This window comes from Pseudoduganella albidiflava (assembly GCF_004322755.1).
Classification (GTDB): domain Bacteria; phylum Pseudomonadota; class Gammaproteobacteria; order Burkholderiales; family Burkholderiaceae_D; genus Rugamonas; species Rugamonas albidiflava.
This window is the reverse complement of sequence record NZ_CP036401.1, coordinates 4817042-4873425: the sequence shown is the minus strand read 5'-3', so window position 1 is coordinate 4873425 and position 56384 is coordinate 4817042. Positions and strand designations below refer to the sequence as shown.

48 protein-coding genes, 3 tRNA genes, 1 other RNA gene and 1 riboswitch (2 of these 53 running past the window's edge) are annotated in these 56384 nt (G+C 66.3%); of the genes, 26 read left to right on the top strand and 26 right to left on the bottom strand.

Annotated elements, in window-relative coordinates; genetic code table 11:
* Positions 1 to 696 carry the 5' portion of an ATPase domain-containing protein gene (locus EYF70_RS20210; RefSeq protein WP_131147019.1) on the bottom strand. The gene continues 774 nt to the left of window position 1, outside the view, so only the first 696 of its 1470 coding nucleotides appear in the window; its start codon is at positions 694 to 696; its stop codon lies off the left edge, out of view.
* Positions 697 to 1116, bottom strand: a complete 420-nt coding sequence (locus EYF70_RS20205) for a hypothetical protein (protein ID WP_131147018.1) — start codon at positions 1114 to 1116, stop codon at positions 697 to 699.
* Between the two features lie 244 nt (positions 1117 to 1360).
* Here EYF70_RS20205 and EYF70_RS20200 point away from each other — a divergent pair, with 244 nt between their 5' ends.
* The 3 genes from EYF70_RS20200 to EYF70_RS20190 all read left to right on the top strand — a co-directional run bounded on the left by EYF70_RS20200 (position 1361) and on the right by EYF70_RS20190 (position 6277).
* Entirely contained in the window at positions 1361 to 2644 is a 1284-nt protein-coding gene (locus tag EYF70_RS20200; RefSeq protein ID WP_131147017.1) for an MFS transporter, read from the top strand.
* Positions 2645 to 2934: 290 nt separating this feature from the next.
* A complete protein-coding gene (locus EYF70_RS20195; protein ID WP_131147016.1) occupies positions 2935 to 4872 on the top strand; it encodes a helicase-related protein in 1938 nt (645 codons plus the stop codon).
* Positions 4873 to 5083: 211 nt separating this feature from the next.
* Positions 5084 to 6277, top strand: a complete 1194-nt coding sequence (locus tag EYF70_RS20190) for a DUF418 domain-containing protein (protein WP_131147015.1) — start codon at positions 5084 to 5086, stop codon at positions 6275 to 6277.
* Here EYF70_RS20190 and EYF70_RS20185 read toward each other — a convergent pair.
* The 4 genes from EYF70_RS20185 to EYF70_RS20170 all read right to left on the bottom strand — a co-directional run bounded on the left by EYF70_RS20185 (position 6249) and on the right by EYF70_RS20170 (position 12034).
* Positions 6249 to 6845 (bottom strand): IMPACT family protein, encoded by a 597-nt coding sequence (locus EYF70_RS20185; protein WP_131147014.1) that lies wholly within the window; start codon positions 6843 to 6845, stop codon positions 6249 to 6251. The genes EYF70_RS20190 and EYF70_RS20185 overlap by 29 nt on opposite strands.
* Positions 6846 to 6933: 88 nt before the next feature.
* Complete coding sequence (locus tag EYF70_RS20180) at positions 6934 to 8130, bottom strand: DesA family fatty acid desaturase (protein ID WP_131147013.1); 1197 nt, start codon at positions 8128 to 8130, stop codon at positions 6934 to 6936.
* Positions 8131 to 8264: 134 nt separating this feature from the next.
* On the bottom strand, positions 8265 to 8822 hold the full coding sequence (locus EYF70_RS20175; RefSeq protein ID WP_131147012.1) for a cohesin domain-containing protein: 558 nt from the start codon (positions 8820 to 8822) through the stop codon (positions 8265 to 8267).
* Positions 8823 to 9034: 212 nt separating this feature from the next.
* Positions 9035 to 12034, bottom strand: coding sequence for a reprolysin-like metallopeptidase (locus tag EYF70_RS20170; protein WP_229420471.1), 3000 nt, complete (start codon positions 12032 to 12034; stop codon positions 9035 to 9037).
* Positions 12035 to 12508: 474 nt separating this feature from the next.
* Between EYF70_RS20170 and EYF70_RS20165 the strand changes: the two genes are divergently transcribed.
* Positions 12509 to 13429 carry a sulfurtransferase gene (locus tag EYF70_RS20165; RefSeq protein ID WP_229420470.1) on the top strand — a complete coding sequence of 307 codons (921 nt, stop codon included), beginning with the start codon at positions 12509 to 12511 and terminating at the stop codon, positions 13427 to 13429.
* Between the two features lie 88 nt (positions 13430 to 13517).
* Here EYF70_RS20165 and EYF70_RS20160 read toward each other — a convergent pair whose 3' ends face one another.
* The 12 genes from EYF70_RS20160 to EYF70_RS20105 form a co-directional block, all read right to left on the bottom strand.
* The gene (locus EYF70_RS20160; RefSeq protein WP_131147010.1) at positions 13518 to 13976 is read right to left on the bottom strand and encodes a hypothetical protein; all 459 of its coding nucleotides are present in this window, start codon (positions 13974 to 13976) and stop codon (positions 13518 to 13520) included.
* Positions 13977 to 14273: 297 nt separating this feature from the next.
* Positions 14274 to 14349 (bottom strand) — tRNA-Lys (locus tag EYF70_RS20155).
* A 41-nt stretch (positions 14350 to 14390) separates the two neighbouring features.
* Positions 14391 to 14466 (bottom strand) — tRNA-Lys (locus EYF70_RS20150).
* A gap of 33 nt (positions 14467 to 14499) precedes the next feature.
* Positions 14500 to 14575, bottom strand: a tRNA-Lys gene (locus tag EYF70_RS20145).
* A 132-nt stretch (positions 14576 to 14707) separates the two neighbouring features.
* A complete protein-coding gene (gene ybgF, locus EYF70_RS20140; RefSeq protein ID WP_131147009.1) occupies positions 14708 to 15454 on the bottom strand; it encodes a tol-pal system protein YbgF in 747 nt (248 codons plus the stop codon).
* Positions 15455 to 15560: 106 nt separating this feature from the next.
* The gene (gene pal / locus EYF70_RS20135) at positions 15561 to 16091 is read right to left on the bottom strand and encodes a peptidoglycan-associated lipoprotein Pal (protein ID WP_131147008.1); all 531 of its coding nucleotides are present in this window, start codon (positions 16089 to 16091) and stop codon (positions 15561 to 15563) included.
* Between the two features lie 42 nt (positions 16092 to 16133).
* The gene (tolB, locus tag EYF70_RS20130; protein ID WP_131147007.1) at positions 16134 to 17396 is read right to left on the bottom strand and encodes a Tol-Pal system beta propeller repeat protein TolB; all 1263 of its coding nucleotides are present in this window, start codon (positions 17394 to 17396) and stop codon (positions 16134 to 16136) included.
* Between the two features lies 1 nt (position 17397).
* Entirely contained in the window at positions 17398 to 18363 is a 966-nt protein-coding gene (tolA, locus tag EYF70_RS20125; protein WP_131147006.1) for a cell envelope integrity protein TolA, read from the bottom strand.
* A 3-nt stretch (positions 18364 to 18366) separates the two neighbouring features.
* Entirely contained in the window at positions 18367 to 18807 is a 441-nt protein-coding gene (locus tag EYF70_RS20120) for an ExbD/TolR family protein (protein WP_229420469.1), read from the bottom strand.
* Between the two features lie 9 nt (positions 18808 to 18816).
* Positions 18817 to 19509: a protein TolQ gene (gene tolQ / locus EYF70_RS20115; RefSeq protein ID WP_131147005.1), complete on the bottom strand. Its 693-nt coding sequence runs from the start codon at positions 19507 to 19509 to the stop codon at positions 18817 to 18819.
* A gap of 87 nt (positions 19510 to 19596) precedes the next feature.
* Positions 19597 to 20004, bottom strand: a complete 408-nt coding sequence (gene ybgC, locus EYF70_RS20110) for a tol-pal system-associated acyl-CoA thioesterase (protein ID WP_131147004.1) — start codon at positions 20002 to 20004, stop codon at positions 19597 to 19599.
* A 176-nt stretch (positions 20005 to 20180) separates the two neighbouring features.
* The gene (locus EYF70_RS20105; RefSeq protein ID WP_131147003.1) at positions 20181 to 20930 is read right to left on the bottom strand and encodes an SDR family NAD(P)-dependent oxidoreductase; all 750 of its coding nucleotides are present in this window, start codon (positions 20928 to 20930) and stop codon (positions 20181 to 20183) included.
* Positions 20931 to 21112: 182 nt separating this feature from the next.
* Positions 21113 to 21225, top strand: a riboswitch (ZMP/ZTP riboswitch).
* Between the two features lie 95 nt (positions 21226 to 21320).
* Between EYF70_RS20105 and glyA the strand changes: the two genes are divergently transcribed.
* From glyA to EYF70_RS20050, 11 genes are all read left to right on the top strand, one after another.
* Positions 21321 to 22565 (top strand): serine hydroxymethyltransferase, encoded by a 1245-nt coding sequence (glyA, locus tag EYF70_RS20100; protein WP_131147002.1) that lies wholly within the window; start codon positions 21321 to 21323, stop codon positions 22563 to 22565.
* A gap of 73 nt (positions 22566 to 22638) precedes the next feature.
* On the top strand, positions 22639 to 23106 hold the full coding sequence (gene nrdR, locus EYF70_RS20095) for a transcriptional regulator NrdR (RefSeq protein WP_131147001.1): 468 nt from the start codon (positions 22639 to 22641) through the stop codon (positions 23104 to 23106).
* Between the two features lie 351 nt (positions 23107 to 23457).
* A complete protein-coding gene (pilV, locus tag EYF70_RS20090) occupies positions 23458 to 23997 on the top strand; it encodes a type IV pilus modification protein PilV (protein ID WP_131147000.1) in 540 nt (179 codons plus the stop codon).
* Positions 23994 to 24911 carry a PilW family protein gene (locus EYF70_RS20085; protein WP_131146999.1) on the top strand — a complete coding sequence of 306 codons (918 nt, stop codon included), beginning with the start codon at positions 23994 to 23996 and terminating at the stop codon, positions 24909 to 24911. The genes pilV and EYF70_RS20085 overlap by 4 nt, the downstream gene beginning before the upstream one ends.
* A 2-nt stretch (positions 24912 to 24913) precedes the next feature.
* A complete protein-coding gene (locus EYF70_RS20080) occupies positions 24914 to 25504 on the top strand; it encodes a pilus assembly PilX family protein (protein ID WP_131149218.1) in 591 nt (196 codons plus the stop codon).
* A 37-nt stretch (positions 25505 to 25541) separates the two neighbouring features.
* A complete protein-coding gene (locus EYF70_RS20075; RefSeq protein WP_165497749.1) occupies positions 25542 to 27755 on the top strand; it encodes a pilus assembly protein in 2214 nt (737 codons plus the stop codon).
* Complete coding sequence (locus EYF70_RS20070) at positions 27752 to 28213, top strand: type IV pilin protein (RefSeq protein WP_131146997.1); 462 nt, start codon at positions 27752 to 27754, stop codon at positions 28211 to 28213. Before EYF70_RS20075 ends, EYF70_RS20070 begins: the two co-directional genes overlap by 4 nt.
* Entirely contained in the window at positions 28141 to 28776 is a 636-nt protein-coding gene (locus EYF70_RS20065) for a GspH/FimT family protein (protein ID WP_131146996.1), read from the top strand. The genes EYF70_RS20070 and EYF70_RS20065 overlap by 73 nt, the downstream gene beginning before the upstream one ends.
* Before the next feature lie 105 nt (positions 28777 to 28881).
* Complete coding sequence (gene ribD, locus EYF70_RS20060; protein WP_131149217.1) at positions 28882 to 29976, top strand: bifunctional diaminohydroxyphosphoribosylaminopyrimidine deaminase/5-amino-6-(5-phosphoribosylamino)uracil reductase RibD; 1095 nt, start codon at positions 28882 to 28884, stop codon at positions 29974 to 29976.
* A 28-nt stretch (positions 29977 to 30004) separates the two neighbouring features.
* Positions 30005 to 30631 carry a riboflavin synthase gene (locus tag EYF70_RS20055; RefSeq protein WP_131146995.1) on the top strand — a complete coding sequence of 209 codons (627 nt, stop codon included), beginning with the start codon at positions 30005 to 30007 and terminating at the stop codon, positions 30629 to 30631.
* A 7-nt stretch (positions 30632 to 30638) separates the two neighbouring features.
* Entirely contained in the window at positions 30639 to 31613 is a 975-nt protein-coding gene (locus tag EYF70_RS20050; protein ID WP_131146994.1) for a hypothetical protein, read from the top strand.
* Here the strand turns inward: EYF70_RS20050 and EYF70_RS20045 are convergent.
* Positions 31588 to 33336 carry a DUF885 domain-containing protein gene (locus tag EYF70_RS20045; RefSeq protein ID WP_131146993.1) on the bottom strand — a complete coding sequence of 583 codons (1749 nt, stop codon included), beginning with the start codon at positions 33334 to 33336 and terminating at the stop codon, positions 31588 to 31590. The genes EYF70_RS20050 and EYF70_RS20045 overlap by 26 nt on opposite strands.
* Before the next feature lie 84 nt (positions 33337 to 33420).
* On the opposite strand from EYF70_RS20045, the gene EYF70_RS20040 reads away from it, so the two are divergent.
* Entirely contained in the window at positions 33421 to 35163 is a 1743-nt protein-coding gene (locus tag EYF70_RS20040) for a cation:proton antiporter domain-containing protein (RefSeq protein WP_131146992.1), read from the top strand.
* Positions 35164 to 35356: 193 nt separating this feature from the next.
* Here the strand turns inward: EYF70_RS20040 and EYF70_RS20035 are convergent, their stop codons facing one another.
* From EYF70_RS20035 to EYF70_RS20025, 3 genes are all read right to left on the bottom strand, one after another.
* The gene (locus EYF70_RS20035; RefSeq protein ID WP_131146991.1) at positions 35357 to 35779 is read right to left on the bottom strand and encodes an OsmC family protein; all 423 of its coding nucleotides are present in this window, start codon (positions 35777 to 35779) and stop codon (positions 35357 to 35359) included.
* Positions 35780 to 35888: 109 nt separating this feature from the next.
* Complete coding sequence (locus EYF70_RS20030) at positions 35889 to 36767, bottom strand: SMP-30/gluconolactonase/LRE family protein (RefSeq protein WP_131146990.1); 879 nt, start codon at positions 36765 to 36767, stop codon at positions 35889 to 35891.
* Positions 36768 to 36895: 128 nt separating this feature from the next.
* Entirely contained in the window at positions 36896 to 40480 is a 3585-nt protein-coding gene (locus EYF70_RS20025; RefSeq protein WP_131146989.1) for an EAL domain-containing protein, read from the bottom strand.
* Between the two features lie 298 nt (positions 40481 to 40778).
* Between EYF70_RS20025 and ribBA the strand changes: the two genes are divergently transcribed.
* The 3 genes from ribBA to nusB are packed head-to-tail and all read left to right on the top strand — an operon-like array spanning position 40779 to position 42907.
* Positions 40779 to 41888 (top strand): bifunctional 3,4-dihydroxy-2-butanone-4-phosphate synthase/GTP cyclohydrolase II, encoded by a 1110-nt coding sequence (gene ribBA / locus EYF70_RS20020; protein WP_131146988.1) that lies wholly within the window; start codon positions 40779 to 40781, stop codon positions 41886 to 41888.
* A gap of 30 nt (positions 41889 to 41918) precedes the next feature.
* The gene (gene ribH, locus EYF70_RS20015) at positions 41919 to 42407 is read left to right on the top strand and encodes a 6,7-dimethyl-8-ribityllumazine synthase (protein WP_131146987.1); all 489 of its coding nucleotides are present in this window, start codon (positions 41919 to 41921) and stop codon (positions 42405 to 42407) included.
* Between the two features lie 29 nt (positions 42408 to 42436).
* Positions 42437 to 42907, top strand: a complete 471-nt coding sequence (nusB, locus tag EYF70_RS20010; RefSeq protein WP_131146986.1) for a transcription antitermination factor NusB — start codon at positions 42437 to 42439, stop codon at positions 42905 to 42907.
* A gap of 431 nt (positions 42908 to 43338) precedes the next feature.
* On the opposite strand, the gene EYF70_RS20005 is transcribed toward nusB, so the two are convergent.
* Positions 43339 to 44277: a lytic transglycosylase domain-containing protein gene (locus EYF70_RS20005; RefSeq protein WP_131146985.1), complete on the bottom strand. Its 939-nt coding sequence runs from the start codon at positions 44275 to 44277 to the stop codon at positions 43339 to 43341.
* Between the two features lie 539 nt (positions 44278 to 44816).
* Here EYF70_RS20005 and ubiD point away from each other — a divergent pair.
* The 6 genes from ubiD to recR all read left to right on the top strand — a co-directional run bounded on the left by ubiD (position 44817) and on the right by recR (position 50264).
* A complete protein-coding gene (gene ubiD, locus EYF70_RS20000; protein WP_131146984.1) occupies positions 44817 to 46301 on the top strand; it encodes a 4-hydroxy-3-polyprenylbenzoate decarboxylase in 1485 nt (494 codons plus the stop codon).
* 46 nt (positions 46302 to 46347) lie between these two features.
* Positions 46348 to 46446, top strand: an RNA gene (gene ffs / locus EYF70_RS19995) — signal recognition particle sRNA small type.
* Between the two features lie 198 nt (positions 46447 to 46644).
* On the top strand, positions 46645 to 48945 hold the full coding sequence (locus EYF70_RS19990) for a DNA polymerase III subunit gamma/tau (protein ID WP_131146983.1): 2301 nt from the start codon (positions 46645 to 46647) through the stop codon (positions 48943 to 48945).
* Between the two features lie 41 nt (positions 48946 to 48986).
* Complete coding sequence (locus EYF70_RS19985; protein WP_131146982.1) at positions 48987 to 49313, top strand: YbaB/EbfC family nucleoid-associated protein; 327 nt, start codon at positions 48987 to 48989, stop codon at positions 49311 to 49313.
* 19 nt (positions 49314 to 49332) lie between these two features.
* Positions 49333 to 49632, top strand: a complete 300-nt coding sequence (locus EYF70_RS19980) for a YciI family protein (protein ID WP_131146981.1) — start codon at positions 49333 to 49335, stop codon at positions 49630 to 49632.
* A 41-nt stretch (positions 49633 to 49673) separates the two neighbouring features.
* Positions 49674 to 50264, top strand: a complete 591-nt coding sequence (gene recR / locus EYF70_RS19975) for a recombination mediator RecR (protein WP_131146980.1) — start codon at positions 49674 to 49676, stop codon at positions 50262 to 50264.
* 179 nt (positions 50265 to 50443) lie between these two features.
* On the opposite strand, the gene EYF70_RS19970 is transcribed toward recR, so the two are convergent.
* Positions 50444 to 52588: a putative bifunctional diguanylate cyclase/phosphodiesterase gene (locus EYF70_RS19970; RefSeq protein ID WP_131146979.1), complete on the bottom strand. Its 2145-nt coding sequence runs from the start codon at positions 52586 to 52588 to the stop codon at positions 50444 to 50446.
* 1 nt (position 52589) lies between these two features.
* Positions 52590 to 55634: a response regulator gene (locus EYF70_RS19965; protein ID WP_131146978.1), complete on the bottom strand. Its 3045-nt coding sequence runs from the start codon at positions 55632 to 55634 to the stop codon at positions 52590 to 52592.
* Positions 55635 to 55787: 153 nt separating this feature from the next.
* Between EYF70_RS19965 and EYF70_RS19960 the strand changes: the two genes are divergently transcribed.
* Positions 55788 to 56087, top strand: a complete 300-nt coding sequence (locus tag EYF70_RS19960; protein WP_131146977.1) for a DUF3144 domain-containing protein — start codon at positions 55788 to 55790, stop codon at positions 56085 to 56087.
* A 238-nt stretch (positions 56088 to 56325) separates the two neighbouring features.
* Here EYF70_RS19960 and EYF70_RS19955 read toward each other — a convergent pair whose 3' ends face one another.
* Positions 56326 to 56384, bottom strand: partial view of a CocE/NonD family hydrolase gene (locus EYF70_RS19955; RefSeq protein ID WP_131146976.1) — the final stretch only. 1492 nt of this gene lie beyond the right edge of the window; 59 of the gene's 1551 nt are visible here — the last part of the coding sequence; its start codon lies beyond the right edge, outside the window — the gene reads right to left on this strand; its stop codon occupies positions 56326 to 56328.

The following is a 56384-nucleotide window of genomic DNA, read 5'->3' as shown; positions in this document are numbered from 1 at the left end:
GCGCGGGAAGATGCGCACGCCGTCGTCGCCCATGCGGAAGGTGTGCATGCCGCCCATGTGGGCCTGCCCGCGCATCTTGACGACGCGGATCTTGCGCACGATCGAGTTGTCCTGCTGGGACTGCGACAGCGCCAGCACGCCGTCCGCCACGGTCATGATCGGATTGGCTTCGGCTTCCACGTGCACGTATTCGCCGATCAGGAACGTGGTGGCTTGCCAGCTGGTCATCCGCGTTCCCAGTTCCTGGATGAAGTGCTGCAGGTCGGCGATGCCTTCGCTGCCGTTCTTCGCCGTCTGCGCCACGGAGCGGAACGAGTCGACGAACACCAGGCTGGGCGAGAATGCCTCGACTTCGCGCATGATGCGCTCCAGCACGCCGGAGAAATCGCCGCTGCGCAAGTCATCGGCCAGGTTGACGTAGCGGATCGCGCTGCCGACCTTGTCGAGTTCGAAGAAATCGTATTGCTGCTGGTAGCGCAGCATCTTCATCGGCGGTTCGCCCAGCACGGTAAAGAACAGTGCGCGCCGCTCGGGCGTGGCCAGCGCGAACATCATCTGGTGCGCCAGCGTCGTCTTGCCGCTGCCGGGTGCCCCGGCGATCAGGTTGAACGAATACTCGCCCAGTCCACCGCCGAGCAGGGTGTCCAGCCCCGGTACACCGGTCTCCAGCAATCCCAGACTTACTTTTCCGCTCATTTACTTCTGCTCCCCTGCATTGTTTGGTACCTGTACGCCGTTCCACGCGGTATCGATCAACCTGGTCGTCAAGCCTTCGCCGATCAACTCGGTCAGCAACCGTGCAAACGTGGCCAGCAGGGCTTCGTTCGCCTGCGCCGCCTGCGCCGGCTCCGCCCTGGCAAGGTCTTCCATCAGTGTGCGGAACAAGGCATCGAGTGGCTGCGACGATGGACCCGTGGTGAGCCAGCCATGCTGTGCCGCCAGCAGCCGCCCGGTGCGCCCGTACAGTGCGCTGAAGCCGTTTTCCCCGATCAGGGGGCTCAAGTGCAACGCCAGCGAGCGCCAGGGCAGCAGGTGCCGCTCCGCCGCATCCGCGCCGCCGGGCTGTGCCAGCATCGCGCGAATCAGTTGCGTGCGCTTGTCGTCTTTGTTATCCATGCATGCTGATCAGTGTGTAGGTGCTTGGCGAAGGGCAGATGGGCGCCCCGCCGGTGGCCGCCATTATAGCGGCGCAGATGAGGAAGGCCCGGCACGTCGTGCTGATCGCGCAAATGCTCTTGTGTGCCGCACAATCGTCGCATTGCTGAATGAATAACGCAATCGAAATTGGCTTTGAGCCGGCGCCAAGCAGGAAAAGGCTTGCCGTGCTATCCTGCCCGGCTTCGTTTTTTCGGCTGGTCCCATGCAAGAAGCAACTCTCCCCGTTTCACCGGTTTCTGCCACGCAGTCACCCTCCGCCCAACTACCCTCCACGCAGCTGCCTTCCACGCAGCTGCCGTCCATCCATGCGCCGCGCGGCGCCGGCATGGCCGAGCTGGCGCTGGCCATCGGCGGCCTCGCCATCGGTACCGGCGAGTTCGCGTCGATGAGCATCCTGCCGCTGGTCGCCCAGGATCTCGGCACCACGCTGCCCGACATGGGCCACATGATCAGCGCCTATGCGCTGGGCGTGGTGGTGGGGGCGCCGCTGATCACGATCTTCATGGCACGCATGCCGCGCCGGATGATGCTGATGTGCCTGATGCTGATGTATGCCGTCGGCAATATCCTCGGCGCGCTGGCGCCCACGCCCGGCTTGCTCATCCTGGCCCGCTTCGTGGCGGGCATTCCGCACGGCGCCTATTTCGGCGTGGCCGCGCTGGTGGCGGCGGCGCTCGTCACGCCCGACAAGCGGGCCCAGGCCGTCGGCCGCGTGATGCTGGGGCTGACGGTCGCCAACATCTTCGGCGTGCCGCTGGCCACGTGGCTGGGGCAGGCGATGGGCTGGCGTTCGGCGTTCGCCATCGTCGGCGCGCTGGCGCTGCTGACCGTGGCGATGGTGTCTGTTTTCCTGCCGTTCATCGCCGCCGGCAATGCCAGCATCCGCGGCGAACTGGGCGTGTTTCGCCGCCTGCAGGTGTGGCTGACCCTGCTGATGGTGGCGATCGGCTTCGGCGGCATGTTCGCCATGTACACCTATGTGACGCCGACCCTGCAGCAGATCACGCACGCGTCGCCGCTGGAGATTTCCGTGCTGCTGGGCCTGATCGGCGTGGGCATGACGGTGGGCAGCCTGGCCGGCGGCTGGCTGGCCGACCGCAACCAGACAGCGACGATCTTCGGCGTGCTGGTCTGGGAAGCGCTCGTGCTGGCCGCGTTTGCCTACACGAGTGCCAACCTGTGGCTTACCGGCCTGAACCTGTTCCTGATCGGCACCGGCATCGCCGTGGTGCCGGCGGTGCAGACGCGCCTGATGGACGTGGCCGGCGATGCGCAGACGGTGGCCGCGGCCTTGAACCATTCCGCCTTCAACATCGCCAACGCCCTCGGCGCCTGGGCCGGCGGCATGACCATCGCGGCGGGCTACGGCCTGCAGTCGACCGCGCTGGTCGGCGCGATCCTGCCCTTGGGCGGCATCGCCGTGCTCGCCATATCGCTGGCCGTGGAGCGCAACAGCGGCCGCCGCGCAGGAGCACCCGCGGCGTAAGCGCGCCCAGCGCAAAAAAACGGTGACAGGCACCATTTTTGAAGAAACATTGCAAATCAATTGGTGACTGTCACCGTTTTTCGCCTTTCTCGGATACCTCGGAGCGTCGTTACATCCCTGCGCAAAAAAACGGTGACAGACGCCATTTTTGAAGAAACATTTCCAATCAATTGGTGACTGTCACCGTTTTTCTGGACGGTGCCGGACGCCCTGGAGCCTGGTTACGCACCTGTGCAACGGCGCGCCGGGCCGCGAGCTATACTCGTGGCCCGATATGAAACAGTGCGGCAATGACGGAAGAATTCGACGACGATCGGCTGAGCAGTGATCTCGGCCTGGCGCAGCGCGGCATCGCGCTGATGAAACTGGAGGGCAGGGTCTTCCTGCGCTTCGACGGCACCGCCGAGGCGGCCGGCCTGCGCGTGCCCTACGCCCTGGTGCCGGCACAGGGCGTGCTGGCCAAGCCATCGAAATGGCGCAAGCTCGATGCCGAGGCGCGCGCCGCGCTGGTCCGCGAACGTTCGACCGAGCGGGCATTGCGCGAACTGCACGACAGTGTCAACGCATTCGTCGGGGAACTGGCCGGCGAGTGCGACGAGTTCGGTTTGGCGCCGATGGATTTCCTGCATTCGCTGGCCGATGTGCAGACATCCGAACCGGCCTCGGTGGTGTTCGACCGCATCCGCCAGCGGCTGGGCCACGCGGTCGAGCGGCAGCGCGAGGAACAGCATGCCGAGCGCACCCGCCAGAGCATCAACCTGGCCGAGTATCCCGCTTCGTTCGAGGTGGCACGGCGCCTGCCGCGCAAGTTCATCGCGCTGCTGGGCCCCACCAATTCGGGCAAGACCCACAAGGCCATGGAAGCGCTGGCCAAGGCCGCCAGCGGCGTGTACCTGGCGCCGTTGCGGCTGCTGGCGCTGGAGAACTACGAGCGCCTGCTGGAAGTCACGCGGCACGGCAAGCCGCTGGCCGTCAGCCTTGTCACGGGCGAAGAGCGCCGGATCGCGGAAGATGCCACCCATGTCGCCAGCACGGTCGAGATGCTGGATACCCGCACGCCGGTCGACGTGGCCGTGATCGATGAAATCCAGATGCTGGCGGACCGCGACCGTGGCGCCGCCTGGACCGCGGCCGTGTGCGGCGCGCCGGCCCGCACCGTGTACCTGGTGGGGGCGCCGGAGGCACGCCGCGCGGTGGAAGCGCTGGCCGAGCGGCTCGAATGCCCGATCGAAGTGCACGTGATGAAGCGCAAGGGGCCGCTGTCGATGGAGCCGGGCCCGGTGCGCAAGGTGAAGAACCTGCGGCCGGGCGACGCGTTGATCGCCTTCTCGCGGCGCGACGTGCTGATGTGGCGCGACATGGTGGCCGAGATGGGCCATTCGGTGGCCACCGTGTACGGCAACCTGTCGCCCGAGGTGCGGCGCGCACAGGCCCAGCGCTTCCGCGACGGCGAGGCCGACATCGTGGTCGGCACCGATGCCATCGCGATGGGCTTGAACATGCCGATCCAGCGCATCGTGATGACCTCCACCGTGAAGTTCAACGGTGTCGAGGAAGAGGAAATCCCGGCACCGCTGGCGCGCCAGATCGCTGGCCGGGCGGGGCGCTACGGCATCCACGAGGAAGGCCTGGTGGCCGGCTACGACCCGGACAGCCACGAGGTGATGCGTTCGCTGCTGAAGGAAAAGCCAGTGCCCCTCAATACCAGCGGCTTCGCGGTGGCGCCCACCCTGGAACACCTGCACCGCATCGCCGCCGTGACGCAGGAAACCTCGCTGGCCAAGCTGCTGAAGCGCTTCATCCACAACATCGACGTGCCGGACGGCTTCTTTTATCCGCGCATCACCGAAGACCAGATGGAGCGCGCCCAGTGGCTCGACACGTTGCCGCTGCCGGTGGCCGACAAGTTCGCGCTGTCGCTGGTACCCGTGTCGACCAAGGTGCTCGCGCTGCAGCGCGCCTGGGAACACTGGTGCGTGGCGCTGTCGAAAAAGCGCATCACTCGGCTCCAGCCGGACGACCACCAGCTGCACTACATGACCCTGCAGGAAGTGGAAGATACCTGCCGGCTGTATTCCGCCTATGCGTGGCTGGGCTACCGCCTGCCGGAACATTTCCCGGACATCGAGCTGGCGCTGGAGCTCTCGCGCTCGGCATCCGAGCGGGTCGATGCGATGCTGCAGGACCAGAACACGTCGTCACGGCGCCGGCACCACCGCCGCCGCTGAGCGCCCGGCAACGCCGGCGCAGAAAAACGGTGACAGGCACCAATTACTTGGAAATGTTTCTCCGAAAATGGTGCCTGTCACCGTTTTTTTAATCGGAGCCTGTCACCGGTTTGCGGCGTGCGAAGCGCGCAGGTGGATGAGCAGCGGATGCTGGTAATTGGTAACGTTTTCATCCACAATGGCCGGCACGTTCATTTCCGACAGGATTGCGATGCCGCCAACTTCCTCCCGCCTCGATCTCGTCGATGCCCTGCGCGGCTTCGCCATCGTGTCGATCATGCTGCTGCATAACCTCGAGCATTTCGACCTCTACCACAAGCCGGCCGGGCAGCCGGACTGGCTGGTGGCGCTGGACCAGAATGTCTGGGACGGCATGTTCTTCCTGTTCGCCGGCAAGGCCTACCTGATCTTCGCGCTGCTGTTCGGCGTGACCTTCCACCTGCAGTTCTCGCGCCGCGCCGCGGCCGGGGAAGACTTCCGGCCCCGTTTCGCCTGGCGCATGGTCCTGCTGCTGGGTTTCGGCATGCTGAACTCGCTGTTCTACCAGGGCGACATCCTGTCGTTCTACGCCGTGATGTCGTTCACGCTGCTGCCGGTCGCCAGGCTGGGCAGTCGCACGGTGCTGGCAATCGCCGCAGTCCTGCTGCTGCAACCGTATTTGTGGGCCCAGGTCCTGCAGGCGCTGCCCCAGCCAAATGCGAAGTTGCCGGACCCGGCGTCCTGGGCATGGTTCGCCCGCACGAACGAGTACATGACGGGCGGCTCGATGCTGCAGGCGTACCTGGGCAACGTTACCATCGGCAAGACGGCGGCGGTGCTGTGGAGCTGGGAAAACGGCCGCTTCTTCCAGATGCCGGCGCTGTTCATGCTCGGCATGCTGGCCGGCCGTGCCGGCGTCTTCGCGCTGTCCGATGCCAACCGCGCCTTGTGGCGCCGGCTGCTGGTGGTCGCCGTGGTGTGCTTCGCAGTGCTGTATGCCGCCACCAAGGGGCTCGACGCCGCCGTGACCGGGCAGGCACTGCAGCGGCCGCTGATGGCGATCGTCAAGTCATGGTCGAACTTCGCGCTGATGGGCGTCATCGTTGCCGCGTTCTCGCTGCTGTACCAGCGTGGCACGCTGGTGCGGGCGCTGAATGCGTTCGCGCCGCTCGGCCGGATGAGCCTGACCAGTTACGTGAGCCAGTCGATGGTGGGCACGGCGCTGTATTACGGTTTCGGTTTCGGCCTGTACAAGATCACGGGCGCCACCGCCTGCCTGCTGATCGGTGCCGTGCTGGCGGTACTGCAGGGCCTGTTCTCGGCATGGTGGCTGAAACGCCACAAGCAGGGCCCGCTGGAGGCGCTGTGGCATCGCCTCACCTGGCTCGGCGCACCCGCTACGGCGCTGGGTCGTCCAGCCAGCTGAGCCGCCCGTGGCCCGCCTCGTTCAGGCGCGCCACGAGTGCCTCGGCGGCATTTTCCGGCAGGCTGAAATGGAAGACCACGGCGTCGCCATGCGCCGCGTCCAGCAACGTGGCACCGGCGGCGTCCAGCTCGCGCCGCAGCATGCCTTCCAGCGCATACGGCACGGCGCAGCGCAGCTCGCGCGACTTGACGATGGCGACACGCTCGGCCTGCAGCAGTGCCTGCGCCACGCCATCCGTGTAGGCACGCACGAGGCCGCCCGCACCCAGTTTGACTCCGCCGAAATAGCGCACCACGGTGGCCAGCACGCCTTCCAGGTCCTGGTGGCGCAGCACGTCGAGCATCGGCCGGCCCGCCGTGCCGCTGGGTTCGCCGTCGTCGACCGCGGCTGACTGTCCGCCGGCCAGCAATGCCCAGCAGACGTGGGCAGCGCCGGGATGCTCGGCTTTCAGGCGCGCCACGACGGCCTGCGCGGCGGCGCGGTCGGCCATCGGCTGCACGCAGGCGATGAAGCGGCTTTTCTTGATCAGCAGTTCGGCGGAGCAGGGGGCGGCGAGGGTGTGCGGCATCGGTGCGGAAAGAAGGGAGGGCCGCCGATTGTAACCGGCGGCCCGGCCGCGCCGGAAGATACGCCGCCGCCCGGCGTCGGCGGCCGCGTCAGGCGTAGCTGCGCAGGCGTGCCGCGAACTCCCGCAGCGCGCCGATGCCGGACAGCTCGGCGCGTTCGCACCACTGGCGCAGGTGCGCCAGCAATTCCTCCGGCGCGGCATGCTGGCGCTGCCAGAGTTCGGCCAGTTCGGCACGCAGTTGCTGCATCGTCAGCAGGGCGCCGCGGTGGCGCAGGAACAATGCCAGCGAGGCCGCCTGTTCGCCTGTCACGAAGCCGGGATCGCGGCGCAGCAGCCGGTCGACCTGGGCCAGGAAGCGCTTGTCGAACTTCACCTCGTGCGCTTGTCTTGCATCTTGCCGGAACGCGCGCCGCAGCATGCGCGCATAGCGGGCCATCACTTCGTGCCGGTTGGCGATGATCGCGTGCAGCGTGTGCAGGTCCGCTTCCGGCTTGGGCGCCGCGCGGCGCGGCCGCGGTGCCACGCGCGCCACGCGGGCGAGCCGGCAGGCCTGCAGCAGGCGGATATACAGCCAGCCGACGTCGAACTCGAACCAGCGCGACGACAGGCGGGCCGATGTCGGGTAGGTGTGGTGGTTGTTGTGCAGTTCCTCGCCGCCGATCAGCAGCCCCAGCGGCCCGATATTGGTGGCGGCATGGGGACCGTCATAGTTGCGGTAGCCCCACCAGTGGCCCAGGCCGTTGATGATGCCGGCCGCCGTGACGGGAATCCACAACATCTGCACCGCCCACACGGTGAGGCCGATGGCGCCGAACAGCACCACGTCGAGTACCAGCATGAGTCCGACCCCTTGCCACACGAAGCGGGAATACACGTGGCGTTCGACCCAGTCGTCCGGGGTGCCGGCGCCGTATTGTTCCACCGTGACGAGGTTGGCCGCCTCGGTCCGGTACAGTTCCGAGCCTTGCGTGAGCACGCGGCGAATGCCGAATACGGCGGGACTGTGCGGGTCGCCGTCGACCTCGCAGCGGGCATGGTGCTTGCGGTGCACGGCCACCCATTCGCGCGTGACCATGCCCGTGGTGAGCCATAGCCAGAAGCGGAAGACATGGCTGGCCGCCGGATGCAGCGTCAGCGCCCGGTGCGCCTGGCAGCGGTGCAGGTAGATGGTGACGGCGGCGATGGTGACGTGTGTCAGCGCCAGTGTCGCGGCCACGATCGCCCATGCACTCCAGTCGAGTACGCCATGGTCGAGGAATGCAAGCAAGGCGGAAATGGCATCCATGCTGTTCTTTCCGTGATGGCAGGTGACCAGCATAGTCCCTTTTGGCGGGACCGTCGATGCATGCGCACCACACGGCTTCGCGCCGGTGCGATGGAAATGCCGGGCTGCGCGCGCAGCCCGGCATCAGGCGCCGGTCAGCCGCGCGCCAGCTGACGGCGGCGCAGCGCGGCCACGCCGATCAGGCCAACGCCCAGCATCAGGTAGGTGGACGGTTCCGGCACGGCCAGCACCTGTACCGTGGCGGTGCCCAGCGTGGTGTCGATGTCGAGCTGGCCGCTGTCGAGCAGCAGCGTGTCGAAGAAGCTCACCGTCGAATTGCCGGCGCCGACAGCCTGGAACGAAATCGTGCCGAGGCTGCCCGTGCCGGACACGCCGGGAATGGCGCCGAGCAGCGAGCTGAACACGTAGGAAACCGTGCCGGCCACGTTGTCGACGCTGCCCGTGGAATTGAACGTGCCGCCGAGGAAGTCGCCCAGTTCCACGCTGCTCACTTGCAGTATGGTCGGATCGAACTGCAGGGAAAACTCGTAGCTGTACAGGTCGGTGACATCGACCAGTTGCACATCCAGTTCGACCGTCTGCCCAACGGTCGACGGGTTGGGCGCCGCCACGGGCGTCAGCGTAGCCGCATAGGCCTGCATGCTCGCCGCGCTCAGCAGCGCAGCGCCCAGGTATTTCTTCCATCCACTCATCTTGTTTCTCCTTATGCCGGGTGGGCAAAATTCAGTACTTGATCGGGTACCTGATCGGGTACCTGAGCCGGTACTCGAGTCGGTACGTGATTCATCGGAATTCGCTTGGTCAATATTCGCTTCATCGAAAGGCGATGGTCATCCGTGCCGGGGCGAGCCCCGGCCGGTAGCGCCTCGTGACGCAGCAAGCTGCGTCACGAGCTCGACAACGGTCAGTTGCAGGACGTTCCCTCCGGCACGAGACGTGCCACGTAAGTCAGGTCCCGCACGTTGATGACGCCATCCTGGACGACGTCGGCCCGTGGATCGAAACCGGGCTGGCCGGTGCGCGTGCCGAAGGCGGCGCGGATGACACCCAGATCCGCACAGTCTACGACGCCGTCGGCGTTGACGTCGCCCGGCAGGTTGATCGTGAAGTTGGCGTTCGACACGTCGAAGAACACGTTGCCGACTGCCTCCACCTTGATGCGGGCGGTCTTCGAGGCCACGGCGGGCAGGGTGACCGTGGCGCTGCCGTCGTTCGGCGTGCTGGCGGCCAGCGTGTGCGGCCACGTCTTGCCGCCATCCGTCGACAGCGAGATCTTCACGTTGCCGACGCCGACCGGCGCCGCGTTGGTGTTGGCCACGCTCCACGTCACGGTCTGGGTGGCACCCGCTTGCAGCGTGCCGGCCGCGTTATGCGACGTGACCAGGAACGGCCCGGCACCGTGTGCCAGCACGAGCTTCGTATCGGCGCTGTTGACGCCGCCGCGGCCGTCGCGTGCTGTCACCCGGAAGTTCAGCGCCGCCGGGTTGGCGTTGCTTTCGTAACCCACGTAGTCCACGGTCGGCAGGAACTCGGCATAGCACTCGATATGGGCGGCGGTCGGCGCGCCGGAAGGCGTGGGGCAGGCGCCGCTTTCCGCGTTGGTATTGTTCGCCAGGATCTGGTCGATGTCCGGGAAGACGCGGGTCGGATCGGTCGTCACCTGGTTTTCGCCAGGCGAGTTGTACTTGATCGTGTCCTGGCTGCTGACGAGGGCGCGCTTGCCGAACTGGCTGAACAGCGGGCCGTTCGTTTTCACGTTGTCGGTCAGCGCCGTGCCGTCGAAGCCGCCCTGGTCGTTCTGCTCCCACAGGTAGGTGACGGTGTCGCCGTCCGGGTCGGTGGCGCTGCCGGTCAGCGCGAATGGCGTGCGCACCGGGATCGTGTAGGCCGCCGGCGCGCTGACCTGCGGTGCGCTGTTGCCGCTCGACGTTACGCTGCCGCCGCGCATGGTCAGGCCGCCGGCGACGATCTCGCCGGTGAAGCCGGTCACGCCGGCGGACAGGTTCGCCAGCCCCAGTTGTGGCACATTGGTGTCGGCCAGGGTGCCGCCGAACGTGACCGTGAAGCCGGTATTGCTCACGGCGCTGACAACGGCGGTGGCGCCGGCCGGCCAGCCGGCGATGGCCTGGATTGCCGCACGGATGCCGCCGGCCGTGTAGTTCGTGCCGCGCACGATCGGCGCGGACAGGTTGCCGTTCCAGCTGATCTGGAATTGCTGGCCGTTCGCGGTGAAATTGCGCAGCACCCCTGCCTGCACTTCATTGTTGGTGGATTCGGCGCCCGACGTGTAGGCGACGATTTCATCGAAGCTGCGTTGCGACCAGTACGGGTCGCTGTGCGGCTGGATGTCGTCCAGGTCGCAAATGCCGGCGTAGGCCATGATCGACGTGCCGCTGCCGACTTCGACCGAGGTCTCCGGATTGCGGTTGCCGCCGGCGCAACTGCCGTTGACGCCGTTGAAGGTGTGATTGCCCGAGAACTGGTGGCCGATTTCATGGGCCACGTAGTCGACGGCGAACACGTCGCCCACGGGGGTCGGCACGCCCGTGCAACCCTGCGCCTTGAAAGCGCCGCCGACCACGCCGAGGCTGGCGATGCCGCCGCCGTTCAGGCCGAAGCCGATGTGGCCGATGTCGAAGTTGCTGGCGCCGACCAGCAGGCCGGTCACGATGCGGTTGCGCCCCAGCGTGCTGCCGCCGCAGCCTTCCGCTTGCGAGGGCGTGTAGCAGGCCGCACCGCCGCACGGGCCATTGGCGCCGGTCATCTGCGCGTCGGTATCCAGGTTCAGCGCATCGGTGGCGTCGACCAGTACCAGGCGGATCGACGTTTCATCTTCGTAGATCTGCGTGACGCGGTTGATCAGCGTGACCTTGGCAGCCGTGACGTTGGCCGAGCCACCGAAGTAGTTGGCGTAGGTGGGATCGGTCACCAGTGCCAGGCGATAGGTGCGCAGCTGGTTGCCGACGGTGGCACTGGCGGCCGCGCCGGCATTGACCACGTGGTAGCCGGCGGTGGTGGTGGCGCGGCCATCGCTGGCCACGACTTCGAACGCACCGGTGGAGCCGGCCGGCAGCGTCAACGCCACGACGCCGTTGCTGTCCGCGGTGGCGGTGGCGGTCTGCAGTGCCACGGTTTCACCTTCGGCGCGCACCGTGATGCTGACGCTGGCGCCCGGCGTGAAGTTCAGCCCGCGCACTTCCAGGTTGTCGCCTTCCTTGTAGAAGCCGCGCGACAGCGTCAGCTGCGCTTCGCCCAGCGCGGCTTCCACCAGCGGACCATGCTGGTTGGCCAGGTCGCGGCCGTAATAGCTGGCATACAGGCTGTCGTCGAGATGGTAGTACGGGTCGACGTACCAGCCGCCCTTCGGCGAGCGCACCGAGGCGTGCAGGCCCAGCTTGGTGATGTCCATCCGCAGCGTGGCGGACGGGTCGTCGATGCCCTTGCCGCGGTAGGTCTTGATGTCGGGGTGCTTGGCCGCCAGGCCCGGTTCCATGATCGGCGATTCGACCAGGGCGAAGCGCTGGAAGCCGCCATCCGGGTGGGGCAGGGAAATCGTCAGGGAATCGGGAACTTCGCCGAGGCCGCGTTCCAGCGGCGCTCCAGCCGTCACGCCCTTCATGCCGTTCTTGTCGAGCGTGGCCGCGTGGTATTTCTTCAGTTTCAGCGCGGGCTTTCGGGCGCCGCCGGTGCTCAGCCCATCGGCCGGCTTGGCCACGCTTTGCCAATGCGCCGCGGCGCGCTGGGTGGACACTGCAGAAGTAGCCGTCTGTGCAGCGTGCGCGATCGGCGCGGCGGCAGTGAAGGCGAGGGCGATACAGAGGGCCAGGGAGGATCGCACGCCCGGTGCGGCGCGCATCATCTGGTTCCCGCCGTGGTGCGGCGGGGTCGACGGCTTGATTCTCATGCAATGTCCTTTCGCGACTGGTTTGCTCTACTCGGTGGTCTTGTTGTGTTGCCTCTTTGGTGCCTGTTTTAGTGCCTCTTCGATGCCTCTTCGGTGCTTTACGCTGCCTCTTCTTGCCGGGATCCCTGTGCATCCGCCGTCTGTGCGGCGGAGGTCCTGGTGCCTGATGCAAATAAGGCAATAGAACTCAACCATACTATTGCCGGCTTGTTACATAACTCAAGCACAATCTTTGGCGGCGTTGTAAAGACGTTGAAAAGCTTGCATTTCGCACTGGCCAAGGGGCCTTGAAAGGTCTTTGTTGCCGGGAATGGCCGGGTTTTCCGGCCGGCGTTTTCGGCCTGCTTTTTTGGCTTGCGTTTTCGGCCGGCATTCACGGCCGCGACATCGCCACATCGCGAACAATGGTTGCGCCGCGATACAATGGCCGGTTTCTTTTTCGGGCGCGCGCTTGCGGCCGCTCCGGCAACCGTCTTGAACAGTAACCACTATCTACTTGAAAGCCGTCCCGGTACCGGGCTGGTCCGCGACCGGCAGCTGGTCGGCGCCAAGGCGCTCGCCGCCCTGATCGCGGACGGCGCAGTGGCATCGCGGTGGCGCGTTGTCGAAGCCGGTTGCGGTATCGCGCACCGCTTCGCCGCGGCGCACATCCCCGGTGCGGCTTACCTGGATACCGGCGCGATCGAAGGCGGCCCCTTGTGGAACAGGGTGGGGGACGACGCGTTGCTGCGGGTGCTCCTCGCACACGGCATCCGGCACGATACGACGGTGATCCTGTATGGCCGCAATAACCTGGCGGCGGCGCGCGTGGCGCACCTGCTGCTGTACGCGGGCGTGGCCGACGTGCGGCTGCTCGATGGCGGATTCGCCGCCTGGCTGGCCGGCGGGCACCCCTGCGAAAGGGGGCCGGCGCGACCATCCGGCGCCGCGACCGACTTCGGCGCGCCGTTCCCCGTCCATCCGGAATATGTCGTCGACATGGCAGCGGCGCGCGCCTTGCTGGCGCGGCCGGACGCGGCGCTGGCCAGCATCCGCAGCGAAGCCGAATTCCTCGGCAAGGTCTCGGGCTACAGCTACATCGCTGCGCGGGGCGACATCCCCGGCGCGCGGTGGGGCAGGGCAGGCGACGACGGCGACGTCAACAGCATGAGTGCCTACCACCTTGCCGATGGCACCATGCGGCCGGCCGGCGAGATCGCCGCGATGTGGGCGCAAAACGGCATCACGCCCGACAAGCGGATCGCCTTCTATTGCGGCACCGGCTGGCGCGCATCAATGGCGTTCTTCTATGCGTGGCTGATGGGGTGGGACGATATCGCCGTGTATGACGGCGGGTGGCTGGAGTGGAGTAATGAAGCGGCTGGCGGAAAACCGTGTATTGCGGGGATGGGCTGACCTGCACAGCGAATTTCGCCCCACCCGGGCCAATTGGATGAGACGCCAGCTCAGCGTTGGCGCCTGCGCCGGCACTCCCTGCACCTATTCAGACCGGTCTGGCTTCGATCCGGAAATGCCGTGAAAATTTGAGTTTCCGGGATACCCCAGTCGGATCGGAAACGAAGGGAAAGGAAAATTCCGGGTCTTCAAGCAGTACAAGACGCCATTCTGTGTCAGCGAAAAAATGAAACGTCACCGCATCGGGCAATTGCAGGCGCAAGTCGGCAAATACGCCGGTGGAATAGATCACCCCGAGCTCGGCGGCATCGACCAGCACCATGTCGGCACTGAGCATATAGATGCGCAGCGTATCCTCGAAGGGAATGTCATCGGTGAAGAACGCTATGCGGAAGCTGTTCCATTCAATGGCTGCATGCAGGATCGCTCCAGTCATGATCACGCCGGTGGGCTGACCGTTCAGCACCACTTCAGAAGATGCCAGCGCCGACTCCGTGTACGGAGATGCCAGCCGTGCTGAAAATTCGCGAGGTTGGAGTAATCTCACAGGCGCGCCTTACCAGATGAAGCCCGCTCCGAAGGCCGCCAGGGCGCCTCCGACGAACGCGCCTACAGTCATGCAACGGCGTTATCGAGTACATCTTCGTCGGATCGCGGCATTGTAAACTCCTGTCAATGGTGTTCAACGAGACTACCTGGGTTCACGCGGAATGAGCGCAAGATGCGAAGAGTCCGTTGACCATCAGAGCGGGGAAGCGGCGGAAGGTCTTCCGAACCGGGCACAGAGGGGTCTAAAAACAAAAAAGCCCACGAACGTAAATTCGTGGGCTTCTTCGAGGATTCTTGGTAGGCCGTGCGGGATTCGAACCTGCGACCAACGGATTAAAAGTCCGCTGCTCTACCAGCTGAGCTAACGACCCAAGGTAAAACCGAATTCAACAACAACGCAACATCTTGCAAGTGGTAGGCCGTGCGGGATTCGAACCTGCGACCAACGGATTAAAAGTCCGCTGCTCTACCAGCTGAGCTAACGACCCCCTGCAAACTACGATGCTGCTGCTTCCTTCGAGTGGTAGGCCGTGCGGGATTCGAACCTGCGACCAACGGATTAAAAGTCCGCTGCTCTACCAGCTGAGCTAACGACCCTCCGAAAGAAGCGGGATTATAGGATGGCCCGGCCGTTCCTGTCAAATGCTTAGGAGCATCGAATTATGCCGCAAACGGGGGCCGCCAAGGCCGGGCCCCCATCGGGGGAAGCGGGCCCGGCCAGGCGAAGGCTTACTTGGCGCCCAGGCGCTCCTTGGCGGTCCGCGCGGCGGCCGAGTTGGGGTAGGCCTTGATCAGCTCGTTCAGCGTCTTCTTGGCGTTGTTGACGGCTTTCAGCTCGGCCTGGCAGCTGGCGATGTTCAGCATCGCGTCGGCCGCCTTCGGGCTGTCCGGGTAGTTCTTCACCACGGCCTGCTGCGCCACGATGGCGGCCTTGCAGTCGCGCTGCAGGTAGTAGGCGCTGCCCAGCATGTACTGCGCGTTGGCCGCGTACGGCGAGCCGGGGAAGCGGCGCACGAAGTTCTGCAGCGCCGTGGCCGCGCCTTCGTAGTTTTCTTCCTTGAACAGCTGCATGGCCGCGTCATGGGCATTCTGCTCGGCCTGGTCGACCGATGCCGTCTGGCCGTCGATTTCCACCTGGCGCGGCTCCAGTGCGCGCAGGCGCTTGTCGATGTCGGCGTACAGGTCCTTCTGGCGCTTCGCGGTGACTTCGATCTCGTTCTGCAGGACTTCGACCTGGCCGCGCAGGCGGGCGATTTCCTGCATCGTCTGGTCATGCTGGGCGATCAGGTCCAGCGTCGACGTCTTGTCCGCCTTCGTGTCGAGTCGGCTGTTGAGTTCTTTCGTCAGCGCTTCCACCTTGGCGCGCAGGTCGAGGATCGCGCGGCGTGCTTCGTCGTCATCGAAGACGCCGGCGGAAGCGTGCAGGGACAGCGTGGCAACGGCCAGCGCAACGGCCGTCTTGGCGAATTTGATCATGTTCTAAACGCTTTCAATGAAAAAAACGGGGCAGCGCGCAGTATAACCCTGCGCGCTGCCCCGTCCACACGTGAGCCGGCTCGTGGCTCAGGTATCGGTTCCGCTATTACTTGTACACGATGTCGGCGCGGCGGTTCTGTGCCCACGCTTCTTCGTTGCTGCCGGTAGCTTTCGGCTTTTCCTTGCCCAGCGAAACGGCTTCGATCTGGCCGTCGGCCACGCCCAGCGCGACCATCGAGCGCTTCACGGCTTCGGCACGCTTCTGGCCCAGGGCCAGGTTGTATTCGGCGCCGCCGCGTTCGTCGGTGTTGCCCTGGATCAGGATGTTGCGGCCGGTGTTCTTGGTCAGGTAGTCGGAGTGGTTCGTCACGACGGCCTTGCCATCTTCACGCACGGCGTAGCTGTCGAAGTCGAAGTACACGCTGCGCTGGGCCAGCACGCCTTGCGGATCGTCCAGCGGGTCGATCGACTTGGTTTCGACCGGTGCCACGGCGCGGGTGTCCTGGGCTGCGGCAGGCGCTTCGGCCGGCTTGCTTTCCACTACGGGTGCCGGCTCGGAAACCTTGACGGGGCTCGAGCAAGCTGCCAGCAGGGCGGCGCTGCTGATGATGAAGGCGATGCTTTTTACGTTACGCATGTTGATTCTCCTGGTCATTGTGAAAGGTCTTTACTGCCTGTTTTACTTCATGAAAGGACCCCAGGTGGGTTCCTTTATTGCGCCGGCCTGAATGGTCAGGCGTTGCTTGACCCGGCCGTCCACCGACACCACCGCCAGGGCCTTGCGCCCGCCCGATTCGGTCGAGTACAGGATGTACTTGCCGTTCGGAGCGAAGCTGGGGGCCTGGTCGTTGGTGTTATCCGACAAACGTTGCTCCTGGCCGCTTGCCAGATCCAATACATAGAGCTGGAAGTTGCCGTTGCGCCGGGAAATATAAGCCAGCGTCTTTCCATCGGAGGAAATGCGCGGGCTGATGTTGTAGCTGCCGTTGAAGGTCACGCGCTGCGCTTCGCCGCCGTTCACGCTCATCCGGTAGATCTGCGGGCCGCCGCTGCGGTCGCTGGTGAAGTAGATCTGCTGGCCATCGGCGGAGAACTGCGGTTCGGTATCGATGCCGCTGCTGTTGGAAATGCGGCGGATGCCGCCACCGCTGCTGTTGGCGATGTATACCTGCGTGTTGCCGGTCTTCGACAAGGCCAGGGCGATGCGGCTGCCATCGGGCGACCAGGAAGGGGCCGAATTGCTGCCGCGTTCGTTGGCGATCACGGTGCGCTGGCGCGTGATCAGGTTTTGCACGTAGATGACGGGCTTCTTTTGTTCGAACGACACATAGGCCACCCTGGTGCCGTCGGGCGACCACGACGGCGAAATGATGGGCTCGTTCGACGACAGGGCCAGCTGCACGTTCTCGCCATCCGCGTCGGCCACTTCCAGGCGGTACGAGCGGCCCTGCTGGGTCACGTAGGCGATGCGGGTGGCGAAGATGCCGCGCACGCCGGTCAGTTTCTCGTAGACGTCGTCGGCGATCTTGTGCGCCGACAGGCGGGTGAATTGCGCCGGCGCCTGCTGGTCCAGTTGCGAGATCTTCGTGTTCTGGATGGTCGACATCAACTTGTAGCGCACGTCGTACGTGCCGTTCGGCTGTTTCTGCACGGTGCCCACCACCAGCGCATCGGCGCCGCGCGCCTTGTACGACGAGGCGTCGACGCTGTTCACGTCGGTAATCGTGCCGGCATCGATCACCTTGAAGGCGCCGCTGCGTTCCAGGTCGGTCTTGATGACCTTGGAAATCTGCGTCGGCGACTGGCCTTCGTCGACGAAGGCGGCCACGGCCACGGGGATCTGGTTGCTGCCGACGCCGGAGATTTCCACGCGCAGCTGCGCCTGGGCGCCCAGGCTGGCCAGCATGCCAGCGGTGAGGAACAAGGTAGGTAGTTTTTTCATGTCAAGGCAAGTCTTTCAAATTAAACGTCGCGTTGATATCCCGCTCGACCGTGCCGTCTTTCTTTTTCGGCAGAGGCGACGATTTGGAAATCGCGTTCTCCACGGCGGCATCGTAGGCGGGAATTCCGCTGCTCTTGATCTTTCGGACCGAAACGATTTCCCCAGTCGGCAATTGCGTGATCTTGAACTCGGCGCGCGGATTGCCGGGAACGTCCTGGCTGCCCGCGTAGCTGATGTTGCTCTTGATCTTGGCCGTGATCGCGGCCACGTAGCCACTGTCCAGGCGCGGCGCGGTCGATTTCTCGGCCGTGCCCGAACTGCCGCCCGCCGCGCCCGTGATGCGCCGCATTTCCTCGGCGCGCAGCTTGGCGATGCGGTCGGATTCTTTCTTTTCCGCGGCCTTCTTGTCGGCCAGTTGCTTCTTCCTGGCGTCTTCTTCTTTTTTCTTCTCGGCTTTTTCCTCGGCCAGGCGACGTTCCTTGTCGTCTTCCTCGCGTTTTTTCCTGTCGTCTTCCTTCTTCTTCTGCTCGGCGAGCTTGCGCTCGTCCTCGATCTTCTGCTTGCGCTTCTCTTCCTTTTCCTCGGCGATGCGCTTTTCTTCTTCCTTCTTTTTCTTCTCGCGTTCCTTCCTCAGCGCGATCTCGGGATCGGGCTTCGGTGGCGTCACCTCACGCGGCGGCGGCGGGGCAGGGGCGGGCGGCGGCGGCGCCGGTTCCGGCTCGGGCCGCGGGTCCGGTTCCGGCTCCGGTGCCTCGGCGGGCGGCGGCGGCGGAGCGGCCTGCTGCGTCGTCAAGTCCCACACTTCCGCTTCCACGGCCACCGGCTCCGAACTCTGCCAGTTGATGCCACCCCACAGGAACAGGAACAGCAGCGCGTGCGTGGCCAGCGCGAGACCGAACGCGCGCCAGCCGCTGTCATGCCGGGGGACCCGGTACGGGCCACCCTTGTTTGCTTCACTCGTCGCCATGCCTTACTTCGTCGCCAGACCGACGCGGTTGATGCCCATCTTTTTCGCTTCGGAAATCAGCTGGATCACGTCGTCGTACTTGCTTTCCTTGTCCCCCGCGATCAGCACCGGATAGTCGGGATTCTCCTCGTGCAGCGCCGCCAGCTTGCGCACCAGCGCATCGCGGTTCGGCGCCGTCTCGGGCGCATCGGCATTCTTGCCCGCGATGCCGATCGACAGCGCACCATTGGGCTTGATCGTGACCTGGATGTACGCATCCGGTGGGCGCACCGATTTTTCCGCATGCGGCAGGTCGATCGAACTGGGGTTGTTCGAGCTCGGCATCACCATGAAGATGATCAGCAGGCACAGCATCACGTCGATATACGGCACGACGTTGATCTCGGACTTCAGCTTGCGGCCGCGGCCGCCACGCATGCTGCCACTGTTGAAGGAAGACGCCATGATGGACCCCTATCGCGACTGGCGCTGCAGGATGTTGGAGAATTCCTCGACGAAGCTTTCAAAGCGGATCGCCAGGCGGTCGATGTCGTGCGAAAAACGGTTGTAGGCCACCACCGCCGGGATCGCCGCGAACAGGCCGATCGCGGTGGCGATCAGCGCTTCGGCGATGCCGGGCGCCACGGCCGACAGCGTGGCCTGCTGCACGTTGGCCAGGCCGCGGAAGGCGTTCATGATGCCCCACACGGTGCCCAGCAGGCCGATATACGGCGAGACGGAACCGACCGACGCCAGGAATGCCAGGTGCGATTCGAGCACATCCATCTCGCGCTGGAACGCGGCGCGCATCGCGCGGCGGGCGCCGTCGAGCAGCGCGCCGCCATCGAACGTTTCACGGTTGGCCGCCACGGCCTGCTTGCCCTTGATGAACTCGCCCATACCCGCTTCGAAGATGCGCGACAGCGCGCCATTGTTGGCGCGGTTGCTGCCGGCGGCCTGGTACAGCTGGTGCAGGTTGCCGCCGGCCCAGAAGGTTTTCTCGAAGTCGATCGTCAGGCGGCGCGCGGCGCGCACGTCGAACCATTTCTTGAAAATGTAGGTCCAGCTGACGATCGAGAGGCCGAGCAGCAACGCCATGATCAGCTGGACGATCAGGTGGGCGTTGGAGATGAGGGCGATGAAGGAAAGATCTTGGGAACCGTTCATTTATGAATTAGTTAGAATGTAAGTACGGCAAAGGGTCATGCTGGCGGTGGCATCCGCCTGCCCATCGGTGACGCTGCCCGGCCGGCGCTACGCTACATAGGCACGCATGCGCTCGGCCACTTCGTCGGGCACGGCGCGGGGACGCAGCGCGGAATCGACGCAGCCGATCTTGACCAGCGCCGTGTTAAGCAAGGTCGTGCCACGCCATGCCTGCTGCCGGAACACGATGGAGGCACGGCCAAGCTTCTCGATAACTAGTGTTAATTCTAGGGCATCGTCCAGTTTGGCCGGCGCATGATAGTCCGCGCTCACGTTCTTCACCACGAACATCGCATCGTGGGCTTCCAGCAGCGCCTGTTGGCCAACGCCGATCGCACGCAGCCATTCGGTACGCGCACGTTCGAAGAACTTCAGGTAATTCGCGTAATAAACGATGCCGCCCGCGTCCGTATCCTCGTAATAGACACGGACTTCCCAGGTGAACTCTGATGGCATGATCATTTGTTACAAGTGTTATTAGGCAACATTCTACGTCATTTAGCATACAACGTTGCCAAAAGTTTGCTGACAGCATGTCAAGCTGGGCAGTTAAACAAATCCCCTGCAAACGACCAATACTTGTAACAATCGCTTACGAATGATTCGCCTGGGCAATGCACGGCGGCACGGTATCAGCCCGCGCGCTTGACCGCCAGCGGTCCCGCCGCCTGGCAGGTCGGCATCAGCTCGATCATGTTGATGTTGACATGCGGCGGCAAGGTGGCGATCCAGTACGCGGTGGCGGCGATGTCTTCCGCCGTCAACGGCGTGGTGCCTTCGTACACTTTCGCCGCCGCGGCATCGTCGCCCTTCAGGCGCACGTTCGAGAATTCGGTGCCGCCGCACAGGCCCGGCGCGATATTGGTGGCGCGCACCCCGGTGCCCACCAGGTCCGAGCGCAGGTTCAGCGTGAACTGGTCGACGAAGGCCTTGGTGGCGCCATAGACATTGCCGCCGGGGTAGGGGAAGCGGCCGGCCACCGAGCCCAGGTTGATGACCAGCCCGCTATTGCGTTCCACCATGCCGGGCAGGACGGCACGGGTCATCGTGACCAGGCCGGTGCAGTTGGTGGCGATCATGGTTTCCCAGTCTTCCAGCGCTGCTTCGTGCGCCGGACGGATGCCCAGCGCCAGTCCGGCATTGTTGATCAGCACGTCGATGTCGCGCCAGTCGGCCGGCAGCGCCGCAAGTGCCGCGTGGATGGCCGCTTTGTCGGTCACGTCCAGCGGCACGGCGCGCACGTTCGGCCCCAGTTCGCCGGCCAGCGCTTCCAGCCGGTCTTCGCGGCGGCCGGAAATCAGCACGCGGTGGCCGTTGGTGGCAAAGATGCGCGCCATCGCGGCGCCGAAACCGGCGGTGGCGCCGGTGATGAAGACGATCATGTGCTTTCCTCGAGGTTGCGATTGTTGGCGGGATTTGGTCAAAACGGTCCGGCGAAGCCGGTCAACCCCCGATTGTAGCCGAAGCGACAGCATTGTGGTCGCGCTACCAATGGCGCGGGACGCCTGGCGCGGCACGCTTCCTTGCTCTTGCACAGTACATCACATACAATCTTGGCTCCATTTATGTCTCACGTAACTGGCGAAAAGCCAGCGGCGCCACCGGCACCGCGGGCGAAAGGTGGGGATCCACCGGGGAACGTGAGATGTCACAACGCCGTTCGCCTGGGCAGCCACGATGGAATCGCGCGAGTGTACGTGCGACCGGGCTGCCTTCGCTTACCCGGCCTTCGTCATTCGATCCTATCTGCCAGTCCTAATCGGAGTAATTTCATGTTCGCAAAAGATCACACCCTCGCCGCCATCGACCCGGAACTGTTCGGCGCCATCCAGAACGAGAACAAGCGCCAGCACGACCACATCGAACTGATCGCATCGGAGAACTACACGTCGCCGGCGGTAATGGAAGCGCAGGGCTCGCAGCTGACGAACAAGTATGCGGAAGGCTACCCGGGCAAGCGCTACTACGGCGGCTGCGAATACGTCGACGTCGTAGAGCAACTGGCGATCGACCGCGTGAAGCAGCTGTTCGGCGCCGAAGCGGCCAACGTGCAGCCGAATTCCGGCTCGCAGGCGAACCAGGGCGTGTTCTTCGCCGTGCTGAAGCCGGGCGACACGATCATGGGCATGTCGCTGGCCGAAGGCGGCCACCTGACGCACGGCATGGGCCTGAACATGTCCGGCAAATGGTTCAACGTGGTGTCGTACGGCCTGACCGCCGAGGAAGACATCGACTACGCGGCCATGGAAAAGCTGGCCCACGAGCACAAGCCTAAGCTGATCATCGCCGGCGCCTCGGCCTTCTCGAAGAAGATCGACTTCGAACGCTTCGCCGCCGTGGCCAAGGCGGTCGGTGCCTACTTCATGGTGGACATGGCCCACTACGCCGGCCTGATCGCCGCCGGCCTGTACCCGAACCCGGTGCCGCACGCCGACTTCGTCACGTCCACCACGCACAAGTCGCTGCGCGGCCCGCGCGGCGGCATCATCCTGATGAAGGCCGAACACGAGAAGATCATCAACTCGGCGATCTTCCCCGGCATCCAGGGCGGCCCGCTGATGCACGTCATCGCCGGCAAGGCCGTGGCCTTCAAGGAAGCCCAGTCCGAAGAATTCAAGGCCTACCAGCAGCAAGTGGTGAAGAACGCCGACGTGCTGGCGAAAACGCTGATCAAGCGCGGCCTGCGCATCGTTTCCGGCGGTACCGAGTCGCACGTGTTCCTGGTGGACCTGCGCGCCAAGAACCTGACCGGCAAGGAAGCCGAGGCGATCCTGGGTTCGGCCCACATCACCTGCAACAAGAACGGCATCCCGAACGACCCGCAAAAGCCGTTTGTCACGTCCGGCATCCGCCTGGGCAGCCCGGCCATGACCACGCGCGGCTTCAAGGAAGCGGAAGCGGAAGAAGTGGGCAACCTGATCGCCGACGTGCTGGACAATCCGCAGGATGCCGCCACGATCGAGCGCGTGAAAGCCGCCGTGAAAGTGCTGGCTGACAAGTACCCGGTTTACGCGTAATCGACACGTTGTTACTATCGGGGCGCCGGCCGTGAGGTCCGGCGCCTTTTTTTGATTCCACTCCGGTCTCTCCATGAAATGTCCGTTCTGCCAGCACGACGAAATCCACGTCCTCGATACCCGCGTATCGGAGGAGGGGGATGCGATCAAGCGCCGGCGGCGCTGCGGCAAGTGCGACAAGCGCTTCACGACCTACGAGCGGATTGAACTTTCCATGCCATTCGTGGTCAAGAAGAATGGCAGCCGCACCGAATATGCGGAAGCCAAGTTGCGTGGCAGCCTGATGCTCGCGCTGCGCAAGCGCCCGGTGGCCGCCGCCGCCGTGGACGACGCGGTCAAGGCCATCGCCGAAAAACTGCTGACGAGCGGCAAGCGCGAAGTCGATTCGAACCATATCGGCGAACTGGTGATGGCCGAGCTGAAGCGGCTCGACAAGGTGGCATATATCCGTTTCGCCTCCGTCTACAAGAATTTCGAGGATCTCGCGGAATTCCAGGATGCGATCGAAGAGGCCGGGCAAGAGCGCAAGCGGCAGGAATAAGTAGCTGGGGCGGCGACCGCTGGCATCGTTTCGCCAGCGCTTTTATCAGAATCGTTTCACACCAGAATCGTTTCACCAGCGCTTTTATCACTATCGCTTCACAGCATCGCTTCCCCGGCACCGTTCATTGGCGTGGCCCCACGCTATCCCTCCGGTTTCACCATCCCGCGCTGGCGCTTGCCGTCAAGAACAATCCACCGCGGCGCCATGGCAACGGCTTGCAAACGCTTGCAAGTCTTTCACGCAACATTCCTTCAGGTATTCTCCGCCTGACCGGCCTGTTCTTGCGGGCGCTCAACCGCTTCAGTTCGCTACCGCCTAACTTGTACGGCAGAGCTGAAGGAGGTCGTGATGCGCCAGGTCGCCGGGTTCACCTTGCTGGAAGTGCTGATCGCGGTCCTGGTGCTCGCACTGGGCCTGATCGGCGGCACCGCCATGCAGCTGCATGCGATGCGCACGCGGCACGAATCGGCGCTGCTGTCGGCATCGGTCCAGATGGCCACGGCGATGGCCGACCGTATCCGCACCAATGCCGGGCAGATACCGGCCGTCTACCTCGGCGTGGATGTCGGCGCCCATGCCGGCCCGGTACCGGCCGCGCCGGACAATGCCTGCCGGGACCAGCCATGCGATGCCGCGCAGATTGCCCGGCTGGATGTCTACGAACTGTCGCGTCAGGTGCGTGCCGCGTTGCCGGCGGGCCGGGCCCGCGTTTGCCGCGATGCGCAGCCGTATGTGGCGGGAAAACTGCGCTGGGCGTGCAGCGGCGCGGCGGATGACCCGGTCGTCGTCAAGATCGGCTGGCGCGGCAAGCGGCCGGATGGCACGCCCGAACACGACGGGGGCACCGTGCCCGGGGTGGCGATCGCGGTGGCGGGAGTCCGGCCATGAAGGGGCGGCAAGCCGGCATCGGCCTGCCGGAAATGCTGGTGTCCATGGCGCTCGGCCTGTTCGTCGCGCTGGCGGCGTCGGCGATGCTGCTGCTGGCGAACCGCGATTTCACCCACCAGGCGGCCGGCACGCGGCTCGATGACGGCGGCCGTTACGCGCTCGAATCGATCGGCCTGGCGCTGCGGCAGGCCGCCTGGAGCGACCTCGACAGCGGAGTGCCGCCAGCGGACGGCGACGCCGGCATCGGCGGCCTGGATGCCCGCACGCTGCCGCGCATGGCGCCCGGCCTCGATGGCGCGCTGGTGGCCGGCAACGTGCAGGGCAGCGACGTGCTGGCCGTGCACTTCGGCGGGCTTGGCGCCGGCGGCGGCGACGGTTCCATGGTCGATTGCGCCGGCTTCGCGATCGGTGCCGGGGAAGCGGGCTGGAGCATCTTTTATGTCGGCGTCGCCGACGATGGCGAAACGGAATTGCGCTGCAAGTACCGCGCGCAGTCGGGCAACTGGAATGCCGACGCCATCGTGCGCGGTGTCGATTCGTTCCAGGTCTTGTACGGGCTCGACACGGACCAGCCGGCGGACGGCGTTCCCAACCGCTACCTAAACGCCAGCGGCATCCGCGCGCTCGACGCGGCCCTGGTGCTGGCCGGTGCGACGCCGCAGCAACGGGCGCAGGACCTGCGCCGCAAGACGCACTGGAAACGCGTCACCGTGGTGCGGGTGGCCTTGCTGTTGCATGGCGACGCTCATTCGCACACTGGCGCGCCGCCGGTGCGCTACCACCTGTTCGGCATTCCGGGCGGGCTGGACGACCCGGGCACCGTGATCGACGAAAGCACGCTGCCCGGACCATGGCGATGGCGCGCCCGGCGCCTGTTCGAACAGGCGGTACTGCTGCGCAACCGGGGCCCTTGACGATGCGCCGGCGGCAAGGGGGCGTCGCGCTGGTAGTCACGCTGGTGATGCTGGTGGCCGTGCTGATGCTGGCGGCAACGGCGGCGGGCATGGCATTGATGGGCGAAAAGGCGGCACGCGCCGGGCGGGACCGGCAGGTGGCACTGCAAGCTGCGGAGGATGCGCTGATGGATGCGGAACGCGATATCGAAGAGGCCGGCCCCGAGCGGGCGGCAATCCTGGCGGCACCCGGCGATTTCGGCCCGGGCTGCGGCAGCGGCGCGGCGCTCGGCCTGTGCGGGCCTGCCGGGCCGGATGAAGCGCCGGCCTGGCAAGCCGTCGACCTGGCGGCCGATGGTACCGATGGTGCCGATGGTACCGAAGGTGCGGCGGTCGCCCTGGGCCACTTCACGGGCGCGGCGATGCAGACCGGCCAGGGCGCGCTGCCGATGCGGCGGCCGCGCTACATCATCGAACGGCGGCCCGACCATCGCCCGGGCGAGGAAGCCGGCGCCGCGGCGCGCTATTACTACCGCGTGACGGCCATCGGCTTCGCCAATCGCGAAGGGGTGCAGGTGGTGCTGCAGTCCGCCTGGCGCCGGCCCGGCGACTGAACGGGAGGACCCGATGGGCAGCTCCAGCAGCGTTGCCATGCCATCCCGCGGTGGACCTGGTGCGCCATCCCGGCGCCACGTCCGCGGCTGTATTTCACCGCGCCTGGCGCCGAACCTGGCGCTGGCCGCGGCCGCCGGCCTCGCGCTGTGCTGCGCGGTGGGCCTGTCGATGGGCAGCGCGCACCCGCCGCCCGTCGCGCTCGATGACCATCCGGCCGCGCTGGCGTGCAAGCTTCATCGCACAGTGCAAGGACCGCCCGTGGCCATCCCTACGGCACCGCCGCCGCCATCGGGAACAGGCACGGACAGCGTGCCATCGGGTGCGGGCATCTTCCGCGTCACGTACGACCTGGCGGCCGGCAGCGGCACGCTGCACCGTTTGCCGCTCGTCCAGGGCGAGGGTGGCGATGCCCGGGTGCTGGCGCCACTATGGGATGCCGCGGCGGTGCTGGCGACCACGCCGCCGGCCGCGCGCCGGATCTTCACGAGCCACGGCGACGGCCCGGGCGCCGGCACGACGGTGCCGTTCGACTGGGCGTGGCTGTCGCCCTCGCAACAGGAGGCGCTGGACCGGCCGCCCGGCGGCACCGCGGGCGACGGCCTCGGCCCGGACCGCGTGGCGTGGCTGCGCGGCGAGCGGACACTCGAGGGTGGCACGTTCCGCGCCAGGGCCGGCCTGCTGGGCGACGCGGTGCACGGCACGCCGCTGTACCTCGCTGCCGGAGCGAACTTGCACGGCGATGCCGCCTATGCGGCGTTCCAGGCAGGCACGCTGCGGCGTCCGCCCGCCGTCTACCTTGGCGCGAACGATGGCATGCTGCATGCATTCGATGCGGGCACCGGCGCCGAACTGTTCGCCTATGTGCCGGCGATGCTGGTGCCTGTTCTGAACCAGCTGCCGGCGCCCGGCTACACGCACCGCGCGTATGTCGATGGCCCGCTGGCGGCTGGCGAAGCCCTCGTCCGCGGCGCGTGGCGCAGCGTGCTGGTGGGTGCGCCCGGTGCCGGCGGCCGGGGACTGTTTGCGCTCGACGTCACCGACCCCGCCGCCTTCGATCCTGCTTCCAGTGCGAGCCTGGGCGCCCTGTGGGAGTTCACCGAGCGCGACGATGCCGCCATCGGACACGTGATGCAGCCGGCGCAGGTGGCGCGGCTCCAGCTGCGCACGCGCCATGGCAAGCCCGAGTACCGCCACTTCGCCGTGGCCGGCAATGGCCTGAATGGCCGTGGTGCCGCCGGCGCGCTGTTCCTGCTGGCGCTGGACAAGCAGCCTGCCGAACGCTGGCGGCTGGGCGGCAATTACTATCGCCTCGACACGCCGCCCGGCGATCCGGCGCTGCCCGCCGGCCTTGGCGCGGCGGCGCCCGTCACCGATGCGCACCACGTGCTGCGCCATGCGTATGCGGGCGATCTGCAAGGCAATCTGTGGCGCTTCGATTTCACCCGCAACGCGCCGTGGCGTACCGACCCGGCAATGCAGCCGGTCTTCGTGGCCCGCGACGCGGACGGGCGCCCGCAGCCGATCACGCAGCCGCCGCGCATCGTGCATGCGGAAGGCGGCGGGTACCTGGTGCTGTTCGGCACCGGCAGCCTGTATGGCAGGGAAGAGCGCGATCCGGCACACTTCGTGCCGCAGTCGTACTACGCGGTGTACGACGATCCCGCCGCCACGCCAGGCAGGCCGCTGGACCGTGCCGACCTGCTGGAGCGGCGCGCCGAGGGCGTGGCCGGCGGCGCCCACGTCATCCTGTCCGGCCGCGCCGCTTCGGTCGGCGCGGGCGACCGGGCCAGGGGCTGGTACTTCGACTTCGCCGACGGGGCCACCTCCGGCGAACGCAGCCTGGCGCCCGGTGTGATCGCCGACGGCAAGCTGGTCTTCGCCACCGTGGTGCCCGGCGGCGATCCCTGCGCGGACAGCGCCAGCCGCACCTACGTGCTCGATGCGCTGGCTGGCTTGCCGGCGGACGCCAGCGGTGCGCCGCTGCCGCGTGGCGTGACGGGCGTGCTGGTGTCCGACCTGATCCACGGTCCACCCATGCTGCTGCCCGGCCGCCGCACGCTTGCGCCGCGCGATCCGACGGGGCGCATCCAGGTCACGCGCGACACGACGATCGTGCGATTCGGTACGCAAGGCGGGCCGGTCGACGGTGGCACCAGCAGCGCCGGCTGGCCGGCGGGGCGCCTGGCATGGCGCGAAGTGGCGAACTGGCGCCAGTTGCACCGCAAGGCAGCGCAGGGACAGCGGCCATGACGGCGCGCGGGCATCGGGCAGGCTTCACGCTGATCGAACTGATGGTCGTGCTGGCGGTCGCCGGCATCCTGGCCGCGATGGCCTATCCCGGCTACCAGCAGCATGTCACCCGCACCCGGCGAACCGAAGGGCAGGTGGCATTGCAGGCGCTGATGCAGCAGCAGGAGCGCTACTTCACGCAGAACAACCGCTACCTTGCCTTCAGTGCCGGCGGCACCGACGCGGCCGAGGCGCAGCTGTTCCGCTGGTGGTCCGGCGCCAGCGCCGCCAGCAGCGCCTACGAAATCGAAGGCCGGGCCTGCGATGGCGAAGCCATCGCCGACTGCGTGCAACTCATCGCCACGCCCGGCACCGCGCGCGTGGACACCAGCCACCGGGACCCCTCATGCGAACAGCTGATCCTCACCAGCACCGGCCTGCACCTGGCCACCGGCCCGGCCACGCGCTGCTGGCGCTGACGCCGCCGGCCCGCCGGCCATCGCGCCCGGCCGCGTTCACGCTGGTCGAAATGCTGGCCGCCGCCGCCGTCGCCGCCATCCTGCTGGGCGCGGCGGTCCCTGGCTTTCGCGCGATGCTGGAACGCCATGCCGTGCGCGCCGCCGCCGCCGACCTGCTGGCGGCCCTGCACCTGGCCCGCTCGCTGGCGATCGGCCGCGGCGAAAACGTCGTCGTCGCGCCCGCCGATCCGGCCGGCATGGCCTGGCGCGACGGCTGGACCGTGTTCGCCGATACCGATGGCGATGCACGGCCCGGGCCGGGCGAAACGGTGCTGTTCCAGCACGGCCCGGCGCCCGACGGGCTGCGCATCTGGTCGCGGCTGACGCACGCTGCGCCACCCTGGTATGTCGCCTATAATAGTGCGGGCCGTTCCTGCCGCGCGGGCAACAGCCTGGCCGCCAACTGGGGCACGCTGTCGCTGCAGCTCGGCCGTACACAGCGCAACATCAAGATCAACATGCTGGGCCGCGCGCGGCTGTGCGACCCGGGTGCGGAAACCGGCTGCGGCATGGCTGGCGAATGATGGCAACATACTATTTTTCGGACCATGGAAAGCAACGACGCTCACAACGCGGCCCCCGCCGTGGACGATCCGGCCGGCCAGCGCATCACCGATGATCTGGCCGGCATGCGCCTTGCGCTGCAATGGGCGGAGCGGGGCCTGTACACCACCTCGCCGAATCCGCACATCGGCTGCGTCATCGTGAAGGATGGCCTCGTCATCGGCGCCGGCGTCACCCAGCCGGCCGGGCAGGACCACGCGGAAATCCAGGCACTCAAGGATGCGCAGCGCCGCGGTTTCGACGTGCGCGGCGCCACCGCCTACGTGACGCTGGAACCGTGCAGCCATTACGGCCGCACGCCGCCGTGCTGCGACGCGCTGGTGCGGTCCGGCCTGGGCCGCGTGGTGGCGGCGATGGAGGATCCGAATCCCCTGGTGGCCGGGCAGGGCATGGCGCGGCTGGCCCAGGCCGGCATCGCGGTATCGTCCGGCCTGCTGGCGGATGAGGCCCGCGAACTGAACATCGGCTTTTTCTCTCGCATGACGCGGCAGCTGCCATGGGTGCGCATGAAAAGCGCGGCCAGCCTGGACGGCATGACGGCGCTGCACAACGGCGCCAGCCAGTGGATCACCGGCCCGGCCGCGCGCGACGATGGCCATGCCTGGCGCGCCCGCGCCTGCGCGATCCTCACCGGTATCGGCACCGTGAAGGCGGACGATCCGCAACTGAACGTGCGGGCCGTCTCGACGCCGCGCCAGCCGCGCCGCATCGTGGTCGACAGCCGGCTCGACATCGACCCCGGCGCCCGCGTCCTGCAGGGCGGCGGCACGTGGATCGTCTCGGCCGTGACCGACCACGAACGCGAAGCACGGTTGCGCGACACGGGGGCGGAAATCCTCACGCTGCCGAATGCCGACGGCAAGGTCGACTTGCCCGAGCTGATGCGCGAGCTGGCCCGGCGGCAGGTCAACGAGCTGCATGTCGAGGCGGGCACCAAACTGAATGGCTCGCTGGTGCGCGAAGGCTGCGTCGACGAACTGCTGCTGTACCTGGCGCCTACGCTGCTGGGCGATGCGCAGGGCATGTTCGCGTTGCCGGCGCTGGCCGACCTGGCCGGGAAATACCCGTTGAAATTCCACGAGGCGAAGATGGTGGGCGACGACCTGCGCATCCTGGCCCGCTTCGTCGACAAGGCCGGCAGCCCCGGCAAGCCACACTAGAACACTCATTGGAAAGAGAAGAGCACCCATGTTTACTGGAATCGTCGCCGCTGTCGGCAACATTGCATCCGTAACCCCGCTGCCCGGCGGCCATGACGCCGGCGTGCGCCTCGTGATCGATGCCGGCGGCCTGCCGCTGGCCGACGTGGCGCTGGGCGACTCGATCGCCATCAACGGCGCCTGCATGACCGTGGTGGAGAAAACCGCGGACAGCTTCGCCGTCGACGTGTCGCGCGAAAGCCTGAACTGCACCGCGGGCCTGGACAGCGTGGGCGAGGTCAACCTGGAAAAGGCGCTGACCCTGCATGAACGCCTGGGCGGCCACCTGGTGTCCGGCCACGTCGATGGCCTGGGCATCGTGCGCAAGTTCGAACCGGTCGGCGAATCGTGGGAACTGGTCGTCGAAGCCCCGGCCGCGCTGGGCAAGTACCTGGCGTTCAAGGGCTCGATCGTCGTCAACGGGGTATCGCTGACCGTCAACCGGGTGGAGGATGTCGCCGGCGGCTGCCGCTTCTCGATCAACCTGATCCCGCACACGATCCAGGTCACCACGCTGAAGCACCTGAAGGTGGACGGCAAGGTGAACCTGGAGATCGACCTGATCGCCCGGTATGTCGAGCGCATGCTGTCGGTCGGTAAAGACGTACAGGGCTGACCGGCCGATGAAGACGCTGGCCGGCCTGCTGTTCGCTGCATGCTGCGCCGGCACGGCGCAGGTCGGCATGGCGACCGGCCACATGCCGGTCGTGTTCGAGCCGGCCGGCCCGCAGAAGATGCCCGGCCGCGAAGTCTGCAAGGACGATCCCGCCCAGGCACCGGGCAACGACACGGCGGCCATGGCGGCCCTGCTGGCGGCGCCCGAATACGCCTCGGTGCGGCCGCTGTTCAACGCGGCCCAGCCGCAGGTGATGTGGTGGATCCGCAATGCCGCCTCGATGGACCTGCAGGCGCTGCTGACGGCATTCCACGAAGCGAACCACATGCTCGACTTCGCGCTGTCCGCCTGCCACGGCAATCGCGCCGTCTTCCATTTCCGCGGCGAGATCCACGTGACCGACTACGTGCGCGGCCAGGCGCCCGGCTTCGTGCTGGCGGACAGTGAAATCCCGGCCGACATCAAGGCCCAGCCGAATGGCCGCTATGCCGTCTACTTCGGCAACCGCAACGTCAACCGGGGCGATTTCTTCCCCCTCATCGATGAACTCAATGCCCACGTGGCCGGCGCCGAGTTCGAGGTGGCCCTTGCCGACACGCCCGTGTACCGCGCCATGGCGGCGCGGGCTAATTCGATCAACGGCAATATCGGCGGCATGGCCGACTTCATGCTCTACACGGCCGCCTACCTGAAGGCATTGCGCGCCGCCGATCCGGATGCCTGGAAGCGGCTCGTCGCCCGCAAGAAGATGATGGCCCATGTGCAGCGGCTGTGGACCGCCGCCGAAGCCGTGCTGGCCAGGGCGGCGCCGCTGGCGCCCGAGCACGGCGGCCTGTACCAGTATCCCGCGGCCGCGCTGAACGCGGCCTACGCGCCGGCGATGCTGGCGGAACTGGAAGCCGCCGGCATCCGCCACGGCGGCCGCGCGCCGCAGCCGAAGGCCGTGCAGGTGCCGGTCAGCGCGTCTTCCGCGGAGCGATGAAGTCCTGCATCACCGCCGCCTTCAGCAGGTCCGGCGGCAGGATGCCCTGGGCGATGACGAAGTCGTTGAATTCCTTTTGCCGGAACTTGTCGCCCAGTTCGATCTCGGCCAGCGTGCGCAGCGCGCGCAGCTTCACGTAGCCGTAGTAGTACGAGGTGGCCTGGCCCGGCGAGCGGTACGAGTAGCGGTCCACCTCCGACTGTGCGAACGGTTCGGACAGCACCACTTCACGCATCAGGAAGGCCTTGGCCTGTTCCGGCGTCATGCGGCCCAGGTTGACCGCCGGATCGAGCATCGCCCGCGCCATCCGCAGCAGCCGCATCTGCAGCGACACCAGCTGGCTTTCCGGGGGCATGTGGGGCAGCATCAGCGCTTCCGAATACAGGCCCCAGCCTTCCACGTTGGTGCTGTTGAAGGCGAAGTTGGCGCGCGCGATCGACATGCCCTGTTCCACCATCGAGGCGAACTGCAGTTCGTGGCCGGGGCGCGCCTCGTGCGCCGACAGCGTCCACGCCATCGCCTCGTAATCGAAGTCGTCCATCTTGCCCTTCGATTTCGGGTTCGACAGCGGAATCACGAACTCGCCGTATTCGCCGGTGTTGCCGATCAGGCGGGGAGGGCTCATGAACGGCGCCGGCGTGGCGGCCGCCTCGGCATTGGTGGCGGTGCGGATGTTCGGCGCCCGCTCGGGCAATGCCACGATATCGTGCTTGCGGATGATTTCCTCGATTTCCTGCACGCGCTTGCGGTAATAGGGCAGCAGCTGGTCGGCCGGGATCGAGGTCTTCTTCAATTCCCGGATCACGTCTCGGTAGTCGGCCGACGGCAGCTTGCGCTGCGCGGCGACGGTGGCGGCGACCACCTGCATCTGGTCGCGCAATTCCTGGAAATCGAAGCTGGCGCGCTCGATCATCTGTTCCGGCGCGATATCCACGCCCACGTTGACGAGGCGGTCCGCGTACAGCGCCGCCGGCAGCCTTACCTCCTTGCGGGCGCGGGGCAGGACGCTGGCGCGGGTCCAGTCGTCATAGGCTTTCACCTGCTGTTTCAGCGTGGCGAAATCGGCCTCCCAGCCAGTCAGTTTCGCGGCCTTGAACAGTTCGGCGATGCCGTCGAGGTAAGTGGGATTGTTGTTCAGGCCATCCTCGATCTCGGCCACGTACGGGCCGATCAGCCCCTTGCGCGCCAGTTGTTCCTCGCCACGCTGGCGCGCCAGCGTGGCCAGCGGGGTGTAGCCCTGTTCACTGCCGGCATAGCGTTTCAGGCGCACCAGCGCGGCCTTCTGCCGCTCCGGCTTGTTGCGCGGGTCGAGCAGCGCCTGCAGGCCACCGTACATCAGCTCCGCCACGTTCACGTGGGTCAGCAGGTACTGGCGCTCCAGCTTCATCGTGGCGATCTTCTTGGTGCGCGAGTCGATCAGGATGTCGAGGTCCTGGCGCACCTTCGGGTCCGTTTCGGCGGTGCGCAGCTGGCGCAGCGATGCTAGGCGTTTTTGCGCATCCGCCAGCTCGCGTTCGTAGTTGCGCGGCTTGAAATCGGCGACATCGGCATCGAATTCCTCGCTGCCCAGCGACGACGCGTTCTCGGGCAGGTACCTGCCGGCATCCTGCAGCACGGGTTGCGCAAGGGCGTCGCTCTTCGCGACCCAGGCGGGAGCGGCGGTGGCAAGCGCGCTGCACAGGAGCAGGGCGGTCAGGGTGGCAAGGCGGCCGGTGCTTGGCATGAAGCTTCCTTTCTGGTGAGGACCCGGATGGGCGAAGGCCCGATTGTATGCCGTGGCGCGGCCCGGTTGACGTAAACTTCAGGCATGACGATCTCCGACCTTCGCGAAGCCCTGCTGTTCCTGCTGCTGGCCGGGCTGGCCGTGCCCCTGCTGCAGCGCCTGCGCATCAGCCAGATGCCGGGCTTCCTGCTGGTGGGGCTGTGCTTCGGCCCCCATGGCCTGGGCACCTGGGCCGCCGGCCTGCCGTGGCTGGCCGACATCACCTTCCACGACGTCGAGGGCGTCAAGATGTTCGGCGAGCTGGGCATCCTGTTCCTGATGTTCATGATCGGCCTGGAACTGTCGCCGGCGCGCATCTGGGCGCTGCGGCGCGACGTGTTCGGCAGCGGCGTGCTGCAGCTGGTGCTGACGGCGGTGGCGATCGGCGCGATCGCCTTCGCCTTCGGCAACCCCGCCGCGCCGGCGCTGACGATCGGCATCACGCTGGCGATGTCGTCCACCGCCGTCGTCATGCAGCTGCTGGGCCGCGCCGGTACGCTGGCCACGCCGCTGGGGCAGGCCTGTTTCGGCATCCTGATGCTGCAGGACCTGGCCGTGGTGCCGGTGCTGATCCTCGTCGAGGGCCTGGCCGGCAGCACCGGCGGGGCATTGTGGTGGACCCTGCTGCTTGCGGTGGCCAAGGCCGCCGCCACCATTGCGCTGGTCTACGTGGCGGGGCGCCGCCTGGCGCGCCCGCTGTTCACCGCATTCGCCGTGCAGCGCCAGCCCGAAGTGTTCGTGGCGCTGATCCTGCTGCTGACGCTGGGCGTGGCGGCGGCCACCGCGGCGGCCGGGCTGTCGATGGCGCTGGGCGCGCTGCTGGCCGGGCTGCTGCTGGCCGATACGGAATTCCAGTACGAAGTCGAGATCATCGTCGAACCGTTCCGCGGCCTGTTGATGGGCATGTTCTTCATGGCGGTGGGCATGGAACTGGACTTGCGCACGGTGGCGCAGTATCCGCTGCTGCTGCCGCTGTCGGTGATCGGCCTGGTGTGCGTGAAGGGGGGCGTGGTGGCGCTGGTGCTGCGCCGGCTCGGCTGGCGCCAGGCCGCGCAGGCCGGCCTGCTGATGGGGCAGGGCGGCGAGTTCGCCTTCATCATCCTCGGCTATGCGGTCGGTGCCGGGCTGCTGGCCGGCCCGACCGGCCAGTTCATGCTGGTGCTGGTGACCGCCAGCATGCTCGTCGCGCCCGGTGCCGCCGCGCTGGGCGCGCGCATCGGGCGCGGCGCGGCGAACGCCGGTGGTGCCGTGCCCGATCCGGCGGAGCATGCGCACCGCGCCGGCCACGTCATCATCGGCGGCTACGGCAGGGTGGGGCGGCTGGTGGCGGACGTGCTGGCGCGGCAGGGCATCGCCTGCGTGGCGGTGGAACGCGACCACCAGCTCGCGGCGGCCGGCAGGGATGGCGCATCGAACGTGTTCTCGGGCGACGCGTCGATGCCGGACATGATGGCGCGGCTCGGTGTCGGCCGGTCCGCCGGCGTGGTACTGACCATGGACGACCCGAAGGCGGCCTTGCAGGCAACGCACGCGCTGCGCCGGCAGTATCCGTCGATCCCGATCTTCGCCCGTGCGCGCGATGAAAAGCACGCCCGCCTGCTGAAGGATGCCGGCGCCAGCGGAGTGATTTCGGAAACGGTGGAGTCGGGCCTGCAGCTGGCCCATTTCGCCCTTGGCGCTGCCGGCATGCCCGAGGGCGCCGCCAGCTTCCACATCGGCGTGGAGCGTTCGGAACGGCTGGCCAGGCTGGCGCCGGAGGATGGCGGGGCGCCACGGGCGGGGGAGTGAAGGCTGCTGCGTGAGAAACGGTGACAGGCTCCAATGCCGTCAAGTCAGGCGCTGCCGGCACTTTGAAAGCGCATGCATTCACCCCAACAGCGAAGGGCAGGGGTCAGACCCGCCGGGTCTGACCCCGGAATTTGCACTTGGGGTGGGCTTATCTAAGCAGCAGCAAGTGACAGGGCGCTCGCCGCGCACCGCCTTACAGCAGCGTGGCTTCCAGCGTGATGTCCGCCTTCAGCAATTTCGACACGGGGCAGCCGGCCTTTGCCTTGGCCGCCAGTTCCTGGAATTTCGCCTCGTCGGCACCGGGGATCTTCGCCTGCAAGGTCAGGTGCACGGCGGTGATGGCGAAGCCGTCGTCCTGTTTTTCCAGCGTGACGTCGGCCCGGGTGTCCATCTTCTCGGCCGTCAGGCCCGCTTCGCCGAGGATCAGCGACAGCGCCATCGTGAAGCAGCCGGCATGGGCCGCGCCGATCAGTTCCTCGGGATTGGTACCCGGCTTGCCTTCGAAACGGCTGGCAAAGCCGTACGGGTACTCCTTCAATGCGCCGCTCTGGCTGCTGATGGCGCCCTTGCCATCCTTGATACCGCCGGACCAGACAGCCGAACCGTTCGTCTTCATCGCGATCTCCTCCACAGGGTTGGTTGGTATAGCCCCCGTATCTTATGCCGGCCGGCCCGGCGCGACGTCTTGCTTGTGGTAGAGGCGCCGGCCGGGTTTCAACCGGCTTTCAGCCGAAGCGGGCCACCGGCACGCCGGCCACGTCGAGCTGCACGGAGAACAGCGCACCCGCCTGCGGATCGGCGTCCCGCGCGGCCGCATCGAAGCCCTGCCAGGCGCTGGTGATGTACAGCGTCTTCAGGTCCGCGCCGCCGAACGCCACGGACGATGGCTGGTTGACCGGCATGGGGATGGTTGCCAGCAGTTCGCCCGAGGGGCTGTAGCGGCACACGCGAGCGCCGCCCCACTGGGCGATCCACACGCAATCCTCGCTGTCCACCGTCGTGCCATCGGGCGAGCCTTCGCCTTCGCCGAACTGGCGCCACAGCGCCGGCGCGCCCAGGCTGCCGTCGGCGTTCACCGCGTAGGCGTAGGTGCGGTTCAGGAAGCTGTCGTTGTGGTACATGGTGCGGCCGTCCAGGCTGAACGTGGGGCCGTTGCAGATGTGGTACTCGGGCAGCGCGACGTGCAGGCTGCCATCCGGGTCGAGCCGGAACAGCTTGCCGTCCGCGCGGCTCACGTCGCGTGCGTTCATCGAGCCGGCCCAGATGCGGCCCGCCGCGTCGGCCTTCGCGTCGTTCAGGCGGATGCCGGTATCGGCGCCGGGCAGGCGGTGCAGGTACTCGAAGCGCGGGGTGGCCGATGCGGAATCGAGCCAGAGCCGCACGATGCCGTCGCGCAGGCCGGCCATGTAGCCGTCGCCATCCTTGCGGGGAATCAGCCAGCACACGTAGTCCGGCAGCGGCCAGGCGTGGCGCGTGCCGTCGGCATCGAGCGCGTGCAGCGTGTTGCCGACCAGGTTGACGAAATACAGGCGGTTCTGTTCGGGAATCCAGACCGGGCCTTCGCCCAGTTCGGCGCCCAGCGGCCACAGGTTTTGCGGTGTCATGGTAGTCCGGTAAGTTGAATGAAAGCTGAACGGGGAGCGCTCATCCACCGGAATTTACCCGAAAACGCCGGGTGCGTGGGCCGGCCGCGCGGGCCTGCGCGAAATTGTGATCGCAGCGCTTGCGCGGGTTATCGGTCGGCCGTGCCCACCGGTACCACGGGGTGTCGCGCCTGCGCCAGGTCGAACGCTTCGCGCACCGCCGCGCGCAGCTCGGTGTCGTCCCAGGGCTTGCCGAGGAACTTGTGGATCGCGCCCCGGTCGATGGCCTGCTGGATGCTGGCCACGTCCGCATAGCCCGACAGGATCATCCGCACCGTATGCGGATGCAGCTCGCGCACCCGCGCCAGGAGTTCCGTGCCGTCCATGTGCGGCATGCGCTGGTCCGACAGCACCACCTGCACGTCGTTGCTGGCCAACAGCTCCAGCGCCTGGCGCCCGCTGCTGGCCAGCAGCACCCGGTAGCCTTCGCGCCGGAATGCCCGCTCCAGCGCATGCAGCACGCCAGGTTCGTCGTCGACCAGCAGCAGCGTGCGGGCAGCCGGCGGCGGCAGCGCCACGGTCGCCAGCATCCGTTGTTCGAGCAGCAGCACGGACAGCTCGTCCACCGGCAGCGGGCGGCTGAACAGGTAGCCCTGGATCTTGTCGCAGCCCATGTCGCGCAGGAATGCCAGCTGGCCTTCCGTCTCGACCCCTTCGGCCACCACCACCAGGTTCAGGCCATGCGCCAGCGCCGTGGTGGCGCGCGCGATGGCGGCGCTGCGCGGATCGGTCGTGATGTTCTTCACGAAGGTCTGGTCGATCTTCAGCTTGTCGAGCCGGAAGCGCGACAGGTAGCCGAGCGACGAGTAACCGGTGCCGAAATCGTCGAGCGAGATCGACACGCCCATCGCCGACAGCTCGTTCAGCTGCATCTGCGTGTGCTCGCTGTCGTGCATCATCACGCTTTCCGTCAGCTCCACTTCCAGCCAGCGGGGCGCCACGCCGTTGTCCCGCAATGCCTTGCTGACCACGGCGGGCACCGTGCCCGTGGCGAACTGGCGGGCCGACACGTTGACGGCCACCGTCATCGCCGGCAATCCCTTCGCATGCCATGCCTTCATCTGCCGGCAGGCTTCCTCGATCACCCAGGTGCCGATGTCGAGGATCAGGCCGCTGTCCTCGGCCAGCGGGATGAAGTCGCCGGGCGGGATCATGCCCAGTTCCGCGCTTTGCCAGCGCAGCAGCGCCTCGACCCCGGTGACCCGGCCGTCCGCCAGCGACACCTGCGGCTGGAAATACAGGCGCAGCTCGTTGCGCTCGACGGCATGGCGCAGGTGCACCTCGAGCGACATCCAGCGCAGCGCGTGCGCGTTCATTTCGCCCGTGTAGAAGTGGAAGTTGTTGCGGCCTGCTTCCTTCACGTGGGACAGCGCCACGTCCGCGCCCGTCAGCAGCGCCCCGGGCGTGACGCCGTCGCGCGGATAGATGCTGATGCCCACCGAGGCTGTCACATACAGGTCCTGGTCCGCCAGCCGCACCGGTTCGGCCACCTGTTCCATCAGCTTGCGCACGGTGACGATGATGTCGTCCACGGCCTGGAAGCGGGTCAGCACGAGCGCGAATTCGTCCGCCCCCAGGTGCGCCAGCGTATCGCCGGGCGGCACGATGGCGGCCACGCGGCGGGCGATTTCCTGCAGCAGCGCGTCGCCGGTGGCGTGGCCGAGCGCGTCGTTCACGCGCTGCAGCCGGTCGATATCGAACAGCAGCAGCGCCACCTCGTTGCCGCCATGCTGCGCCGCCGTCAATGCCAGCTGCAGCCGGTCGTTCAGCAGGTTCCGGTTCGGCAGCAGCGTCAGCGGGTCGTGGTTGCTGACGAAGTCGAGCTGCGTGTGTGCTTCCTTCAGCGCGCTGATGTCGCTGGCAACGGACACATACGCCACGATCTCTTCACGCTGGTTGCGCACCGCGTTCATGCGCACGCGTTCCGGATAGACCTGGCCGTTCTTGCGGCGGTTCCAGATTTCGCCGGACCACTGGCCCTGGGTTTCCAGGCTGTGCCAGATGGCGCGGTAGAACGCGCTGTCGTGCCGGCCCGAGTCCAGCAGCCGCGGATGCTGGCCGAGCACCTCGCGCTCGCTGTAACCGGTGGCCTGCTCGAAGGCGGGATTGACGGCGATGATGGTGGCGTCGGCCTTCATCATCATGATGCTGTCCTGCGCACTGTCGAATGCCTGGGCCGACAACCGCAGGCGTTCCTCCAGCGCGCGGCGCGCGGTGATGTCGCGCAGGATGCTGGTGAAGATCGCTTCGCCGTTTACGCTGACCGCCGACAGCGCCAGCTCGCCGGTGAACTCTTCGCCACCCTTGCGCTTGAGCGTCAGTTCGACGATGCGGTTGCTGTACAGGCGCTCGCCGTGCTTGCGGTAGCGCTGCACGCGCTCGCGGTGCTCGGCCAGCGAGCATTCGGCGATCAGCAGCGTGATCGGCTGGCCCAGCATTTCCTGTTCCTTGTAGCCGAACATCGCCTCGGCGGCGCGGTTGAAGTGCAGGATGCGCTCATCCTGGTCGGAACCGATGATCGCATCCGGCGCCGACTGCGTCATGGCCCGGTAGCGTGCTTCGCTGGTGCGCAGCGCCGCATCGGCGCTGCGCCGCGCCGATGCTTCCATCTGCAGCTGCGCCGCGTGGCGCTGCACCACCTCGTACAGGTTCATGTTCTCGTAGGCGACCGCCAGCTGCGCGGCCAGCATGCGGATGAACTGTTCGTCGGTATCGTCGAAGCAGGGCGCGCCGCGGCGGTTCGCCGCATACAGCCAGCCGTACAGGTGGAACTGGTCGCGCACGGCAAGGCCCAGCAGGTTGGCCACTTCCGGATGGCCACCCGGCAGCGCCGGCATGTCGCCATCGGCCCGGCAGCGGCGCAGCCCCTCGTGCTGGTCCATCATCGAGCCGGGGAACGCGCCGCGCTCGACCAGCACCGGCCGCACCAGGCCCACGTCGATGCCGACGGCCTCCACGTGCTGCACGCCGCTTTCATGCGCATCGAGCAGGCACAGGACCACGATGTCGGCATGCAGGATCGTGCTGGCGGCCGTGCAGAAGCGGCGCGCCATCGCACCGGCGTCGCGTTCGCCATTCAGGCGCAGCGACAGTTCGTGCAGCGCCGCCATCCGCTGCACGGTGTTGTCGGGCGGTGCCGGGGCGCCTGGCGTGGCGCCGCTCGATCCGGCGGCGGGCGCGGCATCGGAGGGCGCCGGGGCCGGCGGAGAATCGAAGAAAGCCGTGGCCGGTGGCGAATGGAAGAACCCCGCGGCGGCCGGCGTGGCGGCGCGGGCGACTTCGCCGGTCGACTTGGAGTACGCTTCATCCAGCCCCAGTTCCAGGTTCATGGCATCCAGGATCGCTTGCGGCTCGGCGGGTTTCGGCAGCACCGTGCGCACCCCGCATGCCGCGCCCATCGCCCGCATTTCGGGCAGCGAGTACGTGGCGGAGAAAAAGATGACCGGCGTGGCGGCCAGTTCCGGCGTGGCGCGCAGGCGCTGCACGAACTCGTAGCCATCCATCGTGGGCATCAGGATGTCGGTGATGACCAGGTCCGGGCGGTGGCGGTGGCACAGGTCCAGCGCCTGGGCGCCGTCGGCAGCTTCGAGCACGTTATGCGGAGTAAAACCGAGCAGTGTCAGCAGGTAGTCGCGGTTGGTAGGGCGGTCATCGACGATCAGAATGGTGGACATGATACCTTTTCGACAAGTCGATCCTGTAATTTCATGCTACTCCGCCATTCCCGCGGCGGGCGCACGACTGTTGTCTTCGGTAGCCCGAGCGGCGGGAAATGCACCCTGTGCCGCACGGTGTGCCGGCCGATCATAGCCAGTACCGCCGAGGTTGCAAATGGTTTTGTTGGTTTTCAGATAAGCATGACAGATTGTTCCAATGGAATGCGGTTCATTCTCCGGCCCACTGGATAGTCGGGTGAAAGTGCGCCAAATCCATTAAAATAGCGGGTTGCGAAACACGCCAAGGATTTATTACATGACTATCTCCAGCACCGAAGAAATCGTCGCCGAGCTGCGCGCCGGCCGCATGGTGATCCTGGTCGATGAAGAAGACCGCGAGAACGAGGGCGACCTGGTGCTGGCGGCGGATTTCGTCACGCCGGAAGCCATCAACTTCATGATCCGCTATGCGCGCGGGCTGGTTTGCCTGACGCTGGCCGAAGAAATCGTCGACCGCCTGGAACTGCCGCTGATGGCCACCCGTAACGGCACTTCGTTCGGCACCAATTTCACTGTGTCGATCGAAGCCGCCGAAGGCGTGACCACCGGGATCTCGGCGGCCGACCGTGCGCGCACCATCCAGGTGGCCGTCGCCAAGGGCGCGCAGCCCTCCGACCTCGTGCAGCCGGGCCACATCTTCCCGCTGCGCGCCGTCAAGGGTGGCGTGCTGATGCGTGCTGGCCACACCGAGGCGGGTTGCGACCTGACCGCGATGGCCGGCCTGACCCCGGCCTCGGTGATCTGCGAGATCGTCAAGGACGACGGCACGATGGCGCGCCTGCCGGACCTGCTGGAATTCGGCAAGGAGCACGGCCTCAAGATCGGCACCATCGCCGACCTGATCCATTACCGCAGCGCCAAGGAATGCATGGTCGAGCGGGTGGCCGAACGCGAACTGCGTACGGCGCACGGCGATTTCCGCATGATCGCGTTCCGCGACACGCCGAGCGGCAGTGCCCACCTGGCGCTGGTGCATGGCGACATCTCGGCCGACGATGAGGCGCTGGTGCGCGTGCACCAGCCGGTGTCGATCCTGGACTTGCTGGAAACCGACGCGACCACCCACTCGTGGAACGTGTCCGCTTCGCTGAAGGCCATCAAGGGCGCGAAGCAGGGCGTGATGGTGCTGCTGAATTGCGGCGAGACGGCCGAGCAGCTGTTCGGCCAGCTGGCCGCGCTGAACAAGGATGCCAAACCGCAGGGCCGCGCCGCCAGCATGGATTTGCGCACCTACGGCATCGGCGCCCAGATCCTGCGCGCGATCGGCGTGCGCCGCATGAAACTGCTGGCGAGCCCGCGCAAGATGCCGTCGATGACGGGCTTCGACCTGGAAGTGACCGGCTACCTGGCCAAACCCGAAGCTTGATTCTTCCCCACACTATATAAGAGGCCCATCATGACCGTAGGAACCTACGAAACTAATCTGAACGGCGAAGGCCTGCGCATCGGCATCGTCCAGGCCCGCTTCAATGAAGACGTGTGCCACGGCCTGCTGTCGGCGTGCCTCGCCGAACTGAAGCACCTGGGCGTGGCGGATGAAGACGTGCTGCACGTGACCGTGCCGGGCGCCCTGGAAATCCCGCTGGTGCTGCAGAAGATGGCCGAATCCGGCCAGTTCGATGCGCTGGTGGCGCTGGGCGCCGTGATCCGTGGCGAAACCTACCACTTCGAGCTGGTGTCCAACGAATCCGGCGCCGGCATTACCCGCATCGGCCTGGATTTCAGCATTCCGATCGCTAACGCCGTGCTGACCACCGAGAATGACGAGCAGGCCGAAGTGCGCATGGCCACCAAGGGTGCCGATGCGGCGCGCGTGGCCGTCGAGATGGCGAACCTGGCGATCGCGCTGGAAGAGCTGCAGCCGGACGTCGCGGACGACGAATAAGCTGCAACGAGAAATACAAAGGAAGAACCATGAACGATAAAGCTGTGCACGCCAACCCCAGCAAGAACCGCACGCCGCGTCACCGCGCGCGCGAGTTCGCGCTGCAGGGTCTGTATCAATGGCTGCTGAACAATGAGCCGGCGAAGACGGTCGTCAACAACATCCGCGGCGCCCACGGCTTCGACAAGGCCGACGGCGATTTCTTTGCGGCGCTGCTGTATGGCGCGATCGAGCAATCGGTCGAGCTGCGCGAAGGCTTCGCACCGCTGGTCGACCGGGGCATCGGCGAACTGTCGCCGATCGAACACGCGGTGCTGCTGCTGGGCGCGTTCGAGCTGAAGAATCACCCGGAAATTCCGTACCGCGTCGTCATCAACGAAGCGGTCGAACTGACCAAGTCCTTCGGCGGCATCGACGGCCACAAGTACGTCAACGGCGTGCTCGACAAACTGGCGCCGAAACTGCGCGCCGACGAAGTGGCGGCGGACAAGAAGCGCTGATCCACCGTCTTCGCACTCAAGCCACCTGCGGGTGGCTTTTTTGTTGCCTGGAAAATGGGGACGGAGCCCATTCGAAAGCGCATGCATTCACCCCAACGGCTAAGGGCCGGGGTCAGACCCGCCGGGTCTGACCCTAATGCCGCTAAGTCAAGCGTTACCCGATACGTTGGAAGCGCATGCATTCACCCCAACAGCGAAGGGCTGGGGTCAGACCCGCCGGGTCTGACCCCCGAATTTGCACTTGGGGTGGGCTTATCTAAGCGGCATCAGGGTTTGACCCAGGAATTTGCACTGAGGGCGGCTTAACTTAACCGTATTCCGGGCAGACATCGGTTCTCGGCAACAACTCCGCATGATCCGGCGCCTGTGGCCAATGTCCAGGCAATAAAAAAGCCACCGCAAGGTGGCTTGGATTCGACGAACCGGGCGGCTTACAGGCCGGCCAGTTGCTCCGCTTCGGTCTTCTCCGTGGAAGCCGACTCGACAGGCTGTGCTTCCCGGCTCGCGGTCACGGTGACCGGGGCGGGGGCAGGGGCGGGAGGCCGCGTGAAGGTCGGCACTTTCTTGCCGGCGGAAACCTGCTTCAGGCGCTTCCATTCGGCCAGCACGCGCGAGCCGTAGCCATCGTCCGTTTCAAAGGCGGCGGCGCCGACGTAGTACTTCAGGCCAGCCTCGACGGAACCGCCGCGCTTCACGTAATCCTTCAGGATCAGCGAGCCGACGCGGATGTTCGCCACCGGATTCAACGCGGCCTGTACGCCGCCCATTTCCTGGAACTTGTCGTGGTGGACCTTCGACATCACCTGCATCAGCCCTTGCGCGCCCATCGGGCTTTCGGCAAACGGGTTCAGGCCGGATTCGATCGCCATCACGGCCAGGATCAGCAGCGGGTCGATCTTGATTTCACGGGCCGTCATGTAGGCGGTCGAGACCAGCATGTTGGCCGCGTCGTTGGCCACGCGGTAGCGCTTGGACAGCCAGTCCGTCACCCACTGCTGTTGCTTGCGGGTGCCCATCAGCGCCTTTTCATCGTCGGCGCTGAGCGGCTTGCCGCTGTCCGCGGCGGCGGTGATGGCTGGTGCTTCCATCAGTTCGTGCAGCGGCGGCGCGGTCACCGTGCTGGCGGCTGCTACCGGTGCGGGCATGGCGGACTCCTGTGGAGCCAGCGATTTCGTCAGCATGTGCGCCAGGTCGGGGCGAGCCCACAGTACGGCCAGGATGACGATGGCGGTCACGCCGAAAATCGTGAAGGCGTGTTGCGCAGTCGTGAAGACGCTGCGCAGGGTGATGCGCTGCGCGCCGAAGCGCGCGGCCGGTCCGGAGACCAGCGAGCGGCCGGCGGTAGCCAGCCCAGTGAAACGATTGATCATAGAACTCCCTGCAATGTCCGTAAAAGCATGCCCCCGCCGCGCGTGGTCGCGCGACACCGTTGCTGTGCAATTGCCGTGCATCAGATGTGTTATCGTCCGTCGCCGCCGTGGAGGCGCGCGAGCCGGAACGTCTTCATTGCTTGCCTGAGCTGGGATCCGAGCGGATGTGGTCGGTCACCAGTCGCAATACAACTTTTTTCGGGGGGCAGGTTTCAACTCCGGGTTCGAACTCTGTGGTCGAAACATGCCGGTGAAACCGTTGAGGCAGACGCCTCGAGAAAAACACTCCTTAAAATGTCATGTGGAGCCCCGACTCCGTGAATGAATGAGCGACACGTAGTTGGCATTTTTGCCATGTCCTCTTCAAGTAGGTCGAATTGTAGAAGCCGTTTTATATCACGTCAATACTAACGCTGGCGTTCTTTATAACTTTTGGATCTAGTATTGTCGAGCAAGGGTAGGCAAATGCTAATAGAATCAACCACTTGTCCGGATGACTTGCAGCCGGCCGTCGAACGAGAAAAAAACGTAAAATTTGTATGAAATATTCAGATCTGCGGGATTTTATTGCCCAGTTGCAAAAAATTGGTGAATTAAAGTCAATTTCCTTGCCAGTTTCGCCACATTTGGAGATGACCGAGGTCTGCGACCGCACCTTGCGGGCTGGCGGACCTGCTCTGCTGTTTCAAAATCCTACAGATTTCACCATGCCCGTATTGGGCAACCTGTTCGGTACCACGCGCCGCGTGGCGCTGGGCATGGGCGCCGAGAACATGCAGGAACTGCGCCGCATCGGGCACGTGCTGGCGCGCCTGAAGGAGCCGGAACCGCCCAAGGGGTTCAAGGACATCATGGACATGGGCTCACTGGTGAAGGCCGTGTGGGACATGGCGCCGAAGGAACAGCGCAGCGCGCCTTGCCAGGAAATCGTCTGGGAAGGCAACGACGTCGACCTCGGGCGGCTGCCGATCCAGCATTGCTGGCCGGGCGACGTGGCGCCGCTGATCACGTGGGGCCTGGTGATTACCAAGGGGCCGAACAAGAAACGCCAGAACCTGGGCATCTACCGCCAGCAGGTGCTGGGCCGCAACAAGGTGATCATGCGCTGGCTGGCGCACCGGGGCGGCGCGCTGGACTTCCGCGAACACTGCATCCGGCACCCCGGCCAGCCTTACCCGGTGGCCGTGGCGCTGGGCGCCGATCCGGCCACGATCCTCGGCGCGGTCACGCCGGTGCCCGATACGCTGTCCGAATACCAGTTCGCGGGATTGCTGCGCGGCAGCCGCACGGAACTGGTCAAGGCGATCGGCAGCGAGTTGCGCGTGCCGGCCTCGGCCGAGATCGTGCTGGAAGGGCATATCTATCCGGACGAAAACCACCCGTCCGGCTATGAACATGCGCTGGAAGGGCCGTATGGCGACCATACCGGCTACTACAATGAGCAGGACTGGTTCCCCGTCTTCACGATCGACCGCATCACGATGCGCCGTGACCCGATCTATCACTCCACGTATACAGGCAAGCCGCCGGACGAACCGGCGGTGCTGGGCCTGGCCCTGAACGAAGTGTTCGTGCCGCTGCTGCAAAAGCAGTTCAGCGAGATCACCGACTTCTACTTGCCGCCGGAAGGCTGCAGCTACCGGATGGCCGTGGTGCAGATCCGCAAGCAGTACGCGGGCCATGCCAAGCGGGTGATGTTCGGCGTGTGGAGTTTCCTGCGGCAGTTCATGTATACCAAGTTCATCGTGGTGGTCGACGAGGATGTCGACATCCGCGACTGGAAAGAGGTGATCTGGGCGATCACGACCCGCGTCGACCCGACGCGCGACACCACGCTGGTCGACCATACGCCGATCGACTACCTCGACTTCGCTTCGCCGGTCAGCGGCCTGGGCAGCAAGATGGGCATCGACGCCACCAACAAGTGGCCCGGCGAAACCACCCGCGAGTGGGGCACCACGATCCAGATGACGCCCGAGGTGAAGCGCAAGGTGGACGAGATCTGGCAGCAGCTGGGCCTGTAATGCGGGTAATTTCCTGTTTTGCGCCAGACCCGCTATAATGAGGTCTGGCGGGCCCCTGCGCATTGCGGCATGGTTTACCTGGTCAGGTCGGGAACGAAGCAGCCAAAGCCGTTCACCGCAAGTGCCGCAGATCAGGCTCGCCTCCCGATCATTGGAAAAAGCTGCCCCGGCAGCTTTTTTTACGCCTGCCTTTATTTCTCCGGTTTTTTCGTCCGCATCCTTATCCCCCGTATCACTACAGTACCGTTCACTACAGTATCGTTCACTACAGTACCGTTCCACCGGCCATGGCGCGCGGGCTATTGTTGGCCTCACCGGCCCTGGTCTGCGGTAAAATCCCGGCATGTCCTATCAAGTCCTCGCTCGCAAGTACCGTCCCCGCAACTTTGAAACGCTCGTCGGCCAGGAGCACGTCGTGCGTGCGCTGACGCATGCGCTGGGCACGGGCCGGCTGCACCATGCCTACCTGTTCACCGGCACGCGCGGCGTCGGCAAGACCACGCTGTCCCGCATCCTGGCGAAATCGCTGAACTGCACCGGGCCGGACGGCAATGGCGGCATCACCGCCACGCCATGCGGCGCCTGCGAGGCATGCCGCGCCATCGATGGCGGGCGCTTCGTCGACTATATAGAGATGGATGCCGCGTCGAACCGCGGCGTGGACGAGATGGCGCAGCTGCTCGAGCAGGCCGTCTACGCGCCCAGCAATGCACGCTTCAAGGTCTACATGATCGACGAGGTGCACATGCTGACCAACCACGCGTTCAATGCCATGCTGAAAACGCTGGAAGAACCGCCCGAGCACGTGAAGTTCATCCTGGCGACCACCGATCCGCAAAAGATCCCCGTCACCGTCCTGTCGCGCTGCCTGCAGTTCAACCTGAAGCAGATGCCGCCCGGGCACATCGTCGGCCACCTGGAAAACATTCTTGGCCAGGAAGGCGTGTCGTTCGAACAGCCGGCCCTGCGCCTGCTGGCGCAGGGCGCGCATGGCTCGATGCGCGATGCGCTGTCGCTGACCGACCAGGCGATCGCCTACGCCGCTGGCGCCGTCACGCTGGAAGCGGTGCAGGGCATGCTGGGCGCGCTGGACCAGTCGTACCTGGTGCGCCTGCTCGACGCGCTGGCCAGCCGAGATGGTGCCGACCTGATGGCGGTCGCCGACGAGATGGCCAGCCGCAGCCTGTCGTACAACGGCGCGCTGCAAGACCTTGGCACGCTGCTGCACCGCATCGCGCTGGCGCAGACGGTGCCGGCGGCCGTGCCGGAGGACTTGCCGGAATACGCGGACATCATCCGCCTTGCCGCCGAGTTCGATGCGGAAGAGGTGCAGCTGTATTACCAGATCGCCGTCCATGGCCGCAACGAGCTGGGCCTGGCGCCGGACGAATATGCCGGTTTCTCGATGACGCTGCTGCGCATGCTGGCCTTTCGCCCCGGCGTCGGTGGCGCCGAAGCCGCACCTGGCGGCGCCCCGGCCAACACGCCGGTGATGTCGCGCCCGGCGCCGGGCAGTTCGCCGGCCCGCGCGGCCGCCGCCGCGGCGGCACCGGCAGTGGCATCGGCCGCCACGCAGGCGCCACGCGCCGCCGGACCCGCGGCCAGCCCGACCGCTGCCAGCCATGCCGCCGCGCCGCAGCCCTCCGTTGCGCCACAACCTGCCGCGGCACCACGCGCCGCCGTCTTCACGCCGCCGCCCGCTCCGGCACCGGCAGCACCCGCCGCGGCAACCCGCCCATCCGGCCCCGTGAGCCCGGCACGCGCCGCTATCAACGCGGCGCTGGAGGCGGCCCGCGCGGCGACGATGGCACGCACCGGCGCCCGTCCGCCGATGCGCCCGACCGCTCCGGAAGAGCCGGCGCAACAGGCGCCTGCGATGCAGGCGCCGGCACCGCAGGCTGCCGCGCCGGCCAAGCCATTGCCGTGGGAAGAGGCGCGGCCGCAGGGCGATGCCGCGGTGCTCGAAGCGCCGCCCGCCGTGCAGGCCCGCCCGGCGCCGCCGGAAGAGGACGACCTGCCGCCATGGGTCACCGAATTCTCGGATGACAGCGCGGTGGCCGCGCCGTCGCAGCGCGCGCCGAGCCGGGCCGAAGCCCCGGCACAGCAGCGTGCCGATGTCCGCGCCGAAGCGCCTGCCCAGCATCGCGCCGAAGCACCCGCGCCAGCGGCGCCAGTGGCAGCGGCGCGGCAGCCGGCCCCCGCCCAGGCGCCCTATGCCTACGTGATCACGCCGGTCCCCGAACTGGAATGGGACGGCAACTGGCCGCTGCTGGCGGCGCACCTGCCGCTGCGGGGCGTGGCGCAGCAACTGGCCACGCAGGCCGAACTCATCCAATGCACGATCGACGGCAATGCCGTCGTATTCCGCCTGCGCTGCCCGATCGACACCTGGCGCACGCCGCCGAACGTGGAGAAGCTGACGGCGGCGCTGGCCGAGCGCTTCAACCGCCCCGCGCGGGTGGAAACGGAACTGGGCCCGGTGTGGTACACCACCGCCGCCGAGCAGCAGGCGCACCGCGAAGCATGCCAGCGCCAGGCCGAAGACATGGTGCACAACGACGCGTTCGTGCAGGCGATGGTGCGCGAGTTCGGCGCCTTCGTCGTGCCCGGCTCGATCGTGGCCCCCATCACACCGGCTCACTGAAGCCCGCCCACAATCACTTAACCGCTACGGAGAAACACATCATGATGAAGAACCAGCTCGCCGGCCTGATGAAGCAGGCCCAGGCAATGCAGGACAATATGAAGAAGGCGCAGGACTCGCTGGCTTCCATCGAGGTGGAAGGCCAGTCCGGTGCCGGCCTGGTGAAGGTCGTCATGACCTGCAAGAACGACGTCAAGCGCGTGTCGATCGACCCGTCGCTGCTGGCCGACGACAAGGACATGCTGGAAGACCTGGTCGCCGCCGCCTTCAACGACGCGGTCCGCAAGGCCGAAGCCACCGCCGCCGAGAAAATGAGCGGCCTGACCGCCGGCATGAACCTGCCGGCCGGCTTCAAGATGCCGTTCTGACGGCGGCACGGGGCGCGCCATGTTCATCATCACGCTGACCTACCTGAAGCCCAACGAGGAGATCGATGGTCTCCTCGCCGCCCACCGCGCCTTCCTGCGCGAGCAGTATGCCAACGGCATGTTCGTGCTGTCGGGCCGGATGGTGCCGCGCACCGGCGGCATCATCATCGCCGATGCCGACAGCCGCGCGGACGTGGAAGCGGTCATCGAACTGGACCCGTTCAAGCAGGCCGGCGCGGCCAGCTATGCGATCACGGAATTCGTGCCGACCATGGCGGCCGATGGCCTGGAAGCCTGGCTGCCCGATCACCAGGCGTGAACATGGCGATACCCCTGGCAACCCGGTTGGTGTCCTAGCACATGGCGAAATCGCTGGAATTCCTGACCGAGGCATTGCGCCGGCTGCCCGGCGTGGGGCCGAAGTCGGCGCAGCGCATGGCCTTCCACCTGCTGCAGCATGACCGCGAAGGTGCGGCCATGCTGTCGCGCGCGCTGTACCAGGCCGTGGAATCGGTCAACCATTGCGCGCTCTGCAATACTTTCACCGAGGCGGACGTCTGCGACATGTGCGCCGACGACACGCGCGACCGCCGCCTGCTGTGCGTCGTCGAAACGCCGGCCGACCAGGCGATGATCGAGCAGACGCTTACCTACAAGGGCCTGTACTTCGTGCTGATGGGCCGCCTGTCGCCGCTCGACGGCATCGGCCCGAAGGACATCCACCTGGAAAAGCTGCTGGCCCGCGCCGCCGATGGCATCGTCGGCGAAGTGGTGCTGGCCACCAATTTCACCAACGAAGGCGAAGCCACCGCGCACTACATCAGCGAGATGCTGAAGGCGCGCGGCCTTGCCGTGAGCCGCCTGGCCCGCGGCGTACCGGTCGGCGGCGAACTCGAATACGTGGATGCCGGCACCATCGCCCGGGCCATGCTGGACCGGCGCAGCACGTAAGGGAAGGCGTTGTTGACACCGATGCCGTTTGGATAAGCGTTACACAGCAACTTGAAAGTGCATGCAATCACCCCAACAGCGAAGGGCTGGGGTCAGACCCGCCGGGTCTGACCCCGGATTTTGCACTTGGGGTGGGCTTAACTTAGCGGCGTTACTGTCCGACACCAGCGCATCGTGTCTCAAGGGGCGAACGTCGCCCCCGCCAGCATCTCCCCGATCGCTTCCCCCGAAGCCGGCCTGCCCAGCAGGTAACCCTGCGCCATGTCGCAGCGGTATTCCTCCAGCAGCGCCAGCTGTTCGCGGGTCTCCACGCCCTCGGCCACCACGGCCAGCTTGAGCCCGTGCGCCATGGCGATGATGGCGCGCGTGATCGCGGCGTTTTCCGAATCTTCCGGCAGCCCGTTGATGAAGCTGCGGTCGATCTTCAGCGCGCGCACGTCGAAGCGCTTCAGGTAGTTCATCGACGAATAGCCGGTGCCGAAATCGTCGATCGACAGGTACACGCCGATCGTCCGCAACTGTTCCAGCGTGGCCAGCGTGGCCACCGCATCGTCCATCAGCGTGCCTTCGGTCAGCTCCAGCTCCAGCAGGCACGGGTCGAGGCCCGTATCGGTCAATACCGACAGCACCGTCTGCGCCAGGTTCTCGTCCTTGAACTGGCGCGCCGACAGGTTCACCGCCACCCGCACCGGGCGGCCGGCCTGTTCCTGCCATTCGCGCGCCTGGCTGCACGCGGTGCGCAGGACCCAGGCGCCGATCGGCACGATCAGGCCGGTCTCCTCAGCCAGCGGGATGAAATCGTTCGGCGCGATGATGCCATGCTCCGGGTGGCGCCACCGCACCAGCGCCTCGGCGCCCACCAGCCGCGCGCTGCGCACGTCGATCTGCGGCTGGTACTGCAGGTACAGCTCGTTGTTCTGCAGCGCGCGGCGCAGGCCGATCTCCAGCTTCACATGGCTCATCATCTGCGTCGTCAGCGCGGAGCTGTACAGCTTCGCGTTGTTCCGGCCGCAGTTCTTCGCGTGGTACATCGCCGTGTCGGCATACTTCAGCAGCGAGCTGGAATCGTCGCCGTCCTCCGGGTACAGCGAGATGCCGATGCTGGCGGTGACGAAGATCTCGTGCCCGTCCAGGTGGAACGGCCGGCGCATCGCATCCTTGACGCGGTGGGCCACGTTCAGCGCATCCTCCACGCGTTCCAGGTCGGGGATCAGGATGGTGAATTCGTCGCCGCCCAGCCGCGCCAGGTTGTTGCCGCGCCGTTCCGGCATGCCGCGCGACGCCACCTCGCCGAGCCCCTGGTGCGCCACCACGTCGCCGGGACGGATGGTTTCATGCAGCCGCTCCGACACCACCTTGAGCAGCAGGTCGCCCACGTCGTGGCCCAGCGTGTCGTTGATGCGCTTGAAAGAATCGAGGTCCATGAACAGGATGGCGAACTTGCGGCCATGCTGGCGCGAGCGCTCCAGTTCGCGTTCCAGCATCTCCAGGAACGCCTGCCGGTTCGGAATGCCGGTCAGGCTGTCGCAATAGGCCAGCCGGCGGATCTGTTCCTCGGTCCGCTTGCGCTCGCTGATGTCGCGCACCAGCCCCAGGACTTCGCCGGCGCCGGTGCTGACGAGGCGGGCCTCGAAGTGATGCACGGTGTCGTCCCGTTCCAGCGCATAGTCGACCGAACGGATCGAGTGGGTGTCGAGCACCGTCGCGAGCTGCTCCAGCAGGCGCTCGGCGATGGCGCGCGGCAGCACGTCGCGCACGTGCCGGCCAACACACTGCTGCTCGGTGAACGCGGCGCCCGGATCGTGGCCCTGTTCGTAGTCGAGGTAGTAACCGTCGGGGCTCATGCGGAAGAAGGTATCCGGGATCGCCGCCAGCACGGCGCGGTTGTGCGCATCGGCGATGCGCAGGCGGGCGATGGCGTCGCTGGCGCGCAGCACATACAGCACCCGGTGGCCGAGGATCGGCCAGTTGATCGGCTTCGACACGAAGTCGGTGGCACCGGCTTCGTAAGCCTGCGTCACGGCCTTCAGGTCGTCGTCGCCGGTCACCATCACGATCGGCACGGTGGTGGCATGGCCGCGGCCCTGCTCGCGGGCGCGGATGGCGCGGCATACTTCGAAGCCGTCCATGCGCGGCATTTCCACGTCGAGCAGCACGAGGTCGGGCGCCAGCCGGTCGAAGCAGGCCAGCGCCTGATCGCCGTCTTCGGCCTCGATCGTGTCCAGCCCGACCTGGGCCAGCATTTCCAGCATCAGGAGACGCATCACGGGATCGTCGTCGGCCACCAGCACGGTACCGCGATGAGAGGGGAGGGGTGCTGCCATTCTAGGTCTCCTTGGCGAACATGGATGAGAGCGTGTCGCGTACCGTCGTGTATTCCCGCTCCATCGACGAGAGCAGGACGGCGGCGTCGCCGTTGATGTCATTACGGCCCAGCTGTTCCATGTCCTTGCTCAGCTGGGCCAGCGTTTCGGCGCCGATATTGGCGCTCGAGGATTTCAGGCTGTGGGCCACCTTGCGCAGCGACCCGGCATTGCCGGCCGCGATCGCCTCGTGCAGCGAGGCCAGGCGCCCGGGCGTGTCGTCGATGAAGGCGTGCAGCACGCGCCGCAGCAGGACCTCGCCCTTGTCCGCACTGAGCGCGCGGATGGCGTCCAGCGCATGGCGGTTGATCGCGCCGCGTACCGGAGCGGAAGGCGGCGCCGTGCCGCCGGATACCGTCCTGCGCGCTTCATCGTGGTGCACCAGCGCCGCGCGCGGCAGGGCGATCCAGCGCGACAGCGTCTCGGACAGCATGGCTTTCGTGAATGGCTTCGACAGGTAGTCGTCCATGCCGGCGGCCAGGCAGGTTTCGCGGTCGCCCTGCAATGCGTTGGCGGTGATCGCGATGACCGGCAACTGGCGCGCGCGGCCTTGCTGCTGCTCGTGGCGGCGGATTTCGGCGGTGGCCGCGATGCCATCCATCACCGGCATCTGGCAATCCATCAGCACCAGGTCGAAGTCGCCTTCCTTCACGGCCGCCAGCGCCTCTTCGCCGTTGCAGGCGCGGTGCACGTGCAGGCCGAGGGCTTCGAGCATCGCGCTGGCCACTTCTACGTTGACGGGGTTGTCTTCCGCCAGCAGGACCGTGTGGCTTTGCCGCGCCGCTGCCTGCGGCGCCGTTCCCGCCTGCGCCATGGGCCCGGGCGGCAGCTGCGTCAGGCGGGCCGGCGCTTGCGGCGAGGCCACGCGCATGCCTTCGCTGGCCCGCAGCGGCGTCACGATGCACTCGTACAGGTCGCTCTCGCGGGCCGGCTTGATCAGCTGGAAAGCCACGCCCGCTTCGCGCCGCTGCACCGTGTCGGCCGCATTGCGCTCGGTCGACAGCAGCAGCAGGCGCACCGGCGCCAGCACCGGATCGGCCTTGATGTCCGCCGCCAGCACCAGGCCGCCTACCTTCGGCACCTCCATGTCCAGCAGCGCCACATCGTAGGGCTGGCCGCTGGCGAGCGCCGCGCGCAGCAGGCGCGTGGCTTCCTCGGCGCTGTCGGCGCCGTCGCATTTCAGGTGCCAGCGCGCCAGCGACCCTTCCAGCGCCGCGCGCGATTCGTCGCTCGCATCGACCACGAGGGCACGCAGGCCCCTGGTCGTCTTCTGGTTGAACGAGGCGTCGTCGGCATCCACGCGGCGCTTGTCGAAGCGCACGGTGAACCAGAAGATCGAACCGCGGATCAGCGCGTTCTCGACACCGATCGTGCCGCCCATCAGTTCCACCAGTTGCTTGGAAATCGCCAGCCCCAGCCCGGTGCCGCCATGCTTGCGGGTGGTGGAGCCATCGGCCTGCGAGAACGAGTCGAAGATGCGCGTGCGCGCATCGCGCGACACGCCCACGCCGGTATCGTGCACTTCGACGCGCAGGCCGACCGACTGGGCATCCTCGCTGATGACGGCGATCCTGACCGTGATGCGGCCCGCATCGGTGAACTTGATGGCATTGCCCAGCAGGTTGACGATCACCTGGCGCAGCCGGTTCGGATCGCCGATGACGGCCACCGGGATGTCGTGGGCGATCTCGAAATCCAGCGCCAGGCCTTTCGCCTGCGCCTGCGGCGAGAACACGTAGTCGATGTCGTCCAGCAGTTCGCGGAAATTGAAGTGGATGTATTCGACCGTCAGCTTGCCCGCTTCCACCTTGGAAAAATCGAGGATGTCGTTGATGATCACCAGCAGGTGTTCGCCGGAGCGCTGCACCATGCTGGTGTAGTGCCGCTGCAGTTCGGAGAGCTCGGTGGCCAGCAGCAGTTCCGTCATGCCCAGCACGCCGTTCATCGGCGTGCGGATCTCGTGGCTCATGGTGGCCAGGAAGGCACTCTTGGCCTGGCTGGCCGCTTCCGCCGCGTTCTTGGCCTTTTCCAGCTGCTCGGTGCGCACGCTGACCTGGCGTTCCAGCTGGTCGCGGTACTGGGCCAGCTTGCCGTCGCGGCATTCGATCTGGGCCAGCATTTCATTGAAGCTGTCGATCAGCGTGCCCAGCTCGTCGGTGCGCTGGTGCTGCACCTGCGCGTAGGTCTGGCTGGACGTGACGCGCTGCGCTGCGGCGATCAGTTCGCCGATCGGCTGCGCAATGCAGACCGTGAAGCGCCCGGCCAGCCCCAGCGCCACCACGAACGAGATGGCCGCCGCGGCCGCCGTGATGCCCACGCTTTCCAGCATGCCGAGCCACATGCGCGCGGCGGCGGCTTCGATCATCACCGCACCCACCAGGTTCCCGGCAACATGCACGGGCCGTACCACCCGCAGCGTGCCCGGGACCCAGCCTTGTATCGCGCTGTCCATCGCGCTGCCGATCGTGTCGCGCTGGGGGCCCGCTGTCGTGGCCGTTGCAGCGCCCATGGCTGGATCCGCTATCAGGGGCGGCGCCGTGCCCGAGCTTTTGTTCGTGCTTATGCTTATGCCTGTTGCCATGCCCGTTCTTGCGCCCGCCGCCGCGCGCGCCAGCGTCTTCGCCGGTGGCGTCGTGGCACGCGCCGTCTTCAGGGCCGCCAGCCATTCCGGGGGAAGGGCCGGCGCCGGCTCCTCGCTGTCGGCCGGGAAGGTGGCGAAAGGCTTGCCGCTGCCGTCATACAGCACCGCCTGCGTGATCTCGCCCTGCACCGCGAGCGCCGCAAGCGCTTGTTCGGCCGTCGCGGCCTCGGCACGCAGCACCGACGCCAAGGTGCCGACGGCGATGACGTCCGCCAGCGCAGTAATGTGCCGGGTCTGGTTTTTCGACTGGTTGAGTACACAGGTCAGGGCGAACGCGGCAAAGACCAGCAGCAGCGCGCTGCCAGTGGACAGCACGGAGATGAGGGTCAGTTTCCTGCTCAGGCCCGAACGTTCGAAGTCAAGCATGTTCGCCGCCGCTCAAGGATTCCATTCGGAAAACTTTATCTGTTCAGAAAGGCGACACCTTGAGCTTTATCTACGTTTCCAGCGGTAAATTTTCCGTTGTAAATATAATAATTGTCGAGTTACACTCGGTTTTTCATTCGGAAAGGGCAGATCATGAGTGACAACGGCATCGACGCGGCCTTCTGGGAACGGGCGGACGCGATCATCCACCTGGCAAACGAACAGGGGACGAAGGTGCCAAACAGCAACGTCAGCGCATCGCTGCTGTATGCCGCCGCCCGCTTCAACGCCTTCATCGTCGCCACCGGCGCCACCAGCGCCGAAGCGATGGAAAAGGACAAGGAAGAAGCGATCCGCTACTTCACCGATGAGTATCGGAAAATGCTGAGCCAGAACCTGGACGACCACATCGCCAACTTCAACACCTACATGCCACGCACCCCCCAGCAGTAATGTTGCAAAAAAAACGGTGACAGGCTCCGATTATTTTCGAAATCGGAGCCTGTCACCGGTATTCCTGAAATCTGTTACTTCGCCCTCCGCACTCAAAAAACGGTGACAGGCACCATTTTCTCGGCAACACCTGTTGCAGATTAATTGGAGCCTGTCACCGTTTTTGAGGCAACGTCCGTTGCAAAATAATCGGAGCCTGTCACCGTTTTTCGGGAAATGTTCCAGGCCGGAAGCAGGGTTATGGTGCGGCGGGGGCGCCTAGTGCCTTCAGCCGCTCGACGGCGTTGGCATTCTTCG

What these genes read in the sequence shown, in the direction of transcription:
- EYF70_RS20180 (WP_131147013.1), bottom strand. Translation starts at nt 8,130, where the DNA reads ATGGATGCCATTTCCGCCTTGCTTGCATTCCTCGACCATGGCGTACTC.
- pal (WP_131147008.1), bottom strand. Translation starts at nt 16,091, where the DNA reads ATGCGTAACGTAAAAAGCATCGCCTTCATCATCAGCAGCGCCGCCCTG.
- EYF70_RS20085 (WP_131146999.1), top strand. Translation starts at nt 23,994, where the DNA reads ATGAAGGGGCGGCAAGCCGGCATCGGCCTGCCGGAAATGCTGGTGTCC.
- EYF70_RS20050 (WP_131146994.1), top strand. Translation starts at nt 30,639, where the DNA reads ATGAAGACGCTGGCCGGCCTGCTGTTCGCTGCATGCTGCGCCGGCACG.
- ybgF (WP_131147009.1), bottom strand. Translation starts at nt 15,454, where the DNA reads ATGATCAAATTCGCCAAGACGGCCGTTGCGCTGGCCGTTGCCACGCTG.
- ribH (WP_131146987.1), top strand. Translation starts at nt 41,919, where the DNA reads ATGACCGTAGGAACCTACGAAACTAATCTGAACGGCGAAGGCCTGCGC.
- pilV (WP_131147000.1), top strand. Translation starts at nt 23,458, where the DNA reads ATGCGCCAGGTCGCCGGGTTCACCTTGCTGGAAGTGCTGATCGCGGTC.
- EYF70_RS20005 (WP_131146985.1), bottom strand. Translation starts at nt 44,277, where the DNA reads ATGATCAATCGTTTCACTGGGCTGGCTACCGCCGGCCGCTCGCTGGTC.
- EYF70_RS20025 (WP_131146989.1), bottom strand. Translation starts at nt 40,480, where the DNA reads ATGTCCACCATTCTGATCGTCGATGACCGCCCTACCAACCGCGACTAC.
- nusB (WP_131146986.1), top strand. Translation starts at nt 42,437, where the DNA reads ATGAACGATAAAGCTGTGCACGCCAACCCCAGCAAGAACCGCACGCCG.
- EYF70_RS20045 (WP_131146993.1), bottom strand. Translation starts at nt 33,336, where the DNA reads ATGCCAAGCACCGGCCGCCTTGCCACCCTGACCGCCCTGCTCCTGTGC.
- EYF70_RS20070 (WP_131146997.1), top strand. Translation starts at nt 27,752, where the DNA reads ATGACGGCGCGCGGGCATCGGGCAGGCTTCACGCTGATCGAACTGATG.
- EYF70_RS19985 (WP_131146982.1), top strand. Translation starts at nt 48,987, where the DNA reads ATGATGAAGAACCAGCTCGCCGGCCTGATGAAGCAGGCCCAGGCAATG.
- nrdR (WP_131147001.1), top strand. Translation starts at nt 22,639, where the DNA reads ATGAAATGTCCGTTCTGCCAGCACGACGAAATCCACGTCCTCGATACC.
- EYF70_RS20055 (WP_131146995.1), top strand. Translation starts at nt 30,005, where the DNA reads ATGTTTACTGGAATCGTCGCCGCTGTCGGCAACATTGCATCCGTAACC.
- EYF70_RS20175 (WP_131147012.1), bottom strand. Translation starts at nt 8,822, where the DNA reads ATGAGTGGATGGAAGAAATACCTGGGCGCTGCGCTGCTGAGCGCGGCG.
- EYF70_RS20170 (WP_229420471.1), bottom strand. Translation starts at nt 12,034, where the DNA reads ATGAGAATCAAGCCGTCGACCCCGCCGCACCACGGCGGGAACCAGATG.
- tolQ (WP_131147005.1), bottom strand. Translation starts at nt 19,509, where the DNA reads ATGAACGGTTCCCAAGATCTTTCCTTCATCGCCCTCATCTCCAACGCC.
- EYF70_RS20080 (WP_131149218.1), top strand. Translation starts at nt 24,914, where the DNA reads ATGCGCCGGCGGCAAGGGGGCGTCGCGCTGGTAGTCACGCTGGTGATG.
- tolB (WP_131147007.1), bottom strand. Translation starts at nt 17,396, where the DNA reads ATGAAAAAACTACCTACCTTGTTCCTCACCGCTGGCATGCTGGCCAGC.
- glyA (WP_131147002.1), top strand. Translation starts at nt 21,321, where the DNA reads ATGTTCGCAAAAGATCACACCCTCGCCGCCATCGACCCGGAACTGTTC.
- EYF70_RS19990 (WP_131146983.1), top strand. Translation starts at nt 46,645, where the DNA reads ATGTCCTATCAAGTCCTCGCTCGCAAGTACCGTCCCCGCAACTTTGAA.
- EYF70_RS20105 (WP_131147003.1), bottom strand. Translation starts at nt 20,930, where the DNA reads ATGATCGTCTTCATCACCGGCGCCACCGCCGGTTTCGGCGCCGCGATG.
- ybgC (WP_131147004.1), bottom strand. Translation starts at nt 20,004, where the DNA reads ATGCCATCAGAGTTCACCTGGGAAGTCCGTGTCTATTACGAGGATACG.
- ribD (WP_131149217.1), top strand. Translation starts at nt 28,882, where the DNA reads ATGCGCCTTGCGCTGCAATGGGCGGAGCGGGGCCTGTACACCACCTCG.
- tolA (WP_131147006.1), bottom strand. Translation starts at nt 18,363, where the DNA reads ATGGCGACGAGTGAAGCAAACAAGGGTGGCCCGTACCGGGTCCCCCGG.
- EYF70_RS20200 (WP_131147017.1), top strand. Translation starts at nt 1,361, where the DNA reads ATGCAAGAAGCAACTCTCCCCGTTTCACCGGTTTCTGCCACGCAGTCA.
- EYF70_RS19980 (WP_131146981.1), top strand. Translation starts at nt 49,333, where the DNA reads ATGTTCATCATCACGCTGACCTACCTGAAGCCCAACGAGGAGATCGAT.
- EYF70_RS20075 (WP_165497749.1), top strand. Translation starts at nt 25,542, where the DNA reads ATGCCATCCCGCGGTGGACCTGGTGCGCCATCCCGGCGCCACGTCCGC.
- EYF70_RS19970 (WP_131146979.1), bottom strand. Translation starts at nt 52,588, where the DNA reads ATGGCAGCACCCCTCCCCTCTCATCGCGGTACCGTGCTGGTGGCCGAC.
- recR (WP_131146980.1), top strand. Translation starts at nt 49,674, where the DNA reads ATGGCGAAATCGCTGGAATTCCTGACCGAGGCATTGCGCCGGCTGCCC.
- EYF70_RS20185 (WP_131147014.1), bottom strand. Translation starts at nt 6,845, where the DNA reads ATGCCGCACACCCTCGCCGCCCCCTGCTCCGCCGAACTGCTGATCAAG.
- ubiD (WP_131146984.1), top strand. Translation starts at nt 44,817, where the DNA reads ATGAAATATTCAGATCTGCGGGATTTTATTGCCCAGTTGCAAAAAATT.
- EYF70_RS20035 (WP_131146991.1), bottom strand. Translation starts at nt 35,779, where the DNA reads ATGAAGACGAACGGTTCGGCTGTCTGGTCCGGCGGTATCAAGGATGGC.
- EYF70_RS19960 (WP_131146977.1), top strand. Translation starts at nt 55,788, where the DNA reads ATGAGTGACAACGGCATCGACGCGGCCTTCTGGGAACGGGCGGACGCG.
- EYF70_RS20120 (WP_229420469.1), bottom strand. Translation starts at nt 18,807, where the DNA reads ATGGCGTCTTCCTTCAACAGTGGCAGCATGCGTGGCGGCCGCGGCCGC.
- EYF70_RS19965 (WP_131146978.1), bottom strand. Translation starts at nt 55,634, where the DNA reads ATGCTTGACTTCGAACGTTCGGGCCTGAGCAGGAAACTGACCCTCATC.
- EYF70_RS20040 (WP_131146992.1), top strand. Translation starts at nt 33,421, where the DNA reads ATGACGATCTCCGACCTTCGCGAAGCCCTGCTGTTCCTGCTGCTGGCC.
- ribBA (WP_131146988.1), top strand. Translation starts at nt 40,779, where the DNA reads ATGACTATCTCCAGCACCGAAGAAATCGTCGCCGAGCTGCGCGCCGGC.
- EYF70_RS20190 (WP_131147015.1), top strand. Translation starts at nt 5,084, where the DNA reads ATGCCGCCAACTTCCTCCCGCCTCGATCTCGTCGATGCCCTGCGCGGC.
- EYF70_RS20195 (WP_131147016.1), top strand. Translation starts at nt 2,935, where the DNA reads ATGACGGAAGAATTCGACGACGATCGGCTGAGCAGTGATCTCGGCCTG.
- EYF70_RS20205 (WP_131147018.1), bottom strand. Translation starts at nt 1,116, where the DNA reads ATGGATAACAAAGACGACAAGCGCACGCAACTGATTCGCGCGATGCTG.
- EYF70_RS20065 (WP_131146996.1), top strand. Translation starts at nt 28,141, where the DNA reads ATGCGAACAGCTGATCCTCACCAGCACCGGCCTGCACCTGGCCACCGG.
- EYF70_RS20030 (WP_131146990.1), bottom strand. Translation starts at nt 36,767, where the DNA reads ATGACACCGCAAAACCTGTGGCCGCTGGGCGCCGAACTGGGCGAAGGC.